Genomic DNA, 57,671 nt, shown 5'->3' with positions numbered 1-57,671 from the left:
GGAGGCGCCGCATCCGCGCTCGGAGCCCGCTCAACCCACGGGCGTCAGACAACGGCCGCGTCCCACGGTCTCCTTCGGCGACAAGCTTCAGTTGGATGTGGGTGCGGAAGGCGGTGTAACTGCTGGGGACATGTATCCGATCCCGGCGTTCGTGATCCACTCGGCGGCATCGCCGTCCAGCTTCCACGGAGCCGCCAGCAGGGTGGCACGCAGAACGTGGCGGTCCTGCATGGAGACGGGTTCGACGCCGAGCTTCGTGCGCCATTGACCGTCGGGACCCCAGTGGGAGTGGGTCGGCTCGTCCAGGGCGGAGGCGAAGTGTTCGACAAGGGCGGGCCATGCGGGGTGTGCCCACCACCGAGCACATGAAAGAGCGCCGTGGGAGGCGGTGCGGAGCAGGCCGAACCGTACACCCTTGTCCTCCATCAGGCCGACGAATCCGCCGAGGGTGCGGTCCGCGTGGTCCTGGTACTCCGCGAGGTCTTCTCCGGTTCGTGCCAACTCGCCGAGGGTGATGCCGGTGGGCAGCTTACGCCGGGGATTCGTGAGCCATCGGAAGAGACGAGCGGCGAGGACTCCCGCATCTTCCGCATCGACTTGGGCGAGTGCGGAGGCTTCCGCCGAGGTGATCCCGTATTCGGTGGTCCACCCGATGAGGCGTCGGCGTATGCCGTCGGTGGTGTGGCTGTTGATCCGCATCATGTCGCCGTCCGAGAGTCGGCCGTCGGCGTGCCAGTTCTCGACGCAACTGTTGCGCCAGGCGCCGTTGGTGATGCCCAGTGCCAAGAGGTCCAGCAGCGTGGCCAGGTCGTCGGGCTCCACGTTGGCCCGGGTGCGGATCGCTTCCTCGAAGAGTTCCTCGGTCATCGCCTCCCGGGCCTCTTGGATCATGCGCTGCACTTCGGGGGACTCGTAGTCCGCATTGATCATCTCGGGTGGCCTCTCGCGCATGAACGTGGGTTGTTTGGTCGGGGGTAGATGTGAAAGCACGGCAGACGACGGCGTGCTACACGATTGCCTACGGAGCGGTCGACGGGTCATCGGGTTCGCTTTGCTTCTGGTCGAGCATGTCTTGAAAAGAGGCTAAATCTCTTTCGTCCAGCGCTCGTTCCCCGGGTGCCAGATCGGGGTCGACGGGCTTCACGCGCGTGTTCTCGACTGCGGATCTGAGGGCTGTGTGCGCGTCCGGGGCCTCTCGTCGCGAGCACTACAATACGTTCGGCGAACTGGAGGCGGCCTGCCGGGCGTTCTGCGACGAGGCCAACACCCGCCCGCACCGTGTGACCCGCTGCCCTGCGGACATGCTCGCCGAGGAGCGAATGCGGCTGCACCCGTTGTCGCGCGAACCGTTCTCGGTCGCGTTCGGCGAGACCCGCCGCCTCTGCCGGGGCTCCACGATCTCCGTTGAAGGAGTACCGACGCCGAGGTCAAACCCCTGCCTGCCGGCATTGTGAGTTCCCCGCTGCGCCGACCCAGTGCGGGTTGACCGTTCGCCGAGTTACGAATACGGCGAAGGACTGTGGTCAAGGTGCTGGAGTATGGGCGAGCCACTCCCGGAGTTCGCGGTGGCGGAACTGGTAGGCGGTTCCGGCGACGCGAAGGAGTCCGGCTTCGGTGGCCCAGTTCAGGAACCGTCCCAGGCGCCATGGCAATCGGTGCGGCCCTCGGCGAACGCACATCAGGAATACGATGCCCCGCGATGCCGCGATTCCGCCCTTCACGGCTTACCTGGCAACGGGGCCGGATTCATGGATGGGGTACCCCATCAAGGAGCCCGCATACTCTCCCGCGCCGCCCGTCAACAACTTCACGACGTTGCAAGTCTTCCAAGGCGGGTGCGTGGGGATCAACCATGCGGCGAACAACGCCATCATCGAGCTTCCCTGGACAAGCTATGTATGCCGCTCCGATTACGTCGCAGTCACGCCTGTGACATGGAACAACAGATCATTGAAGGCACCATTCGAATACCCCGAGCCGATGTCCCTGGAGGCCTTCCTATCTCCTGAGACGGTAACTGCCTTTAGGCGCCCCAAGGGCCGGCAAGGGAATTTCATGAGGGTACGCGGTCGGAAAGTAGACTTCGTGCCCTCATGTCATACGGTGTTCTATGGCTGCCACAGTTGGATCAACCAGTACTCAAAGGGATCCGAGTATGGTTCCTCAAGCATCTCAGGCTCTCCCTGCGGCGCATCTTCACGACCCCTGCATGAAATTCGTACGTGGTGACCCATGCGATCCGATACCATAGCCTTCCCGTGAGGAAAAGAAATATGGCCATTGACTTCCTCCTTCCAGATATTCGCGTCCCGGGGAGGCTCTTTCGACCAATTCTCCACGGTCACAGAATTCCAGAAGTCGCTGCCTCCAGATCGCAGTTCCATCGTATATTCGCCAATGTCGGCGATGGTTGGCCTCTCGAATCCGTCGCGTGGTTCCGGATTATGGTCGGAGTCCATTACGACCACCAATCCATAATCCACGCGGGCGCGACAGGTCAACGATGAGAGAATTCCAGCGCTTTTCGTCGCGGAAGCCACCCCATATTTTGCCTGAACCGTGTACGATTCCCAAATATGCCCATGATAGAGCAGTCCGGTTGGCGTGCGGAGTCGATCGAGGGCATAGCCTGAAAATTATGCCTTCGTACCCTTTCCGCGGCCTGAGCATGCCTTCGTCGCGGACGGTACTGCGTTCTCTCACCGTCTACGACCGCAAGTTTGGACGCTGGGCCCCGACTCGCGCGCTGTGGCGGCTGGGTCATCGGTGACGGATTACGCAGGTGCCCGGATGTGCCCGCTGCCGGGCTTTCCCGTCTCCGCCTCTTCAGCGGCGGGAAGGCCCCGGGTAATGGCGGTCGGGGTCTCTGGCGCCGCTGAGCCCGAGAGTTCGATGCGATGGCAGTTGCCGACCACGTCGCTGAGGAACGCGACGGGGGGAATAAGGGCTCTCCGCGGGTCGCCAGGCGTTCGGGCGACACAGCGCCGGCCGCGTGTCTGCCGGCCCTGTTCGTCGCCGAGGTGATCGCGCTGCGAAGTCACGAACAACGCGGCGCCATAGTGGTGTCAGGCCGATACACCGGCCCAGCCCTGCACCCAGGGCCGATAAATACACATGCCCGGTCGTGCTCCGATCTCCTCCGGAGCCGCATCCATCCACCCGTGACAATCGGCCAACCGACCGTCGCGAGCTCCCCGACCCGTCCCGACTCCACAGGTGCGTACGGGCCCAAAACGCCTCATTCACTGTGACCCACCCGACGTTTGGTTACCTTGCACCCAACGTCCTCACCGCCTGCGTCGGCCCGATTGCATGGCGTGTACACATTGCCTTGAATTCGCCTCCGATGGTGTCGGCCTCCTTTCTAGGGTCGTGTCCGACGTGCGTTTTTCGCACGCAGATTCGATTCTCCGCGGGAAGGACCACCGAGACCATGCATCCCCCCGGTTCGCCGTCGGCGCCGACGCGTAGACGGTTCAAGCATGCTGCGGCAGTCGCCGCGTTACTTCTGACCGCCCAGGCCGGCGTATCCCTGACGGGTCAAGCCGTCGCGGCACCGCCCCACGACGACCGGCCGGCGGAAAGGGCGGCCTCCCAGCCGTCCGCGAGCGAAATCCTCCAAGGCGACATGGAGTGGGCCGCCCGCCACGCCGTGGGATCGAAGGCGTGGGCCGTGCTGGAGGCGAAGAGAACCGGCAAGAAGGTCACCGCCTTCGGCGAGACGACGGCCGACTCCCTCACCGTGGCCAACCCCGACGGAAGCCTCACCACCGAGTTGACCGCCGGGCCCGAACGGGTTTGGAGGGACGGCGAGTGGCGCACATTTGACGCCACTCTCGTCACGACCGCCGATGGCTCGGTGCAGGCGAAGGAGCATCCGCACGGGCTGAAACTGGCCGGTACCGAAGAGGCCACGCCGGGGCGGCTCAACGCCGGGAAGGAGGCCACCGCACGAGACCTGGTCACGCTCGGGACCCGAGACCGCAGCGTGACACTGCAATGGAAGGGCGCTCTGCCGAACCCGCAACTGGACGGCGACACCGCACGTTACCCCGAGGCCGTCCCCGGCGCCGATGTGGTCGTGAAGGCGACACGGACCGGCTTCGAGCAGTTCATCGAGATTCATCAGCGGCCGACCGGCGCCTACGCGTACACGCTCCCGCTCAAGGCGGAAGGGATGCAGGCCAAGGCCGAGCAGGACGGGTCGGTGACCTTCACCGACGCCACAACCGGCGAGAAGCGCGCCACGATGCCCGCTCCCGTCATGTGGGACGCCTCCGTCGACGCGCTCTCCGGCAAACACACCCGTCAGACCCGCGTCGACATGAAGGTCGTCGACAGGGGGACCGGCCTCGTCGATCTCGTCGTCACTCCGGACGCGAACTTCCTCAACGACCCCAACACCCGATACCCGGTTACCGTCGACCCCTCCACGTCGGCCCTGTCCGCCACCTTCGACACCTACGTCCAACACGGCGAAACGGTCGACTGGTCCAACGAGTCGAACTCGACATGGGCAACCCCGGCACCACCAACGCCGACGGGACGCCCCGCATCGCCCGGTCGTTCATCACGTTCAACACCACCGCGATCCAGGACGCGCTGATCCTCGACACCGACCTGGCGCTGTGGAACTTCCACTCCGGCAATACCGACTGCAGCCCCCAGGAGTGGACCGTCTGGGACACCACCGCCCCCTCCACCTCCTCACGCTGGACCTCGCAACCCACCTGGAACCAGCAGTACCACTCCTCGACACAGACCAAGGGCAACCCCGGCTGCGCCGCCACCCAGCCCGACGGGTGGATCGACGCCGACGTCGACACCCTCGTCCAGACCTGGGCCGCGGCAAAGACCACCCGCGGCCACATGGGCCTGCGCGCGGCGACCGACGACATCCACGCCTGGAAACGCGTCAACTCCGGCAACGCCACCTCGAACCAACCGAAGCTGTCCGTGACCTACAACTACCGGCCCTCGGACGGCACCGACCGGCAGGCCGGCCCGCCGTTCAAGTCCTACGCCGACGTGTGGGCGATCAACACCGCCACCCCCACCCTGCGGGACGTCTTCTCCGACCGCGACGGCGACCAGGTCAACGCCACCTTCCAGGTCTACGACGCGGCCACCGACACACCCATCACCACCCCGACGGGCAACGGACTGATCGTCTCCGCCTACGGGCCACCGGGCCAACCGGTCGCCGTCACCGTCCCGGCCGGACAACTCCAGGACGGCAAGACCTACAAGTTCCGCACCAACGCCTACGACGGCACCCACTACAACCTCAACTGGTCCCCCTGGACCCACTTCGTCGTCGACACCACCGCCCCCGGTGAGCCGCAGTCGATCACCTCCCAGACGTATCCGGAGAACTGGGGCGGCCCCAGCGGCGTCGCGGGCACCTTCGACGTCACCACCGGCGCCCCGGACGCCAACGAAGTCCAGTACCGCCTCGATCCGTACGCGGACGACCCGGCCGACCAAGGCTGGACCTCGGTGCGCACCACCAGCGGCACGGCAAAGGCGGCCCCGGCCCCGGACGCCTCGTACACGGTGACGCCCGCCGCGGACGGCAACCACGCCGTGCAGACCCGCACGGTCGACCGGGCAGGCAACGCGGGCCCGATCAGGGACTACGGATTCACCTCCGGAAACCGGGACTACAACCGCGCGCAGAAGATCGACATCGCCCTCCCGCAACCCGACGTGAACGCACCCGACTTCGACCAGGTCGACACCCCACAGCCGGCCGGAATCCCCGGCTTCAAGCCGGTGCCACTGCCTGCTTCGCGCACGTTCGAATCCGGTAGCGGGGACGTGACGATCACTCCGTTGGAGCAGCGGTCCCTGGAGGGAACCCGTAAGGCCGCGATGGAACGCGAAACCGCCCGCGCCCCCGACTACCCGGAACCGATCATCTCGAAAAGCTGGTGCCAACCGGACCGGTACGGCGAGGCGCAGAAGTCGCTGATGACCCGCACCGAGGCATGCCTGTTCTTCAACCTGGGCTACACAGCGGAGGCCAAGTTCACCGACGGCACCCTGCCGGTGAGGTACACCGCGTCGTTCGAGATCGCCTACCAGGTCAAGGTCGACCCTCAGGGCAACAGCATCAAGACGTGGATTCAGCTGAACCCGATCTCGAACACCTTCCCCGCCGAGAAGCGCGCTGTGCTGTTCGGAGACGGCAATCCCATCGCCATGATCGACTCCATGTGTTCCAGCTACGGCTGTGCCGAGGGTGGTGGTGACGGCAGTCGGGAGAAATTCGACTTCTTCAACGACCTGTCATGGGACGGCGGTATGGTCGGCAACCTGCCCAGGGACGCCCACATGGCCACCGGTACCGCTTCTCACAAGTGGAACGGCGCCGTGAACAACGCCACCGGCGCTCGCGACGTGGACCTGTCGGTGACGATGCCGATGCACGTCATCTTCAACCCGGAGACCGAAGTCACACCGCCCAAGGGCGCGGACGGCAAACCCGGCGTGTGGGTGGACGGCGGCCCCGGCTCCTCCCCGGCGCTCAGCGTCCGCTGCGACAAAGTCGCGGCGAACGGCGCCCAAAGCGGGTGCGTGATGCCCCAGTACTACCCGCAGTACAAGTTCAACACCGCGAAATTCCCCGCCGCCTCCGCCCACGTATGGCTGATCCAGAACAAATCGAAAGCCGTGGAGAGTGGCAAGTCACTCGACGAACCACTGCGCTACCTGCCGCCGAAGGCACGCAACGCGACCGGCCACGAGACGGGGGACAACCGCGAGAAAGTGATGTGCCCGAAGTACAACGGCCCACGCCAGGACGGCTGGGTGTCGCAGAAGGCGTTCGTGAAGCACGGGTGGACCGCCCTGCATCCGGAACTGTCCGGCCCTGTCGAATCGATCTCCTGCGACGAGTTCCCGTTCGCGTCCACCTACCAGTCGCCCGGCGTGCCCGTGGCGATCGGTGGAGTGAACACGGCGGGTGTGAACGGCGGCGCGGAGTGCATCCAGACCGTGGCGGCCAGAGTCGACGACGGCAGCGACCATTTGCTCGACGACACCCGCTACGACGCACCGACGTTCAACGAGAAATGCGGTCGGTCGTCGATGTCCCTGACGGTCAACTCCGGTTCCATGACTGCAGAGAGGTTCTATCTGGGCTTCCTGAAGAAGTTCCGGATGCTCGATCAGGACCACTACACCGTGGATCCGGGTAATACCTGGTTCAGGGCGTGCGACCCGAGCCGGACGGAACTCGCCTGCACGATGGCAAAGCCCTGACGACAGCTCACGACCGGGCCCTACGCCCCGTGTTCACGGGGCGTAGGGCCCCATGGTCAGTGAATCGGTGTCCAGTGCGCGAAGGCATCCAGCATTCCCGGGCGCTCGGGGTTTTCCCAGATCAGGCAACCCCATACGAGTCCGGGAACATCGTCGCGCATCAGGTTGGCGGGGCCGTCCGTCAGGGTGCGCAGAGTGGCTTCGAGGTAGGCGGAGATCGACGGGTAGACCGCCTCCGTCACCGGCTCCTCCACGATCGACCAGTCCCCGACGCCGACGTCGCCGGCGTAGCGACCCTGCTCGGGCCCGGCTTCGTCCCGGGTGAGCCACGGGAGCACTCGGGCTCCGCCCCACATGTCGCCCGGCGCGCCCCACCCGAGCATGGCGAGCCTCAACTCCACCGCCTGCGCCAGGGAGAACATCACTCCGTGGGGCAGGAAGGCCCCGGAACTGACCTCCCCCTGCTCGTCATTCTCGATGTACTGCTGCTGCGTGCCACCGCACAGTCGCCAAAGTGCGCCCAGTTCCACGGGCAGGCCGAACCCGAGGTCCTGCTTCAGCCGGGAGTCCGCGGCGATGATCTCCTCGTCCGTCGCGGGCGGCAGGATCGAGGCATACGAGAGGGGAGCATGCTCGGCAAGCCACGCGGTAAGGGCCCGCCAAGCCGCTGTGACCCGCTCGGCTTCGTCATTTGATCGAACCGACATTCGGCAACACTACAAGGAGTCACATCGGCTTCAGCACAGCCGAGGCTGGAGCCGCCGGGAAAGGAGCCGGAGCGGGCCCCGCTCTGCTGCGTGCCCAGGCCAGGCCTCACCGCTGCACGAGCATCGAACCTCCGGAGCGGCGCAGGGAGTGGAAGTCGAGTCCTTCGGCGAGGCCGAGCTCCTTGCGGCAGCGTGTGAACGAGGTGCTGACCGTGCAGGCGGTGAACCTGTCGCGGCGTTCGGACGGCCAGAGTGCGGGGTTGCCGTCCTGGGCCAGGGCAGGGCGGATCTCATCGGTCCATTGTGTGAGGACGTCGACGGCCCAATCGAACGGCGGGACCGTGAGGACCGCGCGGCGCTTGTGCGGTGAGCCCCGCTTCGCTTTGCCGAAGCGGACGTGGAGGATGCCGTAGGTGCCGAACTCGGGTGCCTTGAGGTTGGCGCCGGGCCGCGCTCGACGGCCTGGTTGCTTGTTCCAAGGCGCCGCCTTATATAAGGCGGCGCCTTAGTAAGACACCCGGCCGAAGCGCGGCGGCTCACCCGTGCCGAACGCACCGCCGCGCTGGCGCGCCGCCGCGCCCACTTCGCCCGCCGCTTCCGCCGCTGAACGCCGGCCCTGACGCGGGCCGAACCCCGAGCACCGAGCACCGAGCACCTCCAACGGGACGGATCGGGCCCCGACGCGAGCCGGACCGGTCGACGCCCGCCGCGCGCCCGCCCCGTACGCGCGGCGCACCCGCTCGATCTCCCCGCCGGACCGGCCGGACCAACCCCCGGATCAAGTCGACTGCCGCTGCGGTGTCCCCGCAAGGCGCTCCCCATCGACCTTCCCCGATCGCGACACGAGGACTGCCATGCGCGCTGCCGGAAACCCTGCCCGTGCGAGAACCGCCGCCGCGGCACTGATCGCCGCCTCGCTACTCGCGCTCACCGGATGCGGAGGCGGTGACAAGGACGGCGGAACCACGGCGTCGGGCACCGCCGGCACCGGGACCCCGCGGGCGGGCGGCACGCTGACCATGCTGGCCACGGGCGAGTCGAACTCCCTGGACCCGTTCGGCGCCAACTACGGCGGCGCGCCCGCCGACAACGCTCGGATGGCCGCGCTCTACGACACCCTGGTCTACCTGGACCCGGAGGCCAACACCGTCAAGACGCAACTCGCGGAGTCACTCGCCACGGCGGACGGCGGCGCGACATGGACGTTGAAGCTCCGCCCCGGCGTGACGTTCTCCGACCATACGGTCTTCGACGCCGAAGCGGTGCGCCTCAACTGGGAGATGCACGCCAGGCCCGAGCTGCGTTCGCAGCACCGCGCCGCCGCCATCGGCCTGACCTTGACGGTGGCCGACGCCCTCACCTTGCGGATCTCGCTGCCCGCACCGAACCCGAGCTTCGACCGGACAGTCGCCGCCGACCTGACGTTCATCGCAGCCCCGTCCGTGATCGCCAAGGGTCCCGACGTCTACCGCACCCGGCCGGTGGGCGCCGGACCGTTCACCCTCACGCGCTGGACCCGCGGCTCGGAACAGACCTACGAGAAGAACCCGGGCTACTGGCAGAAGGACAAGAGGCTGCCCTACCTCGACCGCGTCAGCATCAAGGTCGTCTCCGACATCGAGCAGCAGTACAAAACCCTCCGCGCCCGCGGCGCCGACATCGTCATCGGCGCCGAAGCGCTCCTCGACCGCGCGGGCAACGGACTGAACAGCCGCCCGGTACGCGCAAACGGCGGCCAAGCCGTGCAGTTCAACGTCATCAAGGCACCGTTCGACGACGTCCGGGCCCGCCGCGCCCTCGCCCTCGCCGTCGACCCCGCCGACATGGCCAGGACCCTCGGCGTCGGCGCCGTCCCAGCACGCGGCTACTTCAACACCGGCTCCCCGTTCTTCGACGCCGCAGCCGCCCAACCCGCCTTCGACAAGGTCGAGGCACAGCGGCTCTTCGACGAACTCGCCGCCCAGGGACGCAAAACCGAGTTCACCTTCGTCGTCCCCAAATCATCGGTGTCGGACAGGGTTGCCGAGTACCTGCAAAGCCGCCTCAACCAGTACCGCCACGTCTCCCTGAAAATCGAATCCCTCGACATCGCCGCGTACGTCACCCGGGTGGTCGTGCAGAAGGACTACCAGGCCACCCTCACCCAGGACTGGGTCATCGACCCCGAGCCTCGCACCTGGAACACGTTCTCCTCCACCAGCCCGCAAAACCCGGCCGGCTGGAAGAATCCCGACGCCGACCGCGCCCTCCGGGCCGGCCGTGCCGCAACCGACCCGGCAAGCCGCAAGGCCGCCTACAACGACCTCCAACAGGTCTTGGCCGCCGACCTGCCACTGTGGGTATACGGCGAATCCACCCAAGGCCCCGTCTTCACCGACCGCGTCACCGGCGTCGCCCTGTTCAACTCCGGTTCGGTGCTCATGGACCGCATCGGACTGACCGGCTGACCCCCATGCAAGCGCACAGACGCCGGCACCTCGCCGCCCGCGACGCGCCCCGCGTCCCGGACGCGCCGGCCCCTCCTCGGCCCCTGGAGACGAATCCGTGCCCGAGAAAGTGCTGCTTGAGTACGACGGCCCGATCGCCACGATCACCAACAACAACCCGGACAAGCACAACGCGTTCGACGTCCGGCCGGGACGTGGGCGCCATCGGCGGGGGCCAAGTCACCATGACCCACCACGAACTGACGACGCGCGGGCACCGCGGCGTCCAGCAGATGTTCGACCTGGACACGCCGATCCTGGTGGCATGCAAAGGCTGGTCGATCGGGGCGTCGTTCCAGCGTGCGCTGCCGGCCGCCTGTTCCAGATATGCGGTCACGGAGTGGCCTCGGACCTCGTGCTGACCGGGCGTGCGATGGACGTGAACGAGGCGTACGCGCACGGCGTCGTCTCCCGCGTGGTGCCGGCCGACCGGCTCGACGCGACGGTGCGCGAGATGGCGGAGAAGATCGCCGCGGCACCCTTCGCGACCGTCAAAACCGCGCGCCGGGTGATCCGGCACCTCGCGGAGCCGGAGATCCGCAGCTCGATGGCCGAGGAGCTGATCGCCCAAACGTACCTGAGCCGTTCGGATGACCTGGCGGAGTTTCGCGCCGCCCGCGCCGAAAGCCGTCCGCCGCACTACACCGGGAGCTGACCGCCCGCCATGACGCACAACGCAGCGACCACTCCGCCCACGGAGCCCAACGGCCCGCCCGCGCACGGGCGCTATCCCGGCCTGCCCGAGCCCGCCCCCCTCGGCACCAGCGCCCTCCCCGCGCACGCCTACCAGGGCGTCGTCGTGTTCATCACCGGTGGCGGCACCGGCCTGGGCAAGGCCATCGCGTCCGAGTACGCCCGCCTGGGCGCGGACATCGTCGTCGCCTCACGCAGTGACGACCACCTCAAGGCCGCCCGCGAGGGCCTGGCAGGACTCGGCGGCCGGGTTGCCACCGTGACCTGCGACATCCGCGACCCGGAACGGATCGCCGAGGCGTTCGACGCCGCCGAGCAGCACTTCGGGCTACCGCACATCCTGATCAACAACGCCGCCGCGAACTTCCCCATCCCCGCCGAGGACATGTCCCCCAACGCGTGGCGCACGGTCGTCGACATCACCCTCAACGGCACCTACTTCTGTGCCCGCGAGTTCGCCCGCCGCCACCTCGCGGCCGGCAGCCCCGGATCCATCGTCAACATCGGCGCCTCCTACGCCTGGACCGGCGGCCCGGGCTTCGCCCACAGCGCCGCCGCCAAAGCGGGCGTCAAGAACATGGTCGAAACGCTCGCCGTCGAATGGGGTCCCTACGGCATCCAGATCAACGGCCTTGTCCCCGGGCTGTTCCCTCACGAGGACATGACCGCCGACATTCGCAGCAACGTCGACCACGCGCGCGCCAAAGACCCCCTCCAACCCGCGCTTCGCACCGGGCGCCTACGCGAACTGGGCTGGGCCGCAACGTTCCTCACCTCCCCCTACGCCCGCTTCATCTCCGGCCACACCCTCGTCGTCGACGGCGCCAACTGGCAACGCCGAGCCCTCCTCAACCACCCGGTGGTCGCCGTCCGCGACCAGATGGGACGCGGCCCGTTCGAGCCGTGATCAGCCATGAGAGGAAGCGGCGCAGTGGCCCATGCGAAGTGACGGCCCGCAGCACCGACACCGACGGCAACATCGGGTGTGCGGCGTCGCCGAGCAGGGTGACGCGTCCGAAGCTCCAGTGCGGCAGCGGGTCGCGGTCGAGCATCGGGTATTCGAGGATCGTCGAGGAGCGTTCGATCAGTGTTGCCGGGTCGATCCACGGCAGGCTCCGGTCGGCCAGACCGGCGCGCGCCTCCGCCGTGGTGACGCGACGGTGCGAGCGGTCCAGGGCCCGAACGCCATCCCTGGTCTGCTCGAAGCCTCGGAACGCCAGGCCGGTGCGGACGCAGTCCGGTCCGAGCCGCTCGCGTACCGCCGTCAGCAACATCAGGTGCAGGCGGCCGCGGTGCACCGAGTACTGCGGCCACCGGTAGCCCGCCGTCAGTCCGAGCGGCTCCGTCCACACCGGCTCACCCGCCCGATCGTGGTAGGCCAACCGATGCGGGGGCACCGAGACGGCGGCCAACTCGTCGGCCAGGCCGAGCTCGGCGAGTTCCCGAACGGCGTGCGGCAGCAGGTTGATTCCCACACCCACCGCCTCGATGGTTCGCGCCGCCTCGCTCACCCGCGGCCGAAACCCGGCCGCGTGCAGACTCAGCGCGCAGGTCAACCCGGCGATCCCACCACCGACGATGGAGACCCTCATCCGCCCGCTCCTCGCCTTTCGCCGCCGCTGTCATGGCAGTTCATCCGCAGGAACCCGGCTGGTACGCCGACTGCGCTCGTTCACGGCAGGACCGCTCATGTCGGCGAACGCGGAGGCGCTGAACAGCCATTGCTCTGCCGCGATCAGCCGGACCCGCTGTCCTCGACGGATCGCCGGCGAAGACCGCGCCCACCTTGTCCGGCCGGACGTACAGGGTGGTTCCGGTGGTGCCGTCGGGGTTGGTGAACGGGGCATGCGGCGCCCGCCGCATCGGCCGTGGCAGGCCGGTACGGCGGGCGGCCGGGGGACGCGCGTGCGTCGAATCAGGATTCGGCGGCCTGCTTGATCAGGTCGGCGACGGCCGTGGGTTGCGAGACGTAGATCGCGTGGCTGCCCGTCACCTCGACCGTCGTGGCCCCGATCCGCTCGGCCATGGCGTGTTGTGCCGGCGGCGGAATCATCCGGTCCTCGGACGCGATCAGGTACCAGGACGGCTTCGTGCGCCACGCCGGGGTGGTCACCGCGCCGGCGAGCGCCTCCACGCCCCAGGGGACCTGCGAGTCGGCCAGGAACCGCGCCTGGGCGAGCGACAGGTCGCCGGCGAAGGACTCGGGGAACTTCTCCCGGTCCAGGAGCAGGAAGCCGTCGACCGGCGGCAGGATCGGCGGTACCGGCGCGCCGGGCGGCGGGTCGGCGATCAGGGTGTTCACCGACTCGCTCTTGTCCGGGGCGAAGGCGGCGATGTACACCAGCGCCGTCACCTTGTCGTGGTTGCCCGCCTCGGTGATCACCGCGCCGCCGTACGAATGACCGACGAGCGTGACCGGTCCCGGCTGCGCGTCGATCACCCGCCGGGTGACGAGCACGTCGTCGTCCAGCGACAACGTGGGGTTCTGCACGACGGCCACGTTGTACCCGTCCTCGGTCAGGGCCTCGTACACCCCCTGCCAGCCGGCGCCGTCCACGAAGCCGCCGTGGACGAGGACGACGTTCCCCCGCGATGCGTTGTCGCTCATCGTTTCCTCCCGAGTCCTGCGGGGCTGATGACGCGGATGACCCAGCCCGTGGCACCGAACGTAGGAGCGCGAACCGCGCGGCCTCTTGCGTCATTTGACGCAAATCGAGGGCTACCTCGGTAGCACGGTGCCGTCGAGCGCATCGCGCAGCCCGGCCCGAGAGGTCACGCCCAGCTTGGGGAAGGCCCGGTAGAGGTGGGAGGAGACCGTACGCGGGGACAGGAACAGCCGCTCACCGATCTGCTTGTTGGTCAGGCCGGTCGCGGCCAGGCTCGCGATCCGGTACTCCTGAGCGGTGAGCGCGCCGTCCTGCGGACCCGCGAGGTGATCACCGACGCAGGCCCGCAGTTCGTGTTCCGCGCGTCGTGCCCAGGGCGTCGCGCCGAGCCGTTCGAAGGTTTCCACAGCCGCGGCCAAGTGCGGCCGAGCTGCGGCGAGTGCGCCGCCGTGCCGCAGCCGTTCGCCGTAGTACAACCGGATGCGGGCGTGCTCGAAGGGCCACCGCTCGGCAGCCTCGTCGGCCAGGGCCTCGCCGAACCACCGCAGGGCCTTGGCGTCGTTCCGGCACGCCATGGCGGCGGAGGCGCGCAGGACGATGCGCAGGCGCGGCGAGACCGCGTCGAGTCCCGCCTTTCGGGCCGCCGCGACGTGATCGCGCGCCCTGTCGTGCCGGCCGGTGCGCACCGCCGCCTCGACGGTGTCCAGGATCGCCCACAGCGCGTGCCCGACGAACGGGGCGAGGGTCCCGGCGGGCGAGATCCGGCACGCGTGGTGGTGGGCCGTCTCGAAGTCGCCCCGGGAGAGCGCGAGTATCGTCTTGGCGTGCGCGGCATAGCAGGTGATGGCGTGCGCGCGCCGGGAGCCGCCCCACTGGTCCATCCGGTCGGCGAGGGCGCGGGCGGTGGTGTAGTCACCACAGGCCGCGGACACACACGCGAGGACGAACTCTCCGGTCCACGACCGCAGCGGGTAGTGGAACTCCTGGCACAGCGCCAGCCCGTTGCCGACCACGTCGCGCAGTTCGGCCCACCGGCCGGTGAGCCAGGCGTGGCTGCCCCACAGGAACGAGGCCTGGATGGCCGGGAAGTTGTTCTCGCCGCCGCGTCCACCCCGCGCGGTGCGCAACAGCGACTCCTCCATGGCGCCGAGGCGGTCGGCGTAGGCCCCGGCTGTGCCGATCCGTACGATCCGGACCGGATCGGAGGTTTCGACCAGGGCCGCGACGGCGGCGTCGAGCCGGGCCCAGTCGCCCGGGCACGCCCGGGCCGGGTCGGCGAAGGTGGCCCGCAGCAGCCGCAGTGTGTCCGGGACCGAGGTGCACTTGGCCAGCGCCGCGTCGTAGGCCGCCCACAGCCGTGACCCGGCGCCGTAGACGCAGACGATGAGCAGGGTCGACAGCGCTTCGAGCATGGTGGGATCGGCCAGGTCGTAGGGCTCGGGCTGGAGCGCGATGGCGCCGGACAGCAGGCGGTGCGCGGTGTCGACATCGCCGTGGCTGTTGAGCAGATACATCGCGGCGGCCACCGTGGCCGCCAATGAGTCGGCGTCCGGGTCGGCCTGACGCGCATGGTCCAGCAGACGGGGCACGTCGCGCAGGTCGCCGGTGATGTTCGCACCGACGTACGCGGCCTTGGCCAGCCGCCGAGCCTGCTCGGCCGTTGCCGGACTCAGGTCGGCGGCGCGGACCAGCGCGGCCACCGAGCCCGGCCCGTCGCCACGGCGGGCGCTGATGTCCGCGGTCTCCTCCAGCAGCGCGGCGATCTGCTCGTCGGGCTCCTCCGCCGCCTGCGCCAGGTGCCAGACACGCTGCTCGGGAACCCCGGCCCACGCCTCGGCGAGCGCGCGATGCACACTGCGCCGCTGGTCGCTGGTGGACAGGTCCACCACGGTCGAGCGAATGAGCGAGTGCCGGAATCCGAGGCGTCCGGTCATGTCGTCGACGTGGACGAGGTGGGCCCGCTCCGCGGGCGCGAGATGCTTGAGATCGCAGCGCCCCGCCACCGCCCGGCGCATCACCAGGAGATTGCCGCTGCCCTCCAACGCCGCCACGAGCAGCAGATGTCGGGTGGCCGCCGGCAACACGGTGATCCGGGAGGCGAAGGTCGACCGAAGTCGCCGGCTGAGCGGGATGCGGCTCGGCAGGGCCCGACCGGCGCTGCGCTGGGAGTCGGTGAGGGCGGCCGGGAGTTCGAGCAACGCGAGCGGGTTGCCCTCGGCGTCGGCCATCAGGCGTCGGCGCACCCTCGGGGCGAGCGAGGGGAAGCGGCGGGAGAGCAGTTCCTCGGACGCGGCCTCGGTGAGCGGGCCCAACTCGTGGAGCGGCAGGCCGCCGTGGTCGAAGAAGCCCTCGTCGCCGATCCGGACCGCGCAGACCATGCCCGCCCGGACCCCCACCAGGCGGCGGGCCACCTGTGTGAGCACCACGGCACTGGCCGGGTCCAGCCACTGCGCGTCGTCCAGCACGAGCACGGTGGGCCGGTCGTGGGAAAGATCCGCGAGCAGCGACACCACGGCTTCGCAGACCGCCTCCGGCCCGGGAGCGGCGGCCCGTTCCAGGTCCAGCGCCGCGGCGAGCACGGGTATACCGGCGATCCCGGCCCGCACGTCGGGAGCGGAGGTCAGTAACCGACGCAGCGCGCCGTATCCGATCCGCGCCCGGTACTGCACGCCGACCGTGTGCGGTACACGCATCCCGGCCGCCTCGGCCCGCCGGGCGAACGCCGTGAGCAGTGTCGTCTTCCCGACGCCCGGCTCTCCGAGCAGCACCAACGACCCACCGCCGTAACCGACATCGGTCAGGAAGGCGTCGAGCCGCGCCAAGTCGGCCTCGCGGCCGATCAACGCGCCCTCACCCGCGTTGGACGCCCGGCCGTCGGCCGAGGCGCCGAACCGGGTGTGGTCGCCGGTGTGGTCGCCCATGACGACACCTCCTGGAGTCCGTTGCGTTCGACGCCGAACACGCGTGCGGCCCCGCCGGCACACGTCGCGGCCGATCGCGGGCACGGTGTTCCCTGCGAGTGTCGCCCGGAGCGTGGCCGACATCGACAGGATGCCTGCGGCGGGCACGAGTTCGACGTTCACCCTGTGATTTCGACGACAAAATGATCGGCTTTTCGTGCACCGGAGTGTCGTTCGCGATGGGCGGCGAGCCCGCCCGCCTCGGCGCGACACGACATCGCCGGCAACAACCGGAACGACGTCGCCTGGGTCGTCCAGTGGGGCGACCAATGGGGGAACCGCGCCACCCCGAAAGTGGACCAGACATCGGACACCGCACGGAGCGCGCGCCGATCGACGATATGACATGGCGTATTGAATCGGCACCGGAGCGTCATCTAGAGTTTTCGGTATGGCGGATCAGATCACCGGCGGACCGGAACTCCTCGAATACGTCAGGGAGTTCTCTCTCAGGGAAGACGATATTCTCCGCGACCTGCGACGGACGACCGCGGAGTTACCCGCCGGGAAATCGATGCAGGTCATGCCCGAGGAGGGACAGTTCCTCGCGATGCTGGTCGCGGCGACGGGTGCCGCGGAGGTGCTGGAGATCGGTACTTTCACCGGGTACAGCACCCTGTGCATGGCGCGCGCGCTGCCCTCGCACGGGCGATTGGTCACCTGCGACATCAGCGCGCGCTGGCCCGAGATCGGCGCTGAATACTGGCGGCGGGCGGGTGTTTTCGAACGCATCGAGGTTCGTATCGGCGCGGCGACCGAAACTCTCGAAGAAATGATCGCCGAGGGCCGGTCCGGCGCATTCGGTCTCGTGTTCATCGACGCCGACAAGGCGAATTATCCGCGATACTACGAACTCGCCCTGCACCTGGTGCGGCCGGGTGGATTGTTGGTGCTGGACAATACGCTCTTCTTCGGTCGGGTCGTCGATCCCCTCGCTGTGGATCCGGACACCGCCGGTGTCCGGGAGGTCAACGCCACGATCCGAGACGACCGACGGGTCGACATCTGCATGCTCCCGATGGCCGACGGCATCACCCTGGTCCGCCGGAGGTGACCGCCCTTTCGCCGAGGTCCGGCGCGATCAGCCGAAGCATCTCGGGAGCATGCCGCGACCCGGCCACGAGGTGCAACACCTGAACGCCTTCGGCGAAATCCCGCTCGACCACCCCGTCCCCACACCGGCATGGCGACTCGTCGAAACCGGCGAACCGGTAGGCGACCTCCATCACGCGATTGCGGTCCGTGGCGCGGAAGTCCGCCAGCAGGTGCACACCGGCCCGGGCCGCCTGGTCGACCAGCCAGTTCAGGATGATCGTGCCGGCGCCGAACGCCACCACACGACACGAGGTGGCGAGCAGCCTGAGACGCCATACCCGCGGATGCTTCCGCAGCAGCACCACGCCCACCGCACCGTGTGGCCCGAAGCGGTCGGTGAGCGTGGTGACCAGAACCTCGTGGTGGGCATCGTCGAGGAGGGCGCGCAGCGTCGCGTCCGGGTAGTGCACCCCCGTCGCGTTCATCTGGCTGGTGCGCAGCGTCAACTCCTCGACCCGGGACAGCTCCTCCTCCGTGGCCCGCCCGATGCGCATCACCATCTCCAGCGAGCGCAGGAAGTCGTCGTGCGAGCCGGTGAATCGTGCGCGTTCGTCCGTGCGCCGAACCCCGGCCCGGTACATCGTCCGGCGCCGGCGCGCGTCGACGGTCACCGTCCTCGGGCTGAACTCGGGCCGATCGAGCAGCGTCGCGGCATCCTCTGCCCGGTAGCAACGTACGTCCGGAAGGTGGTGGGCGACCTCGGCCCGCTCGGCCGGTTGGTCGTCGATGAAGGCGATGGCGGAGGGCGCGAACCCCAGCCGCTCGGCGATCCGCCGAACACCCTCCGACTTGCGCCCCCAGCCGATCTCCGGCACGACGAACCAGTCGGCCATCCCCAGCGCCCGCAGCCGGGCCCAGGTCGGGTCGTGATCGTTGCGGCTGCACACGGACTGCAGGATGCCGCGCCCGTCCAGGCCGGCGATCACCTCGCGGATGGCCGGGAACGGGACGACGTGCTCGTCCTCCAGCAACGTGCCGTGCCAGAGCGTGTTGTCGAGGTCCCAGACGAGGCACTTGACCAGCGTGGGCGGCATGTCCGGTTCCAATGAGCCGGGTTCGTCGACGGCCATGATCGGGATCACCGCCGACCCAGCACGTGGTCGGCCAACATCAACTGACACATCTCGTTGCTGCCCTCGATGATCTCCATGAGCTTGGCGTCGCGGTACGCCCGCGCGACGACATGACCGTCCCGTACCCCGGCCGACGCGAGCACCTGGACGGCCGCCGCCGCGCCCTTGACCGCGTTCTCCGCCCCGACGTATTTCGCCAGTACGACGGCCGCGGCCAGGTCGGAGGCGTGCTCGTCCCAGCAACGACTCGCGTACTCGCAGACCCGGGTCGCCACCTGCTCGGCGGTCCACAACTCGGCCAAGTGCCGTGCCACCAACTGATGTTGCGCCAGAGGCCGACCGAACTGCTCCCGGGACAGCGCGTGTCCGACGGCCGCCGCCACACAGGCCCGCAGGATGCCCACACACCCCCAGGCGACCGAGACGCGACCATAGGCCAGAGCCGTCGTCACCAGCAGGGACAACGGCTGACACCCACCGCCCAGCAAACTCTCCAGCGGCAACCGCACCCGGTCGAACCGGACTTCCGCGTGTCCGGCCGCCCGACAACCCAGCGGGTCGGCAACGCGGGAGATCCGGACCCCGGGGGTGTTCCGGGGCACCATCACCACGGCTCCGCCTTCCCCCATCCGGGCGACGACCAGGAACACATCGGCGTGGTCGGCCGCGGTCACCCACTTCTTGCGGCCGGTGAGCAGCACGCCGTCGCCGTCGACGGCGACGGTGGTCGCGACGGCGGACAGGTCACTGCCCGCCTGCACTTCGCTGAAAGCCATCGCCGCCGTGTCACCCGAGGCCAACCGCGGCAACAGCTCCGCCGCCTGCGCCGGATCACCCATCCGTTCGATCGTCCACGCGGCCATGCCCTGCGAGGTGAGTACGCTGCGCAACGAACCGCACAGACTGCCGACATGCGCGGTGAACTCGCCGCCGTCCGTGCTCGACCACCCCAAACCGCCATACTTCTTGGGAATCTGCACCGTGAGCAGGCCGGCCGCGCCGAGTTTGCGGATGACGTCGTCGGGGAGTCGGCCCGCGCGGTCCCAGTCACCCGCCCGGTCACCGACCAGTTCGGTGACGGTCGAGGCCGCCGCGCCGACGGTTTCACGCACCGGGGCCTCCGGGGACCGGCTGCCGCAGTCGTTCCACGAGTTCGGCCATGCGCACCACCGTGCGGAAGTTGTCCATCCGCAGATCGGCGCCGCGGATGGTGATGTCGTACGTCCGCTCCAGATACACCACCAACTCCATGGCGAAGAGCGAAGACAGGCCCCCGGGGCCGAAGACGTCCGCGTCGGTGGTCCAGGCCCGCCCCGTGTGCCGGGCCAGGAAGCGCAGTAGTTCCGCCTCGACGCCGTCCGGGTCGACGCCGGGCTCCGGCGGCGCCGGATCGGGCGACTCGAACGATTCGGACGACACAGTCATGCCTGTTCTCCCTCGTATGGGTAGAAGCCGTGCCCGCTCTTGCGGCCGAGTCGGCCGGCGCGCACCATCTCGAGGAGCAGTTCGCAGGGGCGGCATCCCTCGTCGCCGGTCCGGTCGTGCAGCACCCACAGCGAGTCGACCAGGTTGTCCAGTCCGATCAGATCCGCGGTGCGCAGCGGGCCCGTCGGGTGGCCCAGGCACCCCTGCATGAGCCGGTCCACCGACTCGACGCTCGCGGTGCCCGCGGCAACCACCCGGACCGCGCTGTTGATCATGGGGTGCAGGATGCGACTGGTGACGAACCCCGGCGCGTCCTCGACCACGATCGGCTCCCGCCGCAGCGCGGCGAGCAGGGTGCGAATGGCGTGCATGGTGGCCTCGCCGGTGTGCGTGCCCCGGATCACCTCGACCGTGCGGATCAGGTGGGGCGGGTTCATGAAGTGCGTGCCGATCAGATCCGCCGGGCGGGCCACCGCCCGGGCCAGTTCGTCGATCGGGATCGCGGACGTGTTGGAGATGATCGTGGTGCCCGGCGGGACCAGTGCGGACACCTCCGCGAGGACCTTGGCCTTGGCGTCGGCGTCCTCGGTGACCGCCTCGATCACCGCCCCGGGGGCCGAGGCGTCGGCCGTCGTCGCCTCGGTGAAGGAGGTTGCCCTGAGGAGAACGCCCGTGCCCGCGCCGTCCGGCAGCGCGTCCATCAGTCGGGCCATGCGCACCATGCGATCGATGCGCGCGGGGGCCTCGTCCAGTCGGTGTCGGTCCGGATCGACGAGGGACACCGCGACCCCGTGCCCGATCGCCAGCGCGGCGATGCCCGACCCCATCACCCCCGCGCCGACGACGGCCAATCGTCGCCCGATCTCCGGCGTACCGTTCTCCGCTGCCATGTCGTCTCTCTTTCGGTCCCGGCCGGGCCGGTTATGGGGACACGAGGCCGTCCGCGGGCTTCGGGTCCGCGCCCGCGAGTCCCGCGTCGACACCCTCGGGGTCCTCGGTCTCCATCCGGACACCCTCGACGCCGGCGTAGAACTGCTGTGCCCACAACCGGTATCGGCCGATCGGCCCGTCGCCCTTGGCGAGCTTCGGCTGTTCGACGTGTTCCTGGTGGTTCCACATCAGCAGGTCGGCTCCGGTGTCCAGGCTCGCCAGCCGCTGGATCAGCGAGCCGCCCAGTCGCGCGACGGGCATCGTGGCCGCGCGTGCGATGCTCTCGGGCAGGCCGGGCACGCGGCCCAGTTCCAGCTTCGTGCCGAAGCGCAGGTGGATGCGCCCCGGGGTGGTCGGCGTCGCGTGGAGCATCACGTGGAGGTTGCCCGCGCCCCGCGGCAGGACGGTGCGGGCCGCGATGGTGGCCAGGCCGATCACGGTGAGCGTGTACGACTGGCGGAAGCCGCGCATGACGGTGCCGCGCGCGGTCGCGGTGACCGTGGCGATCGGCTCCCCGGGCATCGGCTTGCCGTCGATGTCGAGATCTTGAAGACCGTGCAGTGCGGGCAGGTGGCCCCAGTCGAAGGCGTTCTCGATGACGTCCTGCGGATGCCCGGCGATGTCGAACGTGTCGTGGCTGTACGGCTGCCGGTCGTCCATGGGCAACACCGGCACCCGCCACTGCGGCGGCAGGCCGAGGGCATGCCGCCACACGTAGATCGAGCCGTTGGCCTCGCACACCGGGTACGGGGTCAGCGACGCCTTCGGGGGCTGCAGGCCGTAGCCGCTGCGCACGCATGTGCCGGCCGGGTCGAATGCGAAGCGGTGGAAGGGGCAGACGATGTCCTCGCCCTCGATCGAACCGCCGACCCCCAGGTGTGCGCCCAAATGCGGGCAGCGCGGGTGCACGGCCCGGAGCACGCCCTTGGTGGTGCGATACAGGACCACTTCGGCACCCGCGAGCGCCCGGGTGGTGATGGCGCCGGGGCGCACCTCGTCCGAGAAGGCCAGGCAGAACCAGCCGTTCGGGTGCGGGCGGGTGGGGGCGTGCAGGGTATCGGCCGGAGCCGCCCCGAACGTGCCGACGCGGCGGGCCCGCAGAAGCCCCTTGACCAGTGGCTTCACATGAGGCCTCATGGCATCGCTCCTAGTGGTCGATCGGGCAACCGCCGGCGCCCGGTGTGGTGGGGGGCGGGGTGGCCGCGGACCGCGTCGCGTGCGCGCGCGGTTCGGCGGTGACGGTGTCGCTCGCGCGGCGTGCGTCGAGGCGAAGGTGCAGTCCGCGCGAGCTGAGACTGGTCTCCACCTTGGGGCGGAAGGGTTCGTCGCCGACGGGGACGAGGTGCCAGCGGGCGACGATGGCGGTCAGCGCGAGGATGGCCTCGGTGAGGGCGAACTGGTCCCCGATGCACTTGCGGGGGCCGGCACCGAAGGGGATGTAGGTGGCCCGGTCGGGCTGGGCCCCGAGCCAGCGGTCCGGGTCGAACCGGTCGGGCTCGGAGTACAGGTCGGATCGGCGGTGCAGGAGGTAGGGGCTGAGCACGATGGTGCTGCCGCCCTTGAAGCGCACTCCGCCGAGCTCGGCGTCCTCGCGGAGGGTGCGCGTCATCATCCAGGCGGGCGGGTACAGCCGCAGCGTCTCGGTCACGACGCGGCTCGCCAGGCCGAGTGAGGGAAGGTGCCCGGCGTCGAGGGCGCCGCCGTTGTCGGCCAGGACCTCGTCGGTCTCGGTCTGGAGGCGGCGCTGCACGTGCGGGTTGTCGGCGAGCAGGTGCAGTGCCCAGGCCAGGGTGATGGCCGTGGTCTCCATCCCGCCCAGGAAGAACGTCAGCGCCTCGTCGGCCAGTTCGGTGTCGCTGAGTTGCCTCTCGCCGCCCTCGCTCTCCTCGTCGACCGCGCCGATCAGCGCGGAGAGCAGGTCGGCGTGGTCGGTGGGGTCGGCGCGGCGCTCGGCGATGATCTCCTCGATGGTGGCCGACAGTCGGTGTCGGGCCTCGTCGTAGCGTCGCTTCTTGGGGGTCGGCAGCCCGCGCAGCAGGGCGGGTGTCATCATCCGGCGGAAGAACGCGCTGACCACGGTGGAGGTGTCGGTCAGGGCTCGCCGCATGGTCTCCTCCGGCAGGGCGCCGCTGAACATCGTCTCCATGGTGGCGCGTGTGGTCAGCGTCATCATTTCCTGGGTGATGTCGACGACGTCGCCGTCGCGCCAGGTCGCCGCCTTCGTCTGGGCCGCGCGGGCGAACACCGCGCCGTACCCGGCGAGTCGGGTGGGATGGAAGGACGGCTGGCACAGTCGGCGCTGACGCCGGTGCAGGGGGTACGCGCAGGTGGACAGGCCGTCGCCGATGACCTCGCGGATGCGGTCGTAGATGGCGCCGCCCTTGTCGAAGACGCGGTCGTTGAGGAAGACCTGCCGGGTCAGTCCCGGGTCGCAGATCATCACGGCGGAGCTGGGGCCGAGCCGGATGCGGACCATCTCGCGGTAGCCCGACAGCGATGTGATGAACGCCAGCGGATCGCGCAGCAGCGGCAGCGCGTGACCCAGCAGCGGCAGGGCACGCGGGGCCAGGGGAATCGCCGCGACGGTGGTGGTACCGGTGGTGGGCATGGACGACCTCATTCCGGGTGTGTCCGAGCGGCCGGTGCCGCGGGGTTGGTGTCGCGGGTGACTTCGATCAGGGCGGTGGTCCAGCGGAAGCCGAGCCCGAAGCTGAGCACCAGGACGCGGTCGCCGGCTCGCGCGGTCCCCGAGCGGAACAGCCGGTCGAGGCCGAGCAGGATGTCGCACGGCCCGGCATGGCCGAGGTGGCGACCGAAGGTCCAACTGGTGTCCTCGCAGCGCAGATCCAGCGGTGACCCGGCGAGCACCAGGTCGAGCACGATCGACCCGATCGCGATGGCCACCACGTGCGTGACGTCGCCCGGTTTCGTGTCGGTCTCGTCGAGGACGGTCTCGACGCAACGGCGGGTGGCGCGTTGCAGCGTGTCCATGTGCGGCATGAGCCCGCTGTCCTCGATGGGAAACGGCCGACCGCCGCCGGGGTGGCCCGTCCTGGCCCGGGTCAGCACCTCCAGGCGCGGCTCCACGGCCTGCGCGGTCGCGGCCAGCCGGGCGAAGCCGGTGCCTCGGGTCAGCACGGCGGCGGCGCCCGTGTCGCCGGCCACGTAGCCCATCTCCCGGGCGCCGCCCCAGCGTTGTTCCGGGAATCGGGCACCGGCGGTGACCAGCGCGGCCTTCGCCGCGGGCCGGGCGGTGAGATGTTCGGCGGCGGCGACCAGCGCGGCGGCCCCTCCGTCGCTGGCGGCGCACAACTCGTAACCGACGGTGTGCGCTCCGCCGAGCACGCGCAGCAGGTAGGTTCCCGGCGTGTAGTGGTCCTCGTCCTGGAAGTTGGCGTGCACGAGCGCGCTGAGGTCGGCGGGCGCGACGTCGGCGTGGCGCAGCGCCTTGAGGCCGGCGCGGGCGGCCATGTGCGTCGGCGTGTGATCGGTCGCGATGGCGGCCGAGGTGAATCCGTTGAGCGTGGCCGGACGGGGCTCGACGACGGGTGCGTCGCGTGGATCGGGTACGGGGACGATGGGTGGGATCCAGGCGCCGGTGCCCGCGATCGTGATGTCCTGCCACAACATCGATGTCTCCTCGACTGTCACGAATCGGCTGTCACGCGTCGATCGATCGGCGGGTGTCGGCGAGGGGTCGGACGAGTCCGCCGCTGTGGTCGGGGTCGTGTGCGCTGACCGAGGCGATCCGGGCGAGCGTGTGGCCGTCGGCGGTGGCGGCGGTCAGGATCCCGGTGGCGAAGTCGCAGTGCAGCCGGATGCTCGGGTGTGCCGCACCGAGTCGGCAGTCGTTGCCCGGCCCACCGAGGTCGACCTCGCCGAGACCGGCCATCGGGCCCACCCGGGGCGGGAGTTCGCCGGCGGGTGGCAGCAGGAGCAGGTGCACCATCGCGTCCAGCAGGATGGCGGGCACGATCGCGTCGGACAGGGCCGGTGCCCAGGTGACGTGGTCGAAGCCGAACGAGGCGCTGTTCCCGTCGGGGCCCCGGGCGTGGTCGCGGGTGCCGGCGAAGGGGCCGGTGAGCGAGATCGGCGGGTCGGGGGTGTAGACGGGCATCGCGAAGTCGGGTTCGGGGCGGTGCGCCGAGCAGTCCGGGGGCGGGGCGAGGGCGGGATATCGCCGGGCCAGGTTGACCTTCGTCTCGCACAGCAGGTCGTTGAAGCGCAGGACCCGGTCGTTGCGGCCGATGCGGTGGGTCGTCATACGGACGGCGACCTCGGCGTGGTCGCGGTGCCGGCTGGTGACCCGGGCCTCGACCGCGACGGTGCGTGGCGGGCCGGTGAGCCCGACCGTGATCGAGGTGTGGCAGCGCAGGTCGCGGAATCCGGTGACCACAAGATCGGGGCACAACAACGCGGCGGCGCCGGCGGCGGCCTCCAGGGTGAACGTGCCGGGCAGCGTGTACTCGCCGTTGACCCGGTGGTGGCGCATCCAACGGCCGTCGCGTTCGGCCAGGGTGCGGGGCTCCCAGGTCTTGGTCAGGACGATCCAGTGCGTGCCGCGGTGGAGGACGCCGTCGAGCAGCGGCGTGCGTACGGCCGGATCCGGGACGGCGGGTGGCGGGACGTCGGGGGTGGGCATACGAAGGCCGTCGGGTGAGCCGTGCGCGGCGATTCCGCGTGTGTGCAGCAGGGTGCGCTCGTCCTCGCGGACGAAGAAGGTCACGCCGTCCGCCGGAGGGCGGGTGACGGCGGCGAGGAACTGGGCGCAGCCCAGCGCGTTGTCGATGTAGGCGTCCATGCGGTTGCGTTTGAGCGTTTCGCGCATGGTGACGCTGCTGGCCACGCCGGCTTCGAGCCAGCCGCTCCACAGGATCGCGAACTCGTGCCGGTCGTTCGGCGCATGGCGACGAGCCCGGGCGCTCGCGTACGCGAGGTATTCGTTGGCGGTGCAGTAGTCGACGTCGCCGGGTGCGGGCGCGAGTGCCGCGAGGGTGCCGAAGTTGACCCAGGTGCGGGGCGGATGCCCGGCCAGCGCGCGTTTGAGGTTGCGGTAACCGGTCGCCTTGGTGGCCCGCACCGCGCGGAAGTCGGCGAGGGTCTTGGCGTGCAGCGCGCGCGAACGCAGTTCCAGCACGGTGTTGACGAGCAGGTCGATGTGCCCGTGACGGTCGAGGACTTCACCCAGCACGGCGGTGGTGCGTTCGGCGTCGAGGACGTCGCACACGCGGTGGTGCACCCGGTCGGCGCCGCACAGGTCGGCCAACCGGCGCATGGTGTGGCCCACCTCGAGCCGTGCCTGGGCCTTCTCGTACAGGGCGCGCAACTCGCCCACCGACGCGTCGGGGCGTTCGCGGCGTCCGGCGACGATGAACTCGGCCTGCGGCGGCAGTGTTTCGCCGGGTTTCGGGGGAGGGGTGCGACCGACCACGTACACGTGGGGTCGGTCGACGGTGCGGGCGAGCGCGTGCATGATCTCGGGGGTGATGCCGCGGGCGCCGCCGAAGGCGACCACGACCGCGCCGGGCGGCAGTGGGCTCCGCGCCGACGGGGTCGGTGCGGCGTTGTCGTCGACGACCGCCACGGTGAGCCAGGCGCCCGCGCGGCAGGCCAGCGTGTGGGTGGGCACCTGGGCGTCGGCCGCCCGCGCCAGCCGGGCCAGGGCGGTGGCGGCGTCCGGTGCGTCGGTGAGCAGGGCCACGCCGCCGCACTGGCGGATCTCGGCGCGCACCGAGCGGACGAGACCGACGATCAGCGCGCTCGACGGGGGTGGCAGGTCGTCCGGTATCGCTCCCAGCAGGACCGCGGCCAGCGAGCCGCCGTTGCGCAGTGCGGGCAGTGCGGCCTGGACCGTGGTGAACGTGAGGTCTTGCAGTGCCTCCATCCGGCCCATTTCGGGGTCGTCGGTGCCGTCGCCGTCGAGACCTCCGTCGTCCTTGGGCAGGTGGGACAGGATCCGGATGTGGCGGGGGACGAACGGCAGATCGGCCAGGGCGTCGGCCGCGTCTTCGGGCGGTACGTGGGTGGTGGCGCCGATACCCGGCCTCGGGGCCCACACCGCGACGTCCGGAGCGCCGGCCGCCGCCGCGGCGAGGTCGGGGGAGTCGGTGATGACGACGGTGCCCGGTGGGACGGCCGGCGTGGCCGCGTCCGCGGGGGGTGGCGTGGTGGGGACCAGGCGGATGGTCTGGCGGCGGCCGAGATACGCCTCGGGGTGTTGCGCGACCGGCGCGACCGGCGTGACCGGGTCGGGTGGTGTGGTGTGTCGGTTCGGTGCGCCCGGACCGGTAGCGGTGTGTGCCTTCGGCGCGGCCGACGCCGGCCTGGTGCGTTCCTCCGGTTCGGCCCGGGTGGGCGTACGGTGCTCCGACTCCGTACCGTCGGCCCGTTCCTCGGCACGTCGGGGCGGATCGGCCCGCTCCGGGCCGGCCGGTGGGGTGAACCGGATCGGCGGTGATCCGGGGGCGGCCGGCGCGACGACGGCGCCGGATCCGGTGACGACGGCCTCCAGGATCGCCAGCACGGCGTCGAGCGAGAGGTAGGTGTGCCCGGCGTCGGCCAACACGGGCAGCGCGTGCGCGGGAGTCGCGGTGGCGTCGTCGCCGGTGAGCGCGGTGGAGAGGACGCCCAGGATCGGCAGGTCGTGTTCGTGTGCCGTGGAGCGTCGGGCGATCGCCAGCATGGCGGCGCCCTCCGCGATGGATCGGCCGTGCGGTACCAGGCCCGCGAGGTGGTGGTCCCAGCCGCTGATCGGGCGCAGGCACACCGCACCGACCAGGGCGAGGTCGCAGGCCCGGTGCCGAAGTTGGCGCAGGGCGACGTCGATGCCGGTGTGCGCGGAGTCCCGGTGCGCGTAGACGCTGGTGCCCATGCCCCGGAAGTCGTAGTAGTTCGCGGCCCGCCCGGACAGGATGCACGAGACGGCGCCGGTGAAGTCGTCCTCGTTCAAGTCGCCGGGAATCACGCCCGCGGCCTCCGCCATCCCCTTCGCGAGGTATTCCTTCAGCCGCCGTGCCTGCGCGGGGTCCGGCAGGATGTCGAACGCGGTGGCGCACTCCGCGGCGTGCACCCGCAGTGCGGCCCGGGTGTTGTGGGTGGTCGGCAGCGACGATCCGACGATGACCGCGGTCGTGGGTCGCAGGTGGGTGCCCGGCTCGCCGAGCCGGTCCAGAAGCGGGCCGAGGGCCTGAAGCGTCATCAGATGCGCGGCGTCCATGTGCCGCATCGTCAGCGGCGGGATGCGCACCCGGCGCGGAGACGGCAGCGGATACGGCAGCCCGAAGCCGGCGTCCGGCCTCGGGGCGCCGCCGGTGAGCCAGGCCGGCACATCGGCGGGATCCAGGCCGGGCAGGTGGGCGTTCCAGCCCACGACGACCATGTCCTCCGTTTCGGCGATGTCCGCCCCGCCGCGCCGAGTCGCGGGCGTGGCCTGCGGTACACGATCGGAGAGCACCACGTGTGCGTCGGCGCCGCCGAGGCCGAAGGCCGACACGCCGACCACGCGCGGTCGTTTGTGGTCCGTCGGCCAGGGCGCGTCCACGAGCGGTACGGTCAGGCGCGAGCCGTCGCCGAGCACGGGGTGCGGATCGGTGACCACGCACTGCCCGGGAATCGCCTCGCGCTCGAACGCGACCAGCGCGTGGGCCACCGAGACCAGGCCCGCCAGGACCCCGGTGTGGCCGAAGACCTGCTTGTTCGACGTCACCAGGCACGCCCGTTCCCGCGGACCCAACCGGGAGAGCAACGAGCGCAGTTCGATCTCGTCACCCACCGGCGTGCCGGTGCCGTGGGCCACGATCCAGTCCACGTCGTCGGCCTCCACGCCCGCGTCGGCCCAGGCCCGGGCGATCGCCGACTCCTGGCCACGCATGGCCGGGGCGTGAATGCCCTTGCCCCGCCCGTCGGCCGCCAGGCCGCTGCCGCGCACCACACCGAGCACCCGGTCGCCGTCCGCCACGGCCCGCGCGTACGACTTGAGTGCGAGCATGATCGCGCCCTCGCCGATCACGGTCCCGTCGGCCGCCCGGTCGAACGGGCGTACGTTGCCGCTCATCGAGATGCCCTGGGCTCGGCAGAAGAGGGTGAACCCGATCGGCTCCACCACCGCGGTGCCCCCGGCGAACGCCACGTCGCACGAGCCGTCGCGCAGCGCCTTGACCGCCGCGTCGAGGGCGAACAGGCCGCTCGCGCACGCCGAATCCAGGGTCAGGTGTTGAGCGTCGTCCGGGATCAGTCCGCGCAGCGCGTCGCGGGAGACGGCCGCGGGCAGGTACGCCTGCGGGCTTCCGCCGTCACCGGCGTAGTGCGCGTTGATCGCGTGATCGGCCAACTCGGCCAACCAGTCGCCCTCCTGGTCGGCGGGAATCGCCTCGCGCACCATGCGCCGGTATTCGTCGCCGAGCACGACGGCCTGGGGGCCGAGCCCCGTCTGGTCGTGGATGCCGGTGGTCGCGACGAACCAGCGGTCCGCCGGGTGTCGGCGTACTCCCGCCAGGGCCCGGACGGCGCAGTGCCGCAACCACCCGTTGGTACGCGGCCATCCGGGGTGGTCGACGTTGCCGTGTGGTTCGACGATCGAGGCGGGGTCGGGGACGAAGGTCTGGACGTAGCCGGCCTCGCGGACGTAGAAGGCGTCGGTGTCCTCCCGCGTGGGTGCCCAGAAGTGCTTCAGGTCGAAGGCGGAGGGCTCGCTGCGGATCAGGGTGCCCTCGCGCAGCCGATCCCAGAACTCCTCCGTGGAGTTCGCGCCGGGCAGGACCAGGCCGAGGCCGACCACCGCGACTGCTTCGGGGTCGATGGGCGGCGTGCGGTCGGACGCGGGAGTGGCCGCCGGTGTCGGGGGCGGCGTCGCGGCGACGGGCACCGGGCGCGCGGCCGGGGGTGGTTCGGAGGTGGGCTTGTTCGTCCCGGGCGTTGTCCGCGTTGCCGTCGCCGCGTTCGATCGGCCCCGGGTGGGTACGCCCACCCGGTTCGCCAGCTTGCTGTGCAGGCGGGCGCCCTGCATCCCGCCGATGGCGATGCCGCCGTCGGCGACGACGGTCTGTCCGGTGATGAAGGCGGAGTCCGGGTGGAGGAGGTGGGCGATCAACGTCGCGGCCTCCGGTGTCGAGAGGGCGCGGCTCATCAGTTCGCTCGTTTCCGACGGATCGCCGAGCGCCGTCGGAGGGTCGTCCAGATTGTCGACGAACTCACTTGCCACGGTGCCCAATTGCACGGTGTTGACGCGGATCCCCTGGGCGACGAGTTCGAGCGCCAGGTAGCGGACCAGGGACTCCAGGGCGGCCTTGGTGACACCGCCGGGGCCGTATCCGGGGATCGGCAGGTGGGCGCCGACGCTGGACAGGCACAGGATGTTCGCGTTCTCCCGTCCCGTCATCAACGCGGCCGCCCGGCGCGAACAGTGGTAGGCCGCCATCACGTTGGTGGACCAGGCCCGCTGCCAGTAGGTGTCGTCGATGTCGAGCAGGGGGAGGAACGCCCCGCCGGCGGCGTTGTTGATCAGGATGTCCAGTCCGCCGTGTCGTTCGCCCACCAGGTCGAACATGCGGTCGATCTCACCGGTCTTGGCCACCGATGCCCGAATGAACTCGCAGCTTCTACCGTCCTGTTCCAGCTCCGCCCGAAGGCGCTCGGCCTGTTCGACGGAGTGGAAGTAGTTGACGATCACGTGGGCGCCGTCGCTCGCCAGTCGGCGCACGATGTCCGCACCGAGACTTCTCGCCGCCCCGGTGACCAGGGCGACCCTGCCGCGCAGATGGTCGGTGGCGGTCATCGTGCGGCGACTTCCGCCCGGGCCCCGACCACGGTCTCCGCGATCCGACGCAGGGTGGCGAGCGTCAGCAGGGAGGTGTTCGCCCTCAGGTCGGGCAGGTCGAACCGGTCGGAAACCCGCCCGAGCAGGGCCACCTGCTTGAGCGATTCCACCCCCAACTCGGATTCGAGTCCGTCGTCCTCGCCGAGGAGATCCGGCGGATAGCCCAGGAAGTCGCCGTAGAGCACGCGGAGTTCGTCCAAGACCGTTTCGTAGTCGAGTCGGGCGGGCGCGGGGGCGGCCGGGGTGCCGGCGGGCGCCGCCTCGCGCACCGGCGGCGCCGGGATCGTGGGCGCCGGGTCGACAACGGGGCTCACATGGGTGACGGAAGGCGTGGACGTGGACCTCGCCGGAGACCGCGTCGACGAGACGGCGACGGGGAGTGTGGCAAGTGTGGCGACCGACCCGGCCGAACCGGATGCGCTCACCCGCGTGATGCCGCCATTCCCGCCCGGTGGGGGAGCCGGCACCCGCTCGCGGAAGAGCCCACCGTGGGACGCGTCGGCGACCAACGGCCGCACCGCCGCGAACGGATCGCCCTCGCTCAGCGGAACCACGCACCGCACCCCCGGGACCGAAGCCTCGACGAACTTGGTGACCACCGGCCATTCGCCGCACTCCACGAAGGCGTCGACACCCGCCGCGTGCAGGTCACGGATCGTCTGCAACATCCGGACCCGCGCGGTGAGCGCGCCGGCGACCAGGTCGACCGGGTCGTCGTCGCCGACATCCCGGCCCAGCCAGGGGGAGCACACCCGCCAACGCCCGGTGCCGTACGGAACGCGCGGCGCGCTCGCCCGCAGGTCCCGCGCCGCGTGCACCATCGCCGGCGTGTGGGTCGGATGCGGGACGTCCAGCCGCAGACTCGGCCAACCCAGCGTGTCCGCCACCCGCTCCACGAACTCGATCAACGGTTCGGGACCGCTGAGTACGCTCTGCCGAGGCGCGTTCTCGCAGGCCAGCACCAGGTGGGGATGGTCGAGCAACCCGGCGAGCGCCTGCGCCCGGCGGCCGTCGACCCCGACCGCGAGCATCCTGCCGCCCCAGCCCTGTCGGGTCAGCGCCTGGGATCGGGCCACGGCCAGGCGCGCGGCATCCTCCACGGCCAGATGTCCGGCGGCGGCCAGCGCCCACAGCTCCCCGATGCTCTGCCCGACGATCGCGACGGGCCGAACCCCCTCCGCGACCAGCATGTGGTGGGTCGCGAGGCTGACCGCGTAGATCTCCAGATACTGCACCTCGGGACCGCGCCGGTCGCTCGTTCCGTTGTCCTCGATCAGCCGTGGACTGATCTCGGGCAGCCCCATTTCCCGAGCCGCCTTGTCGATCCGGGACAAGGACTCACGTACGGTCTCGTAGCGTTGGTGGAAATCGCTCAGGATGCCTCCGCGCGGAGCGGGCACCGTACCGGGCATGACAAAGACGGAATCCATCACGTACGTCACCCTCATTTCCGTCCGACGGCCGGCGATTTCTCGCGGCCGGCGGGAGTCCTGAAACGCCACGGTGGTGTGACGAGGTCGACGACATGCAACGCATTCGCCGTGCGATATTCGAACGGCGGGCACGGAAAACTGCACTGTGCCGTCTCGGACGCCAGGTGTGGTGGCCTGTCGTTTTCGGTGATTCGCCGCACCCGGGACTTGTCGATGAAGCCGCGTCCTTGGAAGGGGCGGTGAATTGCCACGCTGTCGATGCTTCGGGGAGTTGTCTCTCGCACCGGAATGGGTTGCCATCCCCACACCGAGATCAGTCTCGGATTCGCCGCCCGCAGGTGACCAGACCATCCCCTGCTCATCTGCTGCTCGGTTCTGCTCACCGTACGGTTCGCTCCGACTCGACTGCCCGGCCCACGAGTTCGGTGGAGGGAGCCGGGCGCAGGGGCTGGTGACGCCACCCGAGAAGGCGGGGCCACCACCCTCCGATCCGCGCCCGGACCGAGGTCAGAACCGGGTGACGACCGGGGTGGCTGGGGGCATGCCGCGCATTACCTGGTCCCAGAGGAGTTCGCTGACGTACCGGATCCCCAGGGTGAGATGCCTGCGGTAGGTACTGAACGGCAACTCCACGCGTCGGGCGGCCGCTTCCTGGGTCGGTGCCCCGTCCACGAACGTCGCGGTCAGGGCGCGGTGTGCCTTCACGCTCCTCGGGTCGCCGCCGAGCGTATCCATCGCACGTTCGAGCACGTCCCGAAGGGAACCCCCCGCCTCGGCGAGCACCCCGCTTCGCGACAGGGGGTTGCGAGCCAGGGCATCGGGTCGATGCCAACACCGCAACGCCTCACGGACGGCATCGTCGAACTCGGGCCGCGCCATGGCGGTCCGCTCGTACACGCAGGCAGCCGACTCCACCGTCGTCCGCAGGGATCGGGGTGGACCAATGTGGTCGAGGGCGTATTCCAGGGGCTCGGCGCGCCAGTCGTGTGCGAATATCCGAAGGGGGTCTCCCCCGACGGCAACGTCGGTTCCGATCGGGTGGAACGGACCATGGGCCGTTGTCGATGCCCAGAGGTTGCGATCAGCCGAAGCGACGAACGACCACGCTGCCTCTCGAACGAGCAGCACTTCCGCGGCGATCCTCAACAACATCAGGTCCAGGACGGGTGAGCGACGCCGGACGGGGTCGGACAAGACCATGAATCGCGCGATCCCCGCGGACTCTTCCGGTAGGAGGTTGCCCGCCGCGCGGACGTGTGTCCAAACCGCCGCCGCCACCGGATCCGCGCGCAGTTCGTCCTCGTGCGGATCCCGCAACGTCAACCAGGCGGAAAACCCCTCCATTTCCTCCGTGTCGGATCGTCGATACACCCGAAAAGCCTCGGGTTGACGGGCGAGCCAGTACCGAACGATCGCGGCGGAACGTGCCCCTTCCGCCCGCTCCGTCATCCGTATGAGAGCAGAGTGGTCCTGTTGTCGTAGCTCCGCCTCGCGGAACTCGCCTCGGCTCCGCCACGTCATGAGGTCACCCAGGAAGCCGCCACTGCGGTACAGGTACATGATCGGGGCGACGGCGGCGACCCGGTCCGAGCAACGTGCCTCGACCGCGCGCTTCAGCAGATGATCGCGGATCCGGCCGTGCGTGGCGGCGTAGCACTGGGGATCGCGCCATCGCAGGTCCGCGTCCACCGCGTCGCGTACGACATCGTGCGGGGAAAGGCCCAGGGACCCCGCCTCCACCGACGGCAGCCGACGGAGCCAGGCGAAGAGGCGCCCCGCGTCCTCCCCCGGCAGCGCCGCTCGCAGCAGGTCCTCCGTCGTGGCACGAGCGTGGCAGCAGACCTCCAACGCCCGCCGATGAGCCGCGGACGGCAGGTCGCCGACCAGGTGCTCCACCAACTTGGCGTACACCTCCTGCGCCGGTGGTTCCCCGGTGGACGTGGCGGCCTGGAGGGCGACTTCGGCGGCGAGCGCGAGTGCCAGTGGATGACCGCCGGCGAACGCGAGCAGCGGTCCGTGCGGGACGCCACGCGACTCCAACAGGGCCGCGGCGTCCTCGGGCGACAGGTCTTCGAGCCGCACCACCCGTACCACCTCGGCCCAGCCCGGGTCGGTCTCCCACACCGGCGCGGGGGCTCTGCGCCCGGCGAAGACGGTCAGCGCCCCGACCGGCAACCGGGGGAGGAAGTGGTCCCGCAGCCAGTCCTCCAGGACCTGACACCGTTCGAAGTCGTCGACCAGCAGTACGGCGTTGTCGTGGGCGAACATCTCCGCCGCCGCGATCTCGAACGCCGCCGGCGACGAGCCGACGCGACCGCTGACTTCGATCACGGTCCGCCCGGCCGCGCGTGCGTCCACGGCGAACTGCCTCAAGAGGGATGATTTGCCCACTCCCGCGAGTCCATGGACCAACAGGACGGCCAACGAGCCGGGTTCACCGTCGAGCGCGCGGCGGAACAGGGCCAGCTCCCGAGCCCTTCCGACGAAGGCACGGTTGCGGGCCGCCTCGAGATGTTGCGCGAGGCTGGGGAACGAGTGTCCGTCGGCGGATGACGTGCACTGCAATGTGGGACTCCCGTGTGGAGAGGTGCCATGCGCGGGCGAGATGCGCCGCGATTCGGCATGGCGCACCCCATGGGCCCCGGAATGGTCCGGATGTTCGTGGACGCGAAGGGCGATCGTGGTCGGCCGACGCCGACGAGAACGGCCCACGTCACGGCGAGCCCCAATGGACCCCTCGCCACTCACGGTACCTCTGGTCTCGCAGAGAGTCACCGGCTCACGATTGCACTCCGGCGCGTGCGCCCGGTACGCACGTGCGTTTCCCGTCTTTGGAACTCCCGGACACGGGGCTGTATCGGGGAGTGCGGCCGAGGGGCGACATCTTGCCCGAACCCGGGAACGGCGGGCCCGTCGGCGGCGACATCGCGCGCGGTGCGACGCCAGGCAGCATCCCGGTGCCCGAACTACTCGGCGATCCTCGTGGAATAGCTCCACCGGAAGAGCGGCAGGTCCACGCCGTCCAACTCCACCACGCCACCGGTGTATTCGTAGTGCTCGCGGCCGTTGCGGAATTCCACGGACACCTTTTCCGGTATGCCCGGCCCCGTCACCACGAGCACCGCCGGCATCTCGAGAATCCCGCCCGTCAGGGCCACTTGCATCTCGTGGTCCGAACGCACCGGAGTCGCTCCACCGTCCATCTTCCACCTCGTATCACACGTGACGGGCAAGAGATCGGCTCGGTCGCGGCCATTCCTGGAATTCATCGCCACACGGCGAGATCGATCGAAAGCCGACTGCCCTGCAAGGAAAACAACAAGGAAGGCAACAGGTACAGGGCGTACGAACGCATCGGGGCGCACCGGCGACAGGAGAGCGGCAAGATGACGTCCGATCACGTTTTTCGCGCCTGCCTGTGTCGAAAAAGACAGCACAAACGGCGCAAGCACCGGTGTACACGCCGCGTGAAACGCACGACCCGGTGGGATTTGCTCGACCGACGGCTCGTACACGGTCGGCATCGCACCCCCGTCGGGTGCGAACCGACCGACTTCCCGTGCACCTACATCCGATCCCTCGGCCGAAAAGCGGACGAGGTTGGCCGGATCGGCGGTGCGGCAGGGGCTCGATGTTCGTGCTGAATGGGTGGTGATCGAAAACGACCCGAGAGGCAAGGGGAACCGGAGCGGCATGGGGGATTTCAATGTGCGGACAACCGCGGGCCGGCTCCGCAGGTGCCGGGTCACGGCCGGGGGCGGTGGTCCCGAACGATCGACTCGTATCTGATTGCGGTGTTCGGGTTCGGCGACCACGAACAGATCCGGCGGGCGTGCGGGAAACATCCCGGGTGGTGCCGGACTACTGGTACCTGCGCGACCTGCGCGACCTGCGTGCCCCTGACGCCCCGGGACCGGCCCAGGGGCTCGCTGACACCCGCTGACACACCGCACCATCGCACGGGAACGAAGGAGAAAAGAATGTCGACGTGGACGGCCGTGTCGAACCTCTCCGTGACACTCGAGAGCGGCGACCGGAGTTGCGACATCTACGCGAACGGGCGCAACAGGATCGGCGTGACGATCGCCGTCGAACCGATCGACGAGAACGCGGCGCCCATCCGGGTCGACCCGGAGCATCTGCTCGCGAACCTGTGGCTCGTCGACTACGTTGACGAGTCGAAGCTCGCGTGGAAGGGCTACGGGGAATGGTCCTACACGGACGTCGCGGGCGAGTTCACCGCGATCCCCGGTGCGTCGGGCGAACACGCCGAGGCTTCGACGCGGGACGGGGTCCAGCGCCTCACGCTCTGGGTGTATTGCTCGTTCGGGTCGGAGCCGAAGTCGATCGGCGTGCAAGTGCGGACCGACTCCGGCGACGTCGTCAAGAGTTCCCTGGACGGGACGTACCACGACAAGGTCACGCTCACCCCGCGCGCACCCGTGAACCACGGGCGACAGGACGTCGAATGGGACTGCTCGCGCACGCCCACCGCCGCCGGCGACACAGCGGGGAATGTGACGACCAAGGCATGGAACTACTACCTGTGCCTGAAGGCCGACGAGAACGACTTCGTCTCCTTCTCGGCGAGTCGCTGCTTCACCGACGACGGTTACGACGGGTTCTTCGCCTACGACATCACCCCCGACGGCGGGCGCGACAACTTCTACGGCGCGTATGTCTGGTACCGCGAGCCGCACGACTCCGCCTACCACTCCCCGCAGGACCGATACGGCAGGGGGCAGATCGTCAACTTCCCCGCGGTGAACGCGTGGTGCGACCACGCGACGATCTACGACCGGGAGCACCCCGAGCGATACCTGTGCTTCACCTGGGTACACGCCACCACCACCGGCAGCGGGTGGTACATCCCGAACGGGCCGACGACCCTCTTGAAGGCGTACTGGCCGCTGAAGATCGTCGCGAGTGACAAGTACGGCAACACAGGCACGTTCTGGGTGGACGGATCGGACATCACCGGCGGGCTCGACATCTACGACCACGAACCGTGGTAGCGGAGCCGACGGATCGGGCCTGTGCACGCCTACGCGACATGTGCGCCGTGTCGACGACCCCGGACGGCGAGATCGTTGCCTCGGTCCCGCCGGCCGCCCCCGGGAAGGCGCGGCGGGACGGCCCGAGAGGACACTCGATGCCCTCCCGACGCTGTCTGGACCCCAGGATTCACGCCATGCCCGGAGCGAGCGGCACGGTCACCACCATCGCGGAACCGGGGCCGTCGTGCAGCTCGACGACGTCGGCCGTCGTCGAACGGCACGTGCCCGAGGAACACCTCCGGCGGGTCCGCGTCCTCCACGGCCGCACGCCCCTCCACCGCACGAAAGGAACCTGAGCGTGTACTTGTCCGACAGGCGGAAAACGACGCGCCTGTTCATCACGCTGTCCCTGCTGATGACCCTCCTGGTGGGGCCCTTCCCGGCGCAACGGGCTCACGCGGACGACGGGTTGACCGACATTCTCGATCACAAGTACGGCCTGTTCGTCCACTACGTGCCCGCCCGCACGGTCACCCCCGGCGGCGCCGTCGTCCACGACCCCAACGCTCTCGCGAACGCCTTCGACGCGAACGGGTTCGCCGACGACCTGGCCGCCACGAAGGTGCAGTACGTCGTCTTCACCGCCTGGCACGCCGGGATGGTGGCCCTGTACCCGAGCCGGACGATGCTCGACTGGGACCTGCCCGACCATCGCGTCGACCGCGACCTCATCGGCGACATGATCACCGCGGTCAAGGCCAAGGGCATCCGGGTCTACCTCTACACCCACCCGCGCGACGGCATGGAATTCACCGCCGCCGACCGGCAGAAGACCGGCTGGGGCACCCAACCCCACCCGCCCGAGCAACCCTGGAACCCGGGAGCGGACTTCGACCGCCCTCGATGGAACACCTTCGTCGACGACGTCTACCGGGAACTGATGCAACGCTACGGCGCGCGAATCGACGGCCTGTTCATGGACGAGGCAAGCCCTGCGGGCGACAGCCAGACCGTCCTCGACTACCCCCGGCTGCGCACCACGATCAAGGCCGTCAATCCGCGCGCCGTGCTCATCCAGAACGACTACGGCAACCTGTACGGCCTGGACAAGGGCATGAAGGAGTACTTCGGCCAGAACGAGTTCGCCCAGCCCGACGGCGACCTGTGGCCCGGCTACGCCAAGCCCGTCACCGCCACCCTGCGCGCGACCGAGACCTCCTGGTGGGCCTCGGAGACCGGCGGCTCGGTGAAGTACCCGCCGCGGAGCATGTTCCGCTACACCGTCCTGCAGGCGGGCACCAACACCGACGGCGGCGGCATGGCCTGGGCGGCCGGCCCCTACGCCGGCGGCGGATGGGAGCCCGGCGTCATGCCGGCACTGCGACAGGTCGGTGCCTGGATCGAACCGATCGCGCGGTCCGTCCTCGGCACCCGACCCAGCACCTCCTACCCCACACGGGCCGGCACCCGCATCACCGACCTGCCCTGGGGCGTGGCGACCAGGTCCCCCGACGACCGCACCGAATACCTCCACGTCCTCAACCCGCCCGCCGGACGAACCCTCGTTCTCCCCCTGCCCCGCGACGGCAAGGTGTTCGCCGCGGCCTCCCTCGTCAAGGACGGCACACCCGTCACCCTCATCCGCGACGCCAACCGGGTCACACTCACCATCCCGGGCTCCTGGGACGCCAACGACACCGCGATCGAACTCACCGTCTCCGACCGCTCCGGACCCGTCGCCCTCTACCGCTGCTTCAACCCCGCCACCCAGGACCACCTCGTGACCACCGAAGCCGGCTGCGAGGACCCGAGCCGCTACCACCTCGAAGGCCCCCTCGGCTACGTCCACCGCAACCAGGCCGCGGGCACGGTCCCCCTCTACCGCTGCTACAGCCCCGGCACCAACGACCACCTGGTGACCACCGAAGCCGGCTGCGAGGACCCGAGCCGCTACACCTTCGAAGGCCCCCTCGGCAACGTCCACCACGACCCGGCCCCGGGCACCGTCCCCCTCTACCGCTGCTTCAACCCCACCACCCGCCAACACCTCGTCACCACCGACTCCCGCTGCGAGGACCCGAGTCGATACTCCCCGGAGGGCGCGCTCGGCCACATCATCAACTGACCCGGGCGGACGCGTCCGGCACGAACACACGGCGGGGGAGGACGGCGCGACGCGATGTTCGCCAAACTCGCAGCCCTGTCGGGCGCTGAACGACGAGTTCGTCCGCCCCGCACCTTCGAAGGCCAGGAGCCCACTCGCGGTGGCGCTTGCCGAAGCATCACGCTCGATGAACACCGGGACGCAACCGAACACCGGATCCGTGTCGCCGGACGACCACCTCGCCCGGCGGGCTCGTGGACAAGGGCACCAACGGCAAGCGGCGGCGGAAGGGGCATCCCGCAGATCCGGCCGCTGATGCTCCCGGGATCGGCTCGGTCGGCACGGATCCGATGGCCCGCCTGTTCACGGAGCCGCGCGGGGGACGGATCACCACCGCCATCCTGCGTGAGCCACCCACTGGACTGGGAAGAGGTAGTCACCGCGCCGGGACAACGAGCACCTGCGCCGACACGGATCGCGGCACACCGGGCTGACCTGGAGGGCCGACGCGGGAGTTCCGGTGCACGTGCTGTGCAAGCTCGCGGGATACGGTCGGCTCACGACGACCCAGCGATATCTGCATCCGGATGTGCACTCGATCACGAGCGCGGGCGAGGCCCTGAGCGTCTATCTCAGGCCGGTCCCGGGGAGGTTTGGTCCATATCCGGTCCATGGACGCTTCGGCGCCACTCGCCCCAACCCGCTGACGGCCCAAACCTGCAAGAGGCGCCGACCTGGGCCCCTGCCCTGGTCGACGCCCCTTGAACACCGTCGGGACGACAGGATTTGAACCTGCGACCCCTTGACCCCCAGTTGGGCGAGGGGAGCGTTTTCGCAGCTCAGGCGTGTTTTGATGCCCAATACGGCGTTCGTTTTCTACCCTATCGTGACGATCCGCGCATGTCGTGTGGTCCACAACTGGTCCACAGGAATGACGAGTTCACTCCGTCTCCATCGTCGGCGCGAGCGCCTTGCTTCCGGGCGATGATGGCAGTCCCCCACCGCATTGGTTCGAACATCGTGCGGTCCCGGGCGCGTTGTGGCCTTGGCGGCGACCAACAGCGATTCGCGCTTGCAGAGGCGCCGCATCCGCGCTCGGGGCTGTCCCCACTTTTCTCCCGGCAGATTCGGTGATCGAGTTCGGACTCTGTGCAGCGTTCAGGCACTCGTAGGCCGGGGGACCGGGGCACCGCCGCCGGTGCCGGATCGGTCGAAACGCCGGAAGGCTCTCCGGCCACGGCCTGGTCGCCAGCAGCGCCGGGCCGGGTTGGACGCAGGTTCCGAGGCAGAAGAACGCAGACCCGTCGACCGGCCCGGTCGCTCATGCGCCTCCGGCGCGGCGACGGTGCGGTTGAGCAACAGGTCGCGAGTTTGAAGTGGTGCCTCACGCGGGGGCCTGTCCCCTGCGTGAACCTATCGGCGCAACGCACCCTGAGCACTGTCGACGCGGTCGAGCCGGGCGCGGAGCTCGCGACGGCCCTGATCACCGCACTGGTCCACGGTGCATCGCTTTGCGTCTGTTTGCCGTCCTGACCCATCCATCTCTCGCTATGCTGCGCCACGACATCCGATCAAAGCGTGATGCGGAGGTATCGTGACGGCGAACCGGTCCTGGAGTTGGTGTTCGACACCCTGCGGGAACGGCGGGTCGAGCGAGCCCGATTGCTCGCCGTCTTGGGGAGTCGGGTTGGCATGTTGGCTGTGGTCCTGGACGCGGACAACGACGAGTTCGTCGCGACTCCAGGAACGCCTGCGGGCACCCTGACCACCGCTCTGGCAATCTCGCACGACGGAACCCACGTATTGTTTCGCGCGAGAGTGGAAGACCAGCCCGAGGCCAGGTTGGTCCTGCACACTGTGGCCACGGGAGAGCAGCGTTCGTTCGACGCCCATCGAGACGGGACAGACTGGAAGGCCGCGCTCTCCCCGGATGGACGTGCCATGGCGACACTGGGGGGCGACGACGACTCTGCGATCGTCGCGCTGACCGACACAGGCACTGGAGTTCGGCGGCGTCTGTGGTCGAGCGCGGGCCTCGGCTCGGCGCTGGAGTGTTCGATCGCCTGGTCGCCTGACGGCCGACTCGTGGCCACCACCTACGTCGACGACGAGGGCCACCTCGTGACCATGGTTCTCGACACCGCGGACGAAAGCGGTCATATCTTGCGATGAGAGCCCGGGCTAAAAAAGGTACTTCAGGGGAAACTTGGTAGCATGATGCAACTAAATGGAATCTGCGTTACTCGCTGGTAGAGACCCAGGTCAGACGGTGTTGGCCCCGCGCTCGCGAGGATCGTCCCGGCATCGTGGCGCACCACACCGCTCCGGGCGGGTTGGCCCCGCGCTCGCGGGGATCGTCCCCCGACATGGACCGACCCGACCCGACCTGACCGGAGCGGTTGGCCCCGCGCTCGCGGGGATCGTCCCAGGCGGTCGCGGACGCTGCTCGCGCGCTCGCCGTTGGCCCCGCGCTCGCGGGGATCGTCCCACCTCTATATGTGAGAGCCCCCCGGGGAGGGGGTTGGCCCCGCGCTCGCGGGGATCGTCCCGTCCAGTCGGGCGGTTTCTCGATCATGAGCCGGTTGGCCCCGCGCTCGCGGGGATCGTCCCTGCTCCAGGACCAGGTCACCGGGGTTGGCGTCGTTGGCCCCGCGCTCGCGGGGATGGTTCGACGGTGTCGAGATCCCCGCGTTCGAGGTGACCGTTGGCCCCGCGCTCGCGGGGATGGTCCTCCGCACCGACTCCTCGGGATGCCCCTGATCGTGTTGGCCCCGCGTTCGCGGGGATGGTCCGTCGAGCAGTGTCCAGTCGGGTTGGGGCATGTCGTTGGCCTCCCGCGATACGGCAGGAGTGGGAAATGGCAGTGGTCCACGATCCGGGCGGCCTGCGACGCCCCTATGCCCCCGCGCTCGCGAGGATGATCCCCACACATTCAGGGGTTCCCGCGGGCCCGACTGGCTGGCCCCGCGCTCGCGGGGACGGGCATTTCGCTGGGCTGTGCACGGTATAGCATTTGGCCGCCAGCGGTAGTTGTAAAGGCCGCAGGGCCTGACCCCGTGCTCGAACACAGGGCCAGACCCAAGGCGAATCGCGATCCCGGCCGTCTTCTGTGCGGCCGGGATCGAATGTCGCTGTGCTACGAGCTAGCGCGCACAGCGGATAATGGCCGCGAGTAGATACACGAAGGCTGCGCTAAGACGCACCAGGCCGTCGTTTCGTGGCCTTCTCGTACTGCGGCGTAGCTTTTTGAGGCCGTTGAGTAGATTTTCTTTCATTTAGATACCCTTTTTGGGTCGTTGGGCACATTGCTGCGGCCACGTACTAAATGGATCATCGGCGTGGGCGGCATGGCGGGACGGCACGCCAGTCGTTAGCTGGCGGCCGTCTTCGCCATGCCGTCCCCCCGCGAACGCGGGGCCGCCGCTCGGCACATCGCCAGCCGTGTGGTTGGCTCGGGGCCAATCCCGCGAACGCGGGAACTGATATCGCGGTCGAGTCTAGGGCATCGACGAGCGTGCTCGTGACACCTAAGAGGCGAGAGATCGCTAGCCGCTGTGGTGGGCTCATTGACCCGTCAATAGGCTGCTAGATCTCATTGACGCACTTGTGAGCAGACCGCTAGGCGCTGTGGTCGGCGCATTGAGCAACAGGCGCGCCAGTATGTCGCCAGATGATCATTTTCGGCCTCAAGGGATCATTTCCTGTCTGGCCCCACTTGCCGTCGATTTGAGTTCTCGCAGATCAAACGGCGTCCAGAACTCGCCTGAGCAGCCGAGCTCGCCCTGGACGGGATCATGGTCGTCGACACTCGATGCCGGGTCGTGTCGGTGGTGACGGCTCGTGTCAGTGCGATTCCGTAAGGTGCCGGTGCTGTCGATGAAGGAGTGGTGCATGCCGGGCAAACCTGGCGACCTTGAGGGGAGTGTTGGCGAACTTGCCGCCGCCTTGGGCGTCTTATGGGGCAAATCCGCCAGCCGGGCCGGTGGTCGCGTCAACCTCCTGTTGTCGCATCTCCTGGACACGGCCGCGGTGGCGGAGTTGATCTGGGATCGGTTTCTCGCGCCGTCGACCCGTCGGTCGTTGGACGAACTCGCGGGAGGTTCCGACCTGGGGAAGCGCCTGTTCTGTTGGTTGTGTGGGGTGCATGATGTCGGCAAGGCCACGCCGCCTTTTCAGCAGATGGATCGTCAAGGGGCGCAAGCCGTGCAGATGGCTGGGCTCACGTGGCGGAAGCAGGTCCGCCCGGGCGACTGGCGCCATGATCGTGCTGGCGGTCGCGTGATCATCGACCAGCTCGATGACGCCGGCTGGGTACGGGAGCAGGTCGACTGGGTGTGGCCGCTGGTGGCCGGCCATCACGGGCTCTTCCCCGATGCTGGCGCTCTGGTCCTACGGGGTGGCAAGAGGGGGCTTTTCAACGGCGATCAGCCGTGGGAGACGGCTCAGCGGGCCTTGTTGGAGGCCGTTACCAGGGTGCTGGGGTTTGTCTCGGTGGCCGAGGTTCAGCCGGTGGGCGTGCCCTCCCGGGCGACGCAACTTCAGTTGAGCGGCCTGATCGTGATGGCGGACTGGATCGCCAGCGACGAGAAGCACTTTCGAGGAGTCGACGATCCGGCGTTGCTGGGGATGGATCTCGCCCGCGGGCGAGCCGCCGAGGCGTGGCGGGATTTGGGGTTGCGGGGTGGTTGGGGGAAGCTTCCCGTTCCCGGCCAGGGGGTGTTTCGTGAGCGCTTCGGGCAACAGCCCCGGCCCTCGCAGGCGATGGTCCTGCGGGCCGCGCACGCGATGGCGGCGCCGGGGTTGTTGATCGTGGAGGCGCCTATGGGGGAGGGGAAGACCAAGGCCGCACTCGGCGCGGCGGAGGTGCTGGCAGCGCGTTTCGGCGCGGACGGGGTGTTCATGGGGATGCCGACACAGGCAACCTGCGACCCGATGTTCACGCTGATGCGCGAGTGGGTGGGGAGCATCGACTCCGGACTCGATTCCCAGGTTGCGCTTTTACACGGCAAGAGCATGTTCAATCCCGAGTGGAAGGCGCTGCGTGAGGCCGGTGAGGATGCCGGGGGTGGGCGCTTCGCCGGTGTCGACGAGTTCGGTCTCGACTGCTGCGACGACCCCTACGGTGCAGGTGACGGAGAGACGATTGCTCAAGCGCTCGCCGGGTGGTTCCTGGGGCGTCATCGTGGGCTGTTGGCTCCCTTCGTCGTGGGCACGATCGATCAATTGCTGTTCGCTGCGACGCGTACCCGGCATGTGATGTTGCGGATGGCCGGGCTCGCGGGCAAGGTCGTCGTCCTCGACGAAGTCCATGCCGTGGATGTGTACATGTCGCAGTTCCTCCACGAGGCGATGCGTTGGCTGGGGCAGGCCGGTGTGCCGGTGGTGATGCTGTCCGCGACACTCGCTCCCCAGCAGCGGCGCGCATTGGTGGGTGCCTATCTCGCGGGTGCGTCTTCGCGGGCGGAGTGTGACCTCTCCGATTGGGTCGAGCCGCAGGGGTATCCGTGTACGACGTCGGCTTGGTGGGACGGTGACCAGCCGCGGTTCATGACGGACACATCGAGCGCGTGGCGCGAACTCCGTCCAGCCGACGGCAGACCCATTCCTGCGGTTCGGCTCGAAGTCCTGCCGGAGACGGTGGTGGGGACCGCCGAGGAGCTGTCGGTGGCGCAGAGTGCCGCGGACGCGGCGGTCACCGACCTCTTGGGAGAGCGGCTGGTCGACGGTGGCTGCGCATTGGTCATTCGCAACACCGTGGCTCGGGCCCAGTCCCTGACGGAGGCGCTGCGTGCGCGCTTCGATCACGCGGAAGTCCAGTTACTGCATGGGAGGTTGACCACGCAGGCCCGCGCCGATCGCACCCGCTCCGCCCTGGACGCCTTGGGCCCGGCGAGACCGTCCCACGTGCGTCCGGGCCGTTTGGTGTTGGTGGCCACGCAGTTGGCGGAGCAGTCCTTCGATGTGGACGCGGACCTGTTGATCACCGATCTGACGACTGCGGATCTGCAGTTGCAGCGGATCGGTCGGCTGCATCGCCACGTCGAGACGGCCAGGCCGGCACGACTGCGAAAGCCTTGCGTCGTGGTCACCGGGTTCGCCCCTTCCGATGCGGGACCGCCGGACTTGCCGGGCGCCTCCGAGGCGATCTACGGGCGTTGGCCACTGCTGCGTACTGCGGCGATGGTGGAGGACGCGGCGAGCGGTGACGGCTGGCGGATCCCGGTGCAGGTCCCGGAGTTGGTCGGCCGCGTCTACGACGGGGCACGCACAACGGTTTTCTCCACGTGGCGGTCGGCCGAGGACGAGGCTCGCCTGCGGTGGGAGCGAGACAGGTGCGAACGCGTCGACAAGGCGGCGCCTTTCCTGCTGACCAGGCTCGGTGAGCACGAGAACCCGACGTTGGACGGACTGCATTTCGCCGGAGCCCTGGACGGCGGTGAGCGCAGGCTGCAGGCGCTGGTGCGGGACGGGGAGCCCAGCGTCGAGGCCGTTCTCGTCGTCGGCGAGGAGGGCGGGTACCGCACGTTGGCGGGCCGCAAGCTGACGGTCAACGGTGACGTCGCGTCGGCGCTGCTCGACGAGGTGCTGGGGGCGACGGTGCGACTCTCAGGCGGCCAGAGCCGGGCGGCTCACAAGGAGTTGGCGCCGTTGCCCGGCTGGCTGGGCGATCCGTGGTTGCGATACAGCCCGGCTCTCGTCCTCGACGACGACGGGCGTGTGGAGTTCGGCGGATACGTCCTGCGATACGACTCGGTGCTGGGACTCGTACAGGAGATGGCGCCCGGTTTCACACAGCGTCCGAGTAACGGTTGAGTCGAGGGCCGAGGCCGGTTGGCGGCCCCGGCCGACTCGCCCCCGCGAACGCGGGGCCATCGGGCAGCCTGTGTCGGTGTCAGACACGGACACGGGTCATCCCCGCGATCAACGCGGGGCACTGCGAATTGTTGCATTCCGGCTCGAACTCCACGCCCGCTGTGCCAGAGTTTCTCTCCGGAGATCTTTCTTAGACATGGACAATTAAGGGCTATTTCGCGTGTTCACATTCAGCCTGGTAGACGATCCGTGGCTGTTCCTTCGGCCCAAAGACGGCGGTCCGCCCCGGATGCATACCGGGCGCGACGCCTTGATCGACGCTGTCGATTTTGAGGGCCTCGTCGTTTCCCTGCCGACCCAAGCTCCGGCCCTGTTGAGGCAGTTCCTGCTACCGATCGTGTGGGCAGCTCTCGGGCCGCCCGGCGGTCGCACCGGTTGGCTCACACGCTTTCGCGCCGGCGGGTTCACCCCCGAGGAGAAGAAGCGTCTCAACGACCACCTCGACGAACACCTGAGTCGATTCGACCTCTTCCACCCGCAGACCCCGTTCGCACAGGTCGCGGGGCTGCGCACGAGCAAAGACGAAACCAAGGGTTCCGCGCTGCTGGTGGCCACCGCCGCCACCGGAAACAACGTGCCGCTGTTCGCCTCGCGTACCGAGGGCGATCCACTGCCACTCACTCCCGCCGAAGCCGCTCACTGGCTGTTGCATACGCAGTGTTGGGACACGGCCGCGATCAAGACGGGTGCCGCCGGCGACGGCCAGGCGAAAGCGGGCAAGACGACCGGCAATCCCACCGGTCCGCTGGGGCAACTCGGTGTGGTCATGCCCACCGGTCGCAACCTGTACGAGACTCTCCTGCTCAACATGCCGTACCGCACCGGTGTGATCCCCGGCGACCAGGCTCAATGGGAACGCGCGCCTGCCGGGCCCACCTGGACCCTGCGGGCAGCCAAGGGCCTCCTGGACCTGTGGACCTGGCAGTCCCGTCGGATCCGACTCGTCCCCCAGGACACGGACACCGGAACTCGAGTCACCCGCGTCGTCATCACCGCGGGCGACCGGCTAAAGGAGATTCCCGACATCGAACCACACACCGCGTGGACGATCCCACCGGTGGGCAAGCAGGCCCGCGACAAAGGACCCTTGCGTCGACCCCGCCGGCATCAGCCCGGAAAGGCGGCCTGGCGCGGCTTGGACGCGCTCCTGGAATCAGAGCGCATGTCCGCCGGTGCCAGCAAGGCGTCCTCAGGCTTCGCGACCAGCGTGCTTGTGAGCCAACTTCGCGACCTCGACCGCGATCTGCCTGCGGACTACCCTGTCCAGCTCGAAATGACCGGCATCTCCTACGGGACGCAGTCGGCCGTCGTGGAGGACGTCCTGTTCGACACCATCCCGCTGCCGTTGGCGGCTCTCGCCTCGGACAGCCCGGCACGCGAGGCACTGCTCGAAGCCTGCGAACAGGCCGAGGAACTGGCCCGCGCGATCAATCACCTTTCGAGCGATCTGCGCCGTGCCGCCGGGGCCGATCCGATCTCCTGGGACAGGGGACAGCGACCGGGTGAACTGCTGCTGCATGCCCTGGATCCGCTGGTACGTCGACTGCTGTCGGGGCTGCGCAAGGCCGGCGATGATCACGACCTGGTCGAACGCGGCCTGCTCGCCTGGGAACAGTCGGCCTGGCGACACGCCGGCGACATCGCCGACCAGGTGGTGGGCGCGGCTGCGCCCGGCGCGTTCGCTGGTCGCGTCGTCGACGACAACGGCCGTGAGCGTACATATCGCCTGGCCACGGCCGACGACAACTTCCGCTTCCACCTGCGCCGTACGCTGACACGAGCCGTCGAGGCCGCCCGCCGGGACGCCGCGACACCCGAAGAGGACGACGATGCCTGACTCCGAACAGCGCGAGCGCTACTGGGACACCCGAATCGGAACCGACGGCCGCTGGCGCGCCGACCGCGCGACAGGCCGTGTGGGGCCACCGCCGGGCGCCGATCTCGCGGCGATGCGCAGCGGTCTCGGCCGCCCCGCAGGTGAAGCCTGGGCGATCTGGGCGTTCTGCGTGTCCGAGGTGGACGAGCGCCTGGCCCGGCAGGACCGGATGTCGGCGCAACAGCGCGCCGAACATGCGGCGTTGGCCCTGTACGGGCTGCACCAGCAGTCCCAGTCGACGCCGATGCACAAGGCCGGTGTACGCCCCGGTCAGGCGTTGCGCGCGTTGCGGGCGAGCGGCAAGTTCAGCGAACAGGCCGTCGACCGGCGCGTGGATGCCGCCGCCACAGCGGCGCGCCCCGAGGCACTGCGCATCCATCTGCGCGGCCTGATCACCCAACTGCGCACCGTGTCACTGCCATTGGACTACAACGCGTTGCTCGACGACCTGCGCGACTTCGAGCATCCGGACGGCCGGAACCGCGTACGGCGCCGCTGGGGGCGCGACTACTACGGCTGGAAGCCGGGCGCCGCCAAGGCGTGACGTCCGCACCCGCCACCCGCTCGTACGACCGATCCCCGGAGACTCCATGACCGTCACCCGTACATACATCGACGTCCACATCCTGCAGACCGTCCCGCCCGCCAACCTCAACCGCGATGACCAGGGCAACCCGAAGGAGGCCTACTTCGGCGGTGTTCGGCGTGCCCGTGTGTCCTCGCAGGCGTGGAAACGCGCGACCCGGATGCAGTTCGCCTCCCACCAGCCCGAGGGCGAACAGGGCACCCGAACCAAGCGCATGGCTGCCGAACTCGCCGGCCGTCTGGGCCGCACCGGCGTGGACCGTGAGCAGGCCCAGCGGCTCGCGACCGCCCTGCTCGTCCCACTGGGGGTCAAGCCGGGCAAGAAAGCCGGTGATACCGCCTACCTGCTGTTCTACGGCCACCGCCAGGTCGAGGACATCGTCGACCTGGTCGCGAATCAGGCGAAGGAGCTCGTCACGCTCGACGACGAAGCCCTGATCGAGGCCGTGAAGAACCTGCCCGTCGCGGAGAAACTCCGCACCGGACACCCGATGGACGTGGCCCTGTTCGGCCGCATGGTCGCCGACATCCCCTCGCTCAACGTGGACGCCGCCACCCAGGTCGCCCATGCGCTGTCCACACATGCCGTAGAACTCGAATTCGACTACTACACGGCGGTGGACGACCAGAACGCGGCCGACGAAACCGGCGCGAGCATGATCGGAACCGTCGGCTTCAACTCGGCCACGCTCTACCGATACGCCACGGTCGGGCTGCACCAACTCGAAGCCAACCTCGGTGACATCGACGCCGCCATCCAAGCCGTCGGACTGTTCGTGCAGGACTTCGCGCGCGCCGTTCCCTCCGGTCATCAGAACACGTTCGCCCACCGCACCCTGCCCAGCCTCGTCGCAGTCGCGATCCGCGGCGATCAGCCGGTGAACCTGGTCTCGGCGTTCGAGGAACCCGTACCCGGCACGGCCGGTATCGCCGCGGACTCGGCCGTGCGCTTCGCCGGCGAGTACACGCGGGTCACCCAGGCATGGGGCGGCCCGGACGACATCACCGTGTGCCATACCTTCGACCCCAAGTCCCCGGCCGGGATGCGGCTCGCCGAGGTCTTCGGCGACGCGAAGGCGTTCCCGACGCTCCTGACCGAACTCGCGGGTCGGCTCCAGACGAGGAAAGACGGATGAGTACCGCCGACCGCCGAGTACTGCTGCTGCGCCTGGCCGGGCCCATGCAGTCCTGGGGCGACCGCAGCGCCTTCAACCGACGCGAGACCCGCCCCGAACCGACGAAGTCCGGGATCGTGGGCCTGCTCGCCGCCGCCGCGGGCCGTCGGCGCGAGGCGTGCATCGCCGACCTCGCCGGGCTCCGCCTTGGGGTACGAGTGGACCAGGCGGGTTCACTCCTGCGCGACTACCACACCGTCAGTGACTATCGCGGGCTGCCGCTGCCCCAGGCCGCAGTGTCCGCCAAAGGCGTCCAGAAGCTCACATCGCCCGCCAAGCACACGCACGTCACACAGCGCTTCTACCTCCAGGACGCCGTCTTCCTGGCCGGTGTCGAAGGCCCCGGCGACCTGATCACCACACTCGCGAAAGCCGTCGCCGCACCGGCCTTCCCCCTTGCCCTCGGCCGACGATCGTGTGTACCCACGCAGCCTGTCAATCTCGGATCACGGGACGCGGACCTGGAGCGGGCCCTGTCCGAAGAGGTCTGGCAGGTGAGCGACCACGCTCGCAAGCGCCTCGCGCGCAAGGGGCGCCCCGCCACCGTTCAACTCTCGGCGACCTTCGAGGACCCCGACGGCGACGACGTCGCCCACGACCAACCGGTGTCGTTCGACCCGCTACGACGTGCTTTCACCAGCCGCCGCATTCGACACGACTGGTTGACCGTGCCCTCCGGCTTCGCCCATCCCGATCCGCAGGCCGACATCGCCGACCACGACCCATTCGCTCTCCTGGACTGGTGAACGACATGCCCTACCTCTCCCGAGTCCGGCTCAACCCGTTGCGCGGCGAGAGCCGGAAACTCCTGGCCAACCCTCGCGCCATGCACGGCGCCGTGCTGGGCGGCGTCGCCGATCGACCCACCGGAGAACGCGTTTTGTGGCGGCTGGACGCGGACAACCCCCGGCGGCCGATGCTCTTCGTGCTTACCGAATCCAGGCCCGACTGGACCCACGTCGTCGAACGCGCGGGCTGGCCCGACGCGGAGGGGGAACACGCGGCCGTACGCGACTACGCCCCGCTGCTCGCGCGGATCGCGACCGGCCGGGAATTCGCGTTCCGACTGACCGCCAACCCTGTACAGAACACGAGCACGCCCAACGCACCGTCCACGATCCAGGACAAGCGCAAGGCGGAGGTGCGGGTCCGGTCGTTTCGCATCGGGCACCGCACTGTCGCCGATCAGCTCACGTGGTTCCTCAAGCGTGCCGAGGGATGGGGGTTCGCCGTTCCCGAGGCGCGAACGGACCCGGCCGCACCCGGATTCGATCCCCCCCAAGATGCCGTGCCCGCGCGGGAGGTACGCATCATCGCCCGTCACCGTCAGTCGTTCGGCAAGGGTGGCCGCGGCACACCGCCCGTCGTCCTGAACACGGCCACGTTCGAAGGACGCTTGCGAGTCACCGACGCGAGCTTGTTCACCCAACGACTCCTCGCCGGCCTCGGCCCCGGGAAAGCCTACGGATGCGGACTGCTGACCCTCGCCGCGCTGCCGGAAAGGCCCTGAACGGTGCCCGACATCTGGTGGAAGGCCCACCCGCACGACCTGCACCGGCTGGCTGACCGCGTATCCAGCGTGTACGTCGAACGCAGTCATGTCGATCGCGACGACAACGCCGTGGTGATCATCAACAAACGCGAGACCGTGCGAGTCCCGGCCGCGATGATCGCCGTCATGCTCCTCGGGCCCGGGACGCGCGTCACCCACCAGGCCATCGCGGTGCTGGCCGATTCCGGGACGGCCGTCTGCTGGGTCGGCGAGCGCGGCGTAAGGCTGTACGCCACTGGCATCGGCCCGCACGAGGCGCGGGCCTGCTGCACCGACAGGCGTGGTTGGTCACGCGCCCCAAAGAACGGCTGGCGGTGGCACGCGCGATGTACGGCATGCGCTTCCCCGGCGAAGACGTGTCAAAGGCGACCATGCAGATGCTGCGCGGGCGCGAGGGGAGGAGGCTGCGAGACGTATACAAGGCGCAGTCGCAGCGAACCGGCGTGCCCTGGAAACGCCGCGAGTATCGAGCGGGAGACGCGTTCGCGGCCGGTGACGACGTCAACAGGCTGATCTCGGCGGCCAACGCGGCGCTGTACGGTATCAGCCACGCCGTCATCGTCGGCTTGGGCGCCAGTCCCGGGCTGGGGTTCGTCCACTCGGGTACCGCGACGTCTTTCGTGCAGGACATCGCGGACCTCTACAAGGTCGAGTACTCGGTTCCGTTGGCCTTCGACCTGGCCGCGCGAGGGCTCGTGGACGAACGCGACGCGAGAGTGGGCCTTCGGGAGCTGATCGTGCGCGACAAGCTGCTCGGGCGGATCGTCGACGACGTCAAGTCCCTGCTGTCGCCCGAAGGAACGGAGATCCATCCCGGACATCGAGACCAACGAACTGTGGGACGAGCGCGTGGGAACCGTGGCGGGCGGGGTCAACTACGGTGACGACGACACGTCGGACCTCGTTCGTCAGGCCTCGATGGGGGAGGACCACATCGCGGTAGTGGGCCCGGAGTTCGACACGGAGTCCTCGACGCAAGGCGGCACCCGGTGACGGTGATCGTGCTCATCGCCGCGCCCGAAGGGCTCCGCGGCCACCTCACCCGCTGGATGGTCGAGGTCAACGCCGGTGTCTTCGTCGGCACTCCGAGCCGCCGCATACGCGACCGCCTCTGGCAGTTGCTCTCGGATCGCATCCGGGACGGGCAAGCGGTGATGGCCGAGCCCGCAGACAATGAGCAGGGCTGGGCCGTGCGCACAGCAGGACGCGAACGCTGGCGCCCGACGGACTTCGACGGCTTGATCCTGTCGGCACGACCGGGGCGATGACGGGATATCGAGGCCATCAGTAGCGTGATGCAACTAAATGAAATGCGCATTACTCCCTGGTAGAGAACCAGGTCAGGGTCGGCCTCGCACCCGCGGGGATGGTCCCGGCGGCGGCTGGCTCGCCGCACCGCCCGTCACGTCGGCCCCGCACCCGCGGGGATGCTCCCCGCGTCGCCGTCAACCCCGCGTTGAGGGGCATGTCGGCCCCGCACCCGCGGGGATGGTCCGCTGTGGCGGGAAGCCTACGCCCTGCTATCAGGGTCGGCCCAGCACCCGCGGGGATGGTCCCGTGACCGACACCCGTCACTGGGTGCTGTTCGAGTCGGCCCCGCACCCGCGGGGATGGTCCTCGCACCCGGGCGTAGTTGCCGGTGGGGACCGAGTCGGCCCCGCACCCGCGGGGATAGTCCCACGTGGCTCACCCCGACGACCCCCGTGCCGTAGTCGGCCCTGCACCCGCGGGGATGGTCCCCCGAACACCTTCACGCCGGGTGGCCAACTCCGGTCGGCCCCGCACCCGCGGGGATGGTCCCCGAATCCGCCGACACGCGAGCGGGCGCGGGCGGTCGGCCCCGCACCCGCAGGGATGGTCCCGGGGGCGAGACCATTTGGACCAACACCACGAAGTCGGCCCCGCACCCGCGGGGATGGTCCCGTCATCGCGCCCGTGCCGACCAGGTCGAACGGGTCGGCCCCGCACCTGCGGGGATGGTCCCGCGTCCGGTGATGGTGCCGGAGAGCGCTTCGACGGACTTGACGTCGCAGCCTATCCAGAGGCGGGTGCCCGCTCAGGGGACGACGTCGATGTGTACGACGTGGGTCGCGCGACCAGCGTGCCCGAGCCTGCCGTGGAGGATCGGCGAGCCGGGAACACGAAGAGGTCACTTTTGATGGCCGGTCCTCCGGGGGCGCCCCTCCTGCCCGGCGCGAGCGGCTCGAAAGGCGGGCAAACACTGATACAGAGTGATACCGCCGTCACCGAGTCCGTGGGCGAAGGCCTGGTACTCCCAACTTAGACTGTTGTTGGGAACGTCCACGTCTTCTGCCCGATCCGGTGAGGAGAGGTCCGTCACATGCACGAACGGGGCGATTTCGGGGGCATCCAGGGAGGTCAGCAAGTTACGAAGGAAGAGCCCGCATTGCTCCCCGTCCACGGCATGGCGGCCTCCGTCTGCAATGTGAGGCCGATCAACCCGCGGTCGTGGAGGGCCAGGAACGGCACCAGTTGGCCGGGGACGCGGGCTGCCACCCACGAGAAGTCCCTGGTACTGACGCGGGCCCCGGGGACGAGAGCTGTGACCAGCGTTGCCAGAGACCATTCGACGAATGAAGCGAGTTCGCGGTCTCGGAAGATGACCACCGCCTCGTCCGCGTGCGCGAGGGCGGCGCCGCGGAGTATGTCGGACCACCGGTCGCCGGCGCGGAGCCACGCGTCACGCACGGCGGCAACGAAACCGTCCGGTCCGTTCTTCTCGTCATGGGTGGCTTCCTCGGCTTCTTGAGCGGCCAGTGCAGCGGTCGCGCTCTCGGGGGATCTCCCGGCGGCAACCTCGCCCAACCAGAAGGGGATCGCGTCACGTCCGGCATGGGACCCGATGCGGAACGGGGCCGTGAGTGGGCGAGCGGTGAACTCCTCTTCGACGACCGTGACGAACTCGCGGAACCTGGGCTTGTGGCGATGATGGGCGTCTCGGCCGGTCAGGATCCAGGATGCCGCGAGCATGAGGGGCACCCTCGGCCGAAGAGCCTCGTTCACCGTGCTCGCGATCTCGGTTCGTTCATCACGACAGCGATTCCGCAAGGGAGCCAGGAGCGCGGTCCCCGGTCCGGATCGGTTTCCGAGGGTCGAGAATGTCGTGTCGAGGGCTGTGTGCGCCGACAGGTCGAGGTTCTCCGGTCCGAGTCCGGCGTATTTGCGGGTCACCGCGTCGAATCGCAGCAGGGCGTCGGCCTCTTGGCGGTATGCGCCGAGTTCGCCGACGGGTGCGCAGTGTAGGTGTTCGGGCAGGTTCAGGTCGGCCAGTGAGCCTTCGTGGGGTTGACCATGGGACTCGTGCCGGAAGGCCGTGCGCAACGATGGGCAGTCGCGATTCCCGTGCCACTTCGTTCCCGTACGACTTCCGTACACGGTCAACTCGATGCCCGCCCAGGGCCCGAGAGGAATGTCGGCCAACGAGAGACGACCGTCGTCCGAGCCGTCCTGCCTCTGTTTCGGGTTCGGCAGGGCCACGAGATGCCGGGCTTCCGGGCCGGGCGTCGAGGTATGCGTCATTTGAGCCCACCAGGACGACTTGCCGTGGATGGAGCGGAGAGCGACTTGTATGCCTTGGTGCGGGCTTGGACGAGATGGGTCACGCCTCAAAGGCTGCACCACAGAGGGGTCGGCAGTCCCGCGAGTGCGGTATTTCGCCATGCGAGCCGCGATTGTGACCGATGCGCTGCGACAGGCTGCCGGTCACGGTGTGACGTGCTCCGGGAAGAATCTGGTGTTCAGGATCGCGAGTGTGGTGGCGTTGGTCAGTCGGCAGATCGGAAGCTGCAGGGCGAACATGCCCCTGTCCCAGACGGCTTCGGCTCGGTCGAACGTCTTGAGCCAGCGCACTGGCAGTACGTACTCGGCGACGTCGGGGTCGTTCTCGTCGCCGGGGTGGCGGTACTTTCCCACGAGTTGCTGATCGGCCAGGCGCACCGTCCCGTCCCCGAGAACGGCCTCGGCAAACGTTGTCGGCTCACCGCACACTTCGCCGATACCCACGTACCCGAGTTTCGGGATGTGGAGGTTGATCCGCTGTCCCGGCCGCGGTCGGCGCAGTCCCTGGGAGTACCACTTGCCGCCGCCGGCGGAGATGAACCCGAACCTGCGGGCGTCGTCCCACGATCGGGTGCCGCCTTCCTCGCCCATCGCGGAGTACCAGTCGACGCCGTTCCAGGGCTCGCGCGTCGCGGACTTGCCGACGCGGGGGGCAGGTACGGATTCGGCTTCGTCGCGCAGCCAGGTTCGGGCGAGGTAACGGCGGTCGTCGTCCTCGTAGTAGTGGAACGAGACGGCGTTGACCGGTACACCGAGATCCGCGAGATAGCCGACGATCCGCTCGGTGGCCTCGTCCAGGCGCGCCGCGACGATCGTCACGCGATGTGCCGCGTTCAGCTCCTCGGGCGCGGACGTGCCGAACCGTTCCTCGAACGCGGCCTCGAACGTCGTGTGGCCGCCGCGATAGGCGGCGAACAGCTTCAGGATCTGCGTGTGGGAAAGCGTCGCCGCCCACGACGCGTAGTCCAGCGCCTGGGCGATCACCTCTCGCGCTCCTCGGTCGCGCTTCAGCTCCAGGACGCGCAGACCACCCTCCTCGTCCACGGCGAGGAGATCGACGAACCCTCCGTGGGCGGTGGGTACCTGACGCCCGATCAGCAGGACGGGTTCACCGAGGACGTCTGGCTCTGCCTCGATCACATCCTCGAGATCGCGCTCCAGAGGCATCCTCGCCGACCGCAGGCGCTCTGGCCGTCCCCCGTCGTCCATCCGCCATATCGCGATCTCGGTTGGCATGTCCCCCCAGCCCGTCGAAATGCCTGCCGTACAACGCAACTACCCGTTGCCATGCATTGTTCCGACGCCAGCTTCCCGATGTCACGACCGGGTACGTTCAGGTCGTCGCGGGGATGCCTCCCCATGACGCGTGTCCCCGGAAAAGCGACTGCCAGGTCATCTCCCCTGAACGACCTTGCGGACACCCTCAGGGAGGTCTTGCGGTCCATCATGGCAGCGGTTATCAAGGGCGGCGACGGCATGCAGGACGCGGAGGGTGGGCCATTGATCCCGACAGCCATCTGTCTAGCGCACTCCTTGAGACCCGGGGCAGGGTCAAGGGCAGCATGGGCCACGTAGATCACGGGCTCCAGGTACTCGTCGTTACCGGGGTACGACGCTCCTGCCGCGGCCTGAAGCGGCGTATGGCCTCCGCTGAGTCTGAAGACGGAAACGGGGCGTACTGCGGACATGCTCGTGCGTGAGGGGGTGTCCCCTCGAAGGTGGCCGGGCCAAGGGGAGACGAGCGGACGACGGACAGTTCGGAGAAGTGTTTGGTGATCGCACCACTGGCGGGCGCGGTGGCATCGTGGGCGTTCACCGGGTAGACGGTGATACGGGGTCTGACGTCCGCGGTTGTCGTTCCAGGCCCGGATTCGGTCGCACATGCGTTGGGCGAGGTCGTGCCCCCTGGGCCGTGGGCATGGGCGTCAAGCTCCCAGCGTGTGGGGCCTCATTTGCCGTCTTCGCGGCGCACCTGAAGTAGGCGAGGGAGGGGGCGCTGCGGGATGCGATGGCCGGTGTGCAGAGGCCGGAGTCGACGGCGGTGAGGTCGGCCACGATTCGGCAGGTGCCGGGCGCGGACGCTGCCAGGCGCAGCCGGACTCCGTCAAAGGATTCGCTGGCGACGACGAATACGTCGGACCACACGGTGTGCCGGGGTTGGGCCGAGGACTCCGGTGAGGTGGTGGAGGGAGGGGCCGGTATGCCCATGTGCCGAGCAGGGCCCGCCCCGGCGATCTCGCGGACGATGTACTCGTCGGGCTCTTCGCTGAGCTCCAGGCGTCCGTCGGGGAGTTCCCACTCCTGGCATTCGTTGCACAGGACCAGGACGCGGTCTTCGTGGTCGACGATCACGTCCTTGACCGAGACGGGCCAGGTAGAGAAACGGGCCTGGGGTGGTCCGGGCACGGAACGGAACCTGGCAAGGGACGGGGTGAATCCTGC

34 protein-coding genes, 2 pseudogenes and 1 CRISPR repeat array are annotated in these 57,671 nt (G+C 69.2%); of the genes and pseudogenes, 17 read left to right on the top strand and 19 right to left on the bottom strand.

What is annotated here, in order from left to right:
* Window positions 1-87: 87 nt before the first annotated feature.
* On the bottom strand, window positions 88-951 hold the full coding sequence (locus tag ACFRCG_RS07645; RefSeq protein WP_380029836.1) for a hypothetical protein: 864 nt from the start codon (window positions 949-951) through the stop codon (window positions 88-90).
* 2,482 nt (window positions 952-3,433) lie between these two features.
* Here ACFRCG_RS07645 and ACFRCG_RS07640 point away from each other — a divergent pair.
* Window positions 3,434-4,606 (top strand): hypothetical protein, encoded by a 1,173-nt coding sequence (locus ACFRCG_RS07640; protein WP_380029834.1) that lies wholly within the window; start codon window positions 3,434-3,436, stop codon window positions 4,604-4,606.
* Entirely contained in the window at window positions 4,513-7,266 is a 2,754-nt protein-coding gene (locus ACFRCG_RS07635; protein ID WP_380029831.1) for a DNRLRE domain-containing protein, read from the top strand. Before ACFRCG_RS07640 ends, ACFRCG_RS07635 begins: the two co-directional genes overlap by 94 nt.
* Window positions 7,267-7,322: 56 nt before the next feature.
* On the opposite strand, the gene ACFRCG_RS07630 is transcribed toward ACFRCG_RS07635, so the two are convergent.
* Both ACFRCG_RS07630 and ACFRCG_RS07625 read right to left on the bottom strand, forming a co-directional pair.
* The gene (locus ACFRCG_RS07630) at window positions 7,323-7,973 is read right to left on the bottom strand and encodes a hypothetical protein (protein ID WP_380029829.1); all 651 of its coding nucleotides are present in this window, start codon (window positions 7,971-7,973) and stop codon (window positions 7,323-7,325) included.
* 106 nt (window positions 7,974-8,079) lie between these two features.
* Window positions 8,080-8,379, bottom strand: coding sequence for a tyrosine-type recombinase/integrase (locus tag ACFRCG_RS07625; RefSeq protein WP_380029923.1), 300 nt, complete (start codon window positions 8,377-8,379; stop codon window positions 8,080-8,082).
* Between the two features lie 448 nt (window positions 8,380-8,827).
* Between ACFRCG_RS07625 and ACFRCG_RS07620 the strand changes: the two genes are divergently transcribed.
* The 3 genes from ACFRCG_RS07620 to ACFRCG_RS07610 all read left to right on the top strand — a co-directional run bounded on the left by ACFRCG_RS07620 (window position 8,828) and on the right by ACFRCG_RS07610 (window position 12,059).
* Window positions 8,828-10,420, top strand: a complete 1,593-nt coding sequence (locus ACFRCG_RS07620; RefSeq protein ID WP_380029827.1) for an ABC transporter substrate-binding protein — start codon at window positions 8,828-8,830, stop codon at window positions 10,418-10,420.
* A gap of 97 nt (window positions 10,421-10,517) precedes the next feature.
* Window positions 10,518-11,114: an enoyl-CoA hydratase/isomerase family protein gene (locus ACFRCG_RS07615; RefSeq protein ID WP_380029825.1), complete on the top strand. Its 597-nt coding sequence runs from the start codon at window positions 10,518-10,520 to the stop codon at window positions 11,112-11,114.
* Window positions 11,115-11,123: 9 nt separating this feature from the next.
* Window positions 11,124-12,059, top strand: coding sequence for an SDR family oxidoreductase (locus tag ACFRCG_RS07610; RefSeq protein ID WP_380029822.1), 936 nt, complete (start codon window positions 11,124-11,126; stop codon window positions 12,057-12,059).
* A 64-nt stretch (window positions 12,060-12,123) separates the two neighbouring features.
* On the opposite strand, the pseudogene ACFRCG_RS07605 reads toward ACFRCG_RS07610, so the two are convergent.
* The 3 genes and pseudogenes from ACFRCG_RS07605 to ACFRCG_RS07595 all read right to left on the bottom strand — a co-directional run.
* Window positions 12,124-12,744: pseudogene (locus ACFRCG_RS07605) on the bottom strand (FAD-dependent monooxygenase); the annotation flags it as partial.
* A gap of 323 nt (window positions 12,745-13,067) precedes the next feature.
* Window positions 13,068-13,760: an alpha/beta fold hydrolase gene (locus ACFRCG_RS07600; protein ID WP_380029820.1), complete on the bottom strand. Its 693-nt coding sequence runs from the start codon at window positions 13,758-13,760 to the stop codon at window positions 13,068-13,070.
* Window positions 13,761-13,871: 111 nt separating this feature from the next.
* Complete coding sequence (locus tag ACFRCG_RS07595) at window positions 13,872-16,679, bottom strand: ATP-binding protein (RefSeq protein WP_380029818.1); 2,808 nt, start codon at window positions 16,677-16,679, stop codon at window positions 13,872-13,874.
* A gap of 430 nt (window positions 16,680-17,109) precedes the next feature.
* Here ACFRCG_RS07595 and ACFRCG_RS07590 point away from each other — a divergent pair, with 430 nt between their 5' ends.
* A complete protein-coding gene (locus ACFRCG_RS07590; protein ID WP_380029816.1) occupies window positions 17,110-17,772 on the top strand; it encodes an O-methyltransferase in 663 nt (220 codons plus the stop codon).
* Here ACFRCG_RS07590 and ACFRCG_RS07585 read toward each other — a convergent pair.
* From ACFRCG_RS07585 to ACFRCG_RS07535, 11 genes are all read right to left on the bottom strand, one after another.
* Window positions 17,750-18,883, bottom strand: a complete 1,134-nt coding sequence (locus ACFRCG_RS07585) for an HAD-IIIC family phosphatase (RefSeq protein ID WP_380029813.1) — start codon at window positions 18,881-18,883, stop codon at window positions 17,750-17,752. The genes ACFRCG_RS07590 and ACFRCG_RS07585 overlap by 23 nt on opposite strands.
* Window positions 18,884-18,891: 8 nt before the next feature.
* Window positions 18,892-19,998, bottom strand: a complete 1,107-nt coding sequence (locus ACFRCG_RS07580; RefSeq protein WP_380029810.1) for an acyl-CoA dehydrogenase family protein — start codon at window positions 19,996-19,998, stop codon at window positions 18,892-18,894.
* Window positions 19,991-20,311, bottom strand: a complete 321-nt coding sequence (locus ACFRCG_RS07575; RefSeq protein WP_380029808.1) for an acyl carrier protein — start codon at window positions 20,309-20,311, stop codon at window positions 19,991-19,993. Before ACFRCG_RS07575 ends, ACFRCG_RS07580 begins: the two co-directional genes overlap by 8 nt.
* The gene (locus tag ACFRCG_RS07570; RefSeq protein WP_380029806.1) at window positions 20,308-21,201 is read right to left on the bottom strand and encodes a 3-hydroxyacyl-CoA dehydrogenase family protein; all 894 of its coding nucleotides are present in this window, start codon (window positions 21,199-21,201) and stop codon (window positions 20,308-20,310) included. The genes ACFRCG_RS07575 and ACFRCG_RS07570 overlap by 4 nt, the downstream gene beginning before the upstream one ends.
* Window positions 21,202-21,232: 31 nt before the next feature.
* Entirely contained in the window at window positions 21,233-22,378 is a 1,146-nt protein-coding gene (locus tag ACFRCG_RS07565; RefSeq protein WP_380029804.1) for a Rieske 2Fe-2S domain-containing protein, read from the bottom strand.
* 10 nt (window positions 22,379-22,388) lie between these two features.
* Window positions 22,389-23,849 carry a cytochrome P450 gene (locus ACFRCG_RS07560; RefSeq protein ID WP_380029801.1) on the bottom strand — a complete coding sequence of 487 codons (1,461 nt, stop codon included), beginning with the start codon at window positions 23,847-23,849 and terminating at the stop codon, window positions 22,389-22,391.
* Between the two features lie 8 nt (window positions 23,850-23,857).
* Window positions 23,858-24,871, bottom strand: coding sequence for a 3-oxoacyl-[acyl-carrier-protein] synthase III C-terminal domain-containing protein (locus ACFRCG_RS07555; protein WP_380029799.1), 1,014 nt, complete (start codon window positions 24,869-24,871; stop codon window positions 23,858-23,860).
* 31 nt (window positions 24,872-24,902) lie between these two features.
* Window positions 24,903-31,013 (bottom strand): SDR family oxidoreductase, encoded by a 6,111-nt coding sequence (locus ACFRCG_RS07550; protein WP_380029797.1) that lies wholly within the window; start codon window positions 31,011-31,013, stop codon window positions 24,903-24,905.
* A complete protein-coding gene (locus tag ACFRCG_RS07545) occupies window positions 31,010-32,467 on the bottom strand; it encodes an acyltransferase domain-containing protein (protein ID WP_380029795.1) in 1,458 nt (485 codons plus the stop codon). The genes ACFRCG_RS07550 and ACFRCG_RS07545 overlap by 4 nt, the downstream gene beginning before the upstream one ends.
* 528 nt (window positions 32,468-32,995) lie before the next feature.
* A complete protein-coding gene (locus tag ACFRCG_RS07540) occupies window positions 32,996-34,861 on the bottom strand; it encodes an ATP-binding protein (protein ID WP_380029793.1) in 1,866 nt (621 codons plus the stop codon).
* A 593-nt stretch (window positions 34,862-35,454) separates the two neighbouring features.
* Window positions 35,455-36,012 (bottom strand): DUF5988 family protein, encoded by a 558-nt coding sequence (locus ACFRCG_RS07535; RefSeq protein ID WP_380029791.1) that lies wholly within the window; start codon window positions 36,010-36,012, stop codon window positions 35,455-35,457.
* Window positions 36,013-36,468: 456 nt separating this feature from the next.
* Here ACFRCG_RS07535 and ACFRCG_RS07530 point away from each other — a divergent pair, with 456 nt between their 5' ends.
* The 11 genes and pseudogenes from ACFRCG_RS07530 to cas2e all read left to right on the top strand — a co-directional run bounded on the left by ACFRCG_RS07530 (window position 36,469) and on the right by cas2e (window position 52,918).
* Complete coding sequence (locus ACFRCG_RS07530) at window positions 36,469-37,503, top strand: hypothetical protein (RefSeq protein ID WP_380029788.1); 1,035 nt, start codon at window positions 36,469-36,471, stop codon at window positions 37,501-37,503.
* A 340-nt stretch (window positions 37,504-37,843) separates the two neighbouring features.
* Window positions 37,844-39,610, top strand: coding sequence for an alpha-L-fucosidase (locus ACFRCG_RS07525; protein WP_380029786.1), 1,767 nt, complete (start codon window positions 37,844-37,846; stop codon window positions 39,608-39,610).
* Window positions 39,611-41,281: 1,671 nt separating this feature from the next.
* Window positions 41,282-41,761, top strand: a complete 480-nt coding sequence (locus ACFRCG_RS07520) for a TolB family protein (protein ID WP_380029784.1) — start codon at window positions 41,282-41,284, stop codon at window positions 41,759-41,761.
* Between the two features lie 99 nt (window positions 41,762-41,860).
* A CRISPR array of direct repeats spans window positions 41,861-42,381; the repeat unit is 23 nt; unit sequence GTTGGCCCCGCGCTCGCGGGGAT.
* A gap of 1,084 nt (window positions 42,382-43,465) precedes the next feature.
* Window positions 43,466-46,402 (top strand): CRISPR-associated helicase Cas3', encoded by a 2,937-nt coding sequence (gene cas3 / locus ACFRCG_RS07515; protein ID WP_380029922.1) that lies wholly within the window; start codon window positions 43,466-43,468, stop codon window positions 46,400-46,402.
* Between the two features lie 220 nt (window positions 46,403-46,622).
* Window positions 46,623-48,299, top strand: a complete 1,677-nt coding sequence (gene casA / locus ACFRCG_RS07510; RefSeq protein ID WP_380029782.1) for a type I-E CRISPR-associated protein Cse1/CasA — start codon at window positions 46,623-46,625, stop codon at window positions 48,297-48,299.
* The gene (gene casB, locus ACFRCG_RS07505) at window positions 48,292-48,882 is read left to right on the top strand and encodes a type I-E CRISPR-associated protein Cse2/CasB (RefSeq protein ID WP_380029780.1); all 591 of its coding nucleotides are present in this window, start codon (window positions 48,292-48,294) and stop codon (window positions 48,880-48,882) included. The genes casA and casB overlap by 8 nt, the downstream gene beginning before the upstream one ends.
* Window positions 48,883-48,928: 46 nt before the next feature.
* Entirely contained in the window at window positions 48,929-50,059 is a 1,131-nt protein-coding gene (cas7e, locus tag ACFRCG_RS07500) for a type I-E CRISPR-associated protein Cas7/Cse4/CasC (RefSeq protein ID WP_380029778.1), read from the top strand.
* Window positions 50,056-50,844, top strand: a complete 789-nt coding sequence (cas5e, locus tag ACFRCG_RS07495) for a type I-E CRISPR-associated protein Cas5/CasD (RefSeq protein WP_380029776.1) — start codon at window positions 50,056-50,058, stop codon at window positions 50,842-50,844. The genes cas7e and cas5e overlap by 4 nt, the downstream gene beginning before the upstream one ends.
* A gap of 5 nt (window positions 50,845-50,849) precedes the next feature.
* Window positions 50,850-51,608: a type I-E CRISPR-associated protein Cas6/Cse3/CasE gene (gene cas6e / locus ACFRCG_RS07490; protein ID WP_380029921.1), complete on the top strand. Its 759-nt coding sequence runs from the start codon at window positions 50,850-50,852 to the stop codon at window positions 51,606-51,608.
* 3 nt (window positions 51,609-51,611) lie between these two features.
* Window positions 51,612-52,643: pseudogene (gene cas1e / locus ACFRCG_RS07485) on the top strand (type I-E CRISPR-associated endonuclease Cas1e).
* Window positions 52,640-52,918: a type I-E CRISPR-associated endoribonuclease Cas2e gene (gene cas2e / locus ACFRCG_RS07480; RefSeq protein ID WP_380029774.1), complete on the top strand. Its 279-nt coding sequence runs from the start codon at window positions 52,640-52,642 to the stop codon at window positions 52,916-52,918. Before cas1e ends, cas2e begins: the two are co-directional and overlap by 4 nt.
* A gap of 1,111 nt (window positions 52,919-54,029) precedes the next feature.
* On the opposite strand, the gene ACFRCG_RS07475 is transcribed toward cas2e, so the two are convergent.
* On the bottom strand, window positions 54,030-55,190 hold the full coding sequence (locus tag ACFRCG_RS07475) for a hypothetical protein (protein WP_380029771.1): 1,161 nt from the start codon (window positions 55,188-55,190) through the stop codon (window positions 54,030-54,032).
* A gap of 183 nt (window positions 55,191-55,373) precedes the next feature.
* Window positions 55,374-56,396, bottom strand: a complete 1,023-nt coding sequence (locus tag ACFRCG_RS07470; protein WP_380029769.1) for an endonuclease NucS domain-containing protein — start codon at window positions 56,394-56,396, stop codon at window positions 55,374-55,376.
* Between the last annotated feature and the right edge of the window lie 1,275 nt (window positions 56,397-57,671).

The organism is Embleya sp. NPDC056575, assembly GCF_042793325.1.
GTDB lineage: Bacteria > Actinomycetota > Actinomycetes > Streptomycetales > Streptomycetaceae > Embleya.
Note: the sequence above shows the minus strand (reverse complement) of the source record. Positions and strands in the feature narration are given on the sequence as shown.

What these genes read in the sequence shown, in the direction of transcription:
- ACFRCG_RS07645 (WP_380029836.1), bottom strand. Translation starts at nt 951, where the DNA reads ATGCGCGAGAGGCCACCCGAGATGATCAATGCGGACTACGAGTCCCCC.
- ACFRCG_RS07640 (WP_380029834.1), top strand. Translation starts at nt 3,434, where the DNA reads ATGCATCCCCCCGGTTCGCCGTCGGCGCCGACGCGTAGACGGTTCAAG.
- ACFRCG_RS07635 (WP_380029831.1), top strand. Translation starts at nt 4,513, where the DNA reads ATGGGCAACCCCGGCACCACCAACGCCGACGGGACGCCCCGCATCGCC.
- ACFRCG_RS07630 (WP_380029829.1), bottom strand. Translation starts at nt 7,973, where the DNA reads ATGTCGGTTCGATCAAATGACGAAGCCGAGCGGGTCACAGCGGCTTGG.
- ACFRCG_RS07620 (WP_380029827.1), top strand. Translation starts at nt 8,828, where the DNA reads ATGCGCGCTGCCGGAAACCCTGCCCGTGCGAGAACCGCCGCCGCGGCA.
- ACFRCG_RS07610 (WP_380029822.1), top strand. Translation starts at nt 11,124, where the DNA reads ATGACGCACAACGCAGCGACCACTCCGCCCACGGAGCCCAACGGCCCG.
- ACFRCG_RS07600 (WP_380029820.1), bottom strand. Translation starts at nt 13,760, where the DNA reads ATGAGCGACAACGCATCGCGGGGGAACGTCGTCCTCGTCCACGGCGGC.
- ACFRCG_RS07595 (WP_380029818.1), bottom strand. Translation starts at nt 16,679, where the DNA reads ATGGGCGACCACACCGGCGACCACACCCGGTTCGGCGCCTCGGCCGAC.
- ACFRCG_RS07590 (WP_380029816.1), top strand. Translation starts at nt 17,110, where the DNA reads ATGGCGGATCAGATCACCGGCGGACCGGAACTCCTCGAATACGTCAGG.
- ACFRCG_RS07585 (WP_380029813.1), bottom strand. Translation starts at nt 18,883, where the DNA reads ATGGCCGTCGACGAACCCGGCTCATTGGAACCGGACATGCCGCCCACG.
- ACFRCG_RS07575 (WP_380029808.1), bottom strand. Translation starts at nt 20,311, where the DNA reads ATGACTGTGTCGTCCGAATCGTTCGAGTCGCCCGATCCGGCGCCGCCG.
- ACFRCG_RS07570 (WP_380029806.1), bottom strand. Translation starts at nt 21,201, where the DNA reads ATGGCAGCGGAGAACGGTACGCCGGAGATCGGGCGACGATTGGCCGTC.
- ACFRCG_RS07565 (WP_380029804.1), bottom strand. Translation starts at nt 22,378, where the DNA reads ATGAGGCCTCATGTGAAGCCACTGGTCAAGGGGCTTCTGCGGGCCCGC.
- ACFRCG_RS07560 (WP_380029801.1), bottom strand. Translation starts at nt 23,849, where the DNA reads ATGCCCACCACCGGTACCACCACCGTCGCGGCGATTCCCCTGGCCCCG.
- ACFRCG_RS07555 (WP_380029799.1), bottom strand. Translation starts at nt 24,871, where the DNA reads ATGTTGTGGCAGGACATCACGATCGCGGGCACCGGCGCCTGGATCCCA.
- ACFRCG_RS07550 (WP_380029797.1), bottom strand. Translation starts at nt 31,013, where the DNA reads ATGACCGCCACCGACCATCTGCGCGGCAGGGTCGCCCTGGTCACCGGG.
- ACFRCG_RS07545 (WP_380029795.1), bottom strand. Translation starts at nt 32,467, where the DNA reads ATGCCCGGTACGGTGCCCGCTCCGCGCGGAGGCATCCTGAGCGATTTC.
- ACFRCG_RS07535 (WP_380029791.1), bottom strand. Translation starts at nt 36,012, where the DNA reads ATGCCGACCGTGTACGAGCCGTCGGTCGAGCAAATCCCACCGGGTCGT.
- ACFRCG_RS07530 (WP_380029788.1), top strand. Translation starts at nt 36,469, where the DNA reads ATGTCGACGTGGACGGCCGTGTCGAACCTCTCCGTGACACTCGAGAGC.
- ACFRCG_RS07520 (WP_380029784.1), top strand. Translation starts at nt 41,282, where the DNA reads ATGTTGGCTGTGGTCCTGGACGCGGACAACGACGAGTTCGTCGCGACT.
- cas3 (WP_380029922.1), top strand. Translation starts at nt 43,466, where the DNA reads ATGAAGGAGTGGTGCATGCCGGGCAAACCTGGCGACCTTGAGGGGAGT.
- casB (WP_380029780.1), top strand. Translation starts at nt 48,292, where the DNA reads ATGCCTGACTCCGAACAGCGCGAGCGCTACTGGGACACCCGAATCGGA.
- cas7e (WP_380029778.1), top strand. Translation starts at nt 48,929, where the DNA reads ATGACCGTCACCCGTACATACATCGACGTCCACATCCTGCAGACCGTC.
- cas5e (WP_380029776.1), top strand. Translation starts at nt 50,056, where the DNA reads ATGAGTACCGCCGACCGCCGAGTACTGCTGCTGCGCCTGGCCGGGCCC.
- cas6e (WP_380029921.1), top strand. Translation starts at nt 50,850, where the DNA reads ATGCCCTACCTCTCCCGAGTCCGGCTCAACCCGTTGCGCGGCGAGAGC.
- ACFRCG_RS07475 (WP_380029771.1), bottom strand. Translation starts at nt 55,190, where the DNA reads ATGACGCATACCTCGACGCCCGGCCCGGAAGCCCGGCATCTCGTGGCC.
- ACFRCG_RS07470 (WP_380029769.1), bottom strand. Translation starts at nt 56,396, where the DNA reads ATGCCTCTGGAGCGCGATCTCGAGGATGTGATCGAGGCAGAGCCAGAC.